Origin of the sequence: Saccharopolyspora sp. NPDC050389 (assembly GCF_040655595.1) — a bacterium.
Classification (GTDB): Bacteria; Actinomycetota; Actinomycetes; order Mycobacteriales; family Pseudonocardiaceae; genus Saccharopolyspora.
This window is the reverse complement of the sequence record NZ_JBFAKG010000054.1, coordinates 1-56,200: the sequence shown is the minus strand read 5'-3', so window position 1 is coordinate 56,200 and position 56,200 is coordinate 1. Positions and strand designations below refer to the sequence as shown.

55 protein-coding genes and 2 pseudogenes (1 of these 57 cut by a window edge) are annotated in these 56,200 nt (G+C 67.0%); 25 read left to right on the top strand and 32 right to left on the bottom strand.

What is annotated here, in order from left to right; translation table 11 throughout:
- Positions 1-946 carry the 5' portion of a molecular chaperone DnaK gene (dnaK, locus tag AB0I53_RS30525; RefSeq protein WP_358610471.1) on the bottom strand. The gene continues 935 nt to the left of window position 1, outside the view, so the window shows 946 of its 1,881 coding nt (coding positions 1-946); it begins with the start codon at positions 944-946; its stop codon lies beyond the left edge, outside the window.
- Between the two features lie 53 nt (positions 947-999).
- Positions 1,000-1,476, bottom strand: coding sequence for an Hsp20/alpha crystallin family protein (locus tag AB0I53_RS30520; protein WP_358610468.1), 477 nt, complete (start codon positions 1,474-1,476; stop codon positions 1,000-1,002).
- 373 nt (positions 1,477-1,849) lie between these two features.
- Here AB0I53_RS30520 and AB0I53_RS30515 point away from each other — a divergent pair, with 373 nt between their 5' ends.
- On the top strand, positions 1,850-3,553 hold the full coding sequence (locus AB0I53_RS30515) for a helix-turn-helix domain-containing protein (RefSeq protein ID WP_358610465.1): 1,704 nt from the start codon (positions 1,850-1,852) through the stop codon (positions 3,551-3,553).
- A gap of 67 nt (positions 3,554-3,620) precedes the next feature.
- Here the strand turns inward: AB0I53_RS30515 and trxA are convergent, their stop codons facing one another.
- The 4 genes from trxA to AB0I53_RS30495 all read right to left on the bottom strand — a co-directional run bounded on the left by trxA (position 3,621) and on the right by AB0I53_RS30495 (position 8,508).
- On the bottom strand, positions 3,621-3,977 hold the full coding sequence (gene trxA, locus AB0I53_RS30510; RefSeq protein WP_358610462.1) for a thioredoxin: 357 nt from the start codon (positions 3,975-3,977) through the stop codon (positions 3,621-3,623).
- A 241-nt stretch (positions 3,978-4,218) separates the two neighbouring features.
- Positions 4,219-5,598 carry an aromatic acid exporter family protein gene (locus AB0I53_RS30505; protein ID WP_358610459.1) on the bottom strand — a complete coding sequence of 460 codons (1,380 nt, stop codon included), beginning with the start codon at positions 5,596-5,598 and terminating at the stop codon, positions 4,219-4,221.
- A gap of 19 nt (positions 5,599-5,617) precedes the next feature.
- Entirely contained in the window at positions 5,618-6,559 is a 942-nt protein-coding gene (locus tag AB0I53_RS30500; RefSeq protein ID WP_358610456.1) for a PrsW family glutamic-type intramembrane protease, read from the bottom strand.
- Between the two features lie 32 nt (positions 6,560-6,591).
- The gene (locus tag AB0I53_RS30495) at positions 6,592-8,508 is read right to left on the bottom strand and encodes an MFS transporter (protein ID WP_358610453.1); all 1,917 of its coding nucleotides are present in this window, start codon (positions 8,506-8,508) and stop codon (positions 6,592-6,594) included.
- A 116-nt stretch (positions 8,509-8,624) separates the two neighbouring features.
- Between AB0I53_RS30495 and AB0I53_RS30490 the strand changes: the two genes are divergently transcribed.
- On the top strand, positions 8,625-8,825 hold the full coding sequence (locus AB0I53_RS30490; protein ID WP_358610451.1) for a hypothetical protein: 201 nt from the start codon (positions 8,625-8,627) through the stop codon (positions 8,823-8,825).
- Positions 8,826-9,075: 250 nt separating this feature from the next.
- Here the strand turns inward: AB0I53_RS30490 and AB0I53_RS30485 are convergent, their stop codons facing one another.
- Together AB0I53_RS30485 and AB0I53_RS30480 are read right to left on the bottom strand one after the other, a co-directional pair.
- The gene (locus AB0I53_RS30485; protein WP_358610448.1) at positions 9,076-10,905 is read right to left on the bottom strand and encodes a glycoside hydrolase family 15 protein; all 1,830 of its coding nucleotides are present in this window, start codon (positions 10,903-10,905) and stop codon (positions 9,076-9,078) included.
- Positions 10,906-11,034: 129 nt separating this feature from the next.
- Positions 11,035-11,310: a hypothetical protein gene (locus AB0I53_RS30480; protein ID WP_358610445.1), complete on the bottom strand. Its 276-nt coding sequence runs from the start codon at positions 11,308-11,310 to the stop codon at positions 11,035-11,037.
- Positions 11,311-11,485: 175 nt separating this feature from the next.
- Here AB0I53_RS30480 and AB0I53_RS30475 point away from each other — a divergent pair, with 175 nt between their 5' ends.
- Positions 11,486-11,848 carry a hypothetical protein gene (locus AB0I53_RS30475; RefSeq protein ID WP_358610442.1) on the top strand — a complete coding sequence of 121 codons (363 nt, stop codon included), beginning with the start codon at positions 11,486-11,488 and terminating at the stop codon, positions 11,846-11,848.
- Between the two features lie 18 nt (positions 11,849-11,866).
- On the opposite strand, the gene AB0I53_RS30470 is transcribed toward AB0I53_RS30475, so the two are convergent.
- The 3 genes from AB0I53_RS30470 to AB0I53_RS30460 form a co-directional block, all read right to left on the bottom strand.
- Complete coding sequence (locus AB0I53_RS30470) at positions 11,867-13,579, bottom strand: FAD-dependent oxidoreductase (RefSeq protein ID WP_358610439.1); 1,713 nt, start codon at positions 13,577-13,579, stop codon at positions 11,867-11,869.
- Positions 13,580-13,605: 26 nt separating this feature from the next.
- Positions 13,606-13,872 (bottom strand): UBP-type zinc finger domain-containing protein, encoded by a 267-nt coding sequence (locus tag AB0I53_RS30465; RefSeq protein ID WP_358610436.1) that lies wholly within the window; start codon positions 13,870-13,872, stop codon positions 13,606-13,608.
- Between the two features lie 527 nt (positions 13,873-14,399).
- A complete protein-coding gene (locus tag AB0I53_RS30460) occupies positions 14,400-15,029 on the bottom strand; it encodes an STAS domain-containing protein (RefSeq protein WP_358610433.1) in 630 nt (209 codons plus the stop codon).
- A 534-nt stretch (positions 15,030-15,563) separates the two neighbouring features.
- Between AB0I53_RS30460 and AB0I53_RS30455 the strand changes: the two genes are divergently transcribed.
- Complete coding sequence (locus AB0I53_RS30455; RefSeq protein WP_358610430.1) at positions 15,564-16,091, top strand: phosphate-starvation-inducible PsiE family protein; 528 nt, start codon at positions 15,564-15,566, stop codon at positions 16,089-16,091.
- A 6-nt stretch (positions 16,092-16,097) separates the two neighbouring features.
- Here the strand turns inward: AB0I53_RS30455 and AB0I53_RS30450 are convergent, their stop codons facing one another.
- The 4 genes from AB0I53_RS30450 to AB0I53_RS30435 form a co-directional block, all read right to left on the bottom strand.
- Positions 16,098-16,577, bottom strand: a complete 480-nt coding sequence (locus AB0I53_RS30450) for an inorganic diphosphatase (RefSeq protein ID WP_358610427.1) — start codon at positions 16,575-16,577, stop codon at positions 16,098-16,100.
- A 268-nt stretch (positions 16,578-16,845) separates the two neighbouring features.
- Positions 16,846-18,678, bottom strand: a complete 1,833-nt coding sequence (locus tag AB0I53_RS30445) for a helix-turn-helix domain-containing protein (protein ID WP_358610424.1) — start codon at positions 18,676-18,678, stop codon at positions 16,846-16,848.
- A 170-nt stretch (positions 18,679-18,848) separates the two neighbouring features.
- Complete coding sequence (locus AB0I53_RS30440) at positions 18,849-20,033, bottom strand: LLM class flavin-dependent oxidoreductase (RefSeq protein WP_358610421.1); 1,185 nt, start codon at positions 20,031-20,033, stop codon at positions 18,849-18,851.
- A gap of 44 nt (positions 20,034-20,077) precedes the next feature.
- Entirely contained in the window at positions 20,078-20,422 is a 345-nt protein-coding gene (locus AB0I53_RS30435; protein ID WP_358610418.1) for a VOC family protein, read from the bottom strand.
- A gap of 392 nt (positions 20,423-20,814) precedes the next feature.
- On the opposite strand from AB0I53_RS30435, the gene AB0I53_RS30430 reads away from it, so the two are divergent.
- The 5 genes from AB0I53_RS30430 (at position 20,815) to AB0I53_RS30410 (ending at position 25,114) form a co-directional block, all read left to right on the top strand.
- Positions 20,815-22,098 (top strand): bifunctional 3,4-dihydroxy-2-butanone-4-phosphate synthase/GTP cyclohydrolase II, encoded by a 1,284-nt coding sequence (locus AB0I53_RS30430; RefSeq protein ID WP_358610415.1) that lies wholly within the window; start codon positions 20,815-20,817, stop codon positions 22,096-22,098.
- 2 nt (positions 22,099-22,100) lie between these two features.
- A complete protein-coding gene (locus tag AB0I53_RS30425) occupies positions 22,101-22,592 on the top strand; it encodes a flavin reductase family protein (RefSeq protein WP_358610412.1) in 492 nt (163 codons plus the stop codon).
- 79 nt (positions 22,593-22,671) lie between these two features.
- Positions 22,672-23,454 carry an N-acyl homoserine lactonase family protein gene (locus AB0I53_RS30420; protein WP_358610409.1) on the top strand — a complete coding sequence of 261 codons (783 nt, stop codon included), beginning with the start codon at positions 22,672-22,674 and terminating at the stop codon, positions 23,452-23,454.
- Between the two features lie 6 nt (positions 23,455-23,460).
- Entirely contained in the window at positions 23,461-23,934 is a 474-nt protein-coding gene (locus AB0I53_RS30415) for a hypothetical protein (RefSeq protein ID WP_358610407.1), read from the top strand.
- Positions 23,935-24,574: 640 nt separating this feature from the next.
- Positions 24,575-25,114 carry a general stress protein gene (locus AB0I53_RS30410; protein ID WP_358610404.1) on the top strand — a complete coding sequence of 180 codons (540 nt, stop codon included), beginning with the start codon at positions 24,575-24,577 and terminating at the stop codon, positions 25,112-25,114.
- 54 nt (positions 25,115-25,168) lie between these two features.
- Here the strand turns inward: AB0I53_RS30410 and AB0I53_RS30405 are convergent, their stop codons facing one another.
- A complete protein-coding gene (locus tag AB0I53_RS30405) occupies positions 25,169-25,741 on the bottom strand; it encodes a hypothetical protein (RefSeq protein WP_358610401.1) in 573 nt (190 codons plus the stop codon).
- A gap of 489 nt (positions 25,742-26,230) precedes the next feature.
- Positions 26,231-28,090, bottom strand: coding sequence for a Na+/H+ antiporter NhaA (nhaA, locus tag AB0I53_RS30400; protein ID WP_358610398.1), 1,860 nt, complete (start codon positions 28,088-28,090; stop codon positions 26,231-26,233).
- Between the two features lie 556 nt (positions 28,091-28,646).
- On the opposite strand from nhaA, the gene AB0I53_RS30395 reads away from it, so the two are divergent.
- Positions 28,647-29,756, top strand: coding sequence for an acetate/propionate family kinase (locus AB0I53_RS30395; protein ID WP_358610395.1), 1,110 nt, complete (start codon positions 28,647-28,649; stop codon positions 29,754-29,756).
- A gap of 155 nt (positions 29,757-29,911) precedes the next feature.
- Here AB0I53_RS30395 and AB0I53_RS30390 read toward each other — a convergent pair whose 3' ends face one another.
- The 5 genes from AB0I53_RS30390 to AB0I53_RS30370 all read right to left on the bottom strand — a co-directional run bounded on the left by AB0I53_RS30390 (position 29,912) and on the right by AB0I53_RS30370 (position 33,969).
- On the bottom strand, positions 29,912-30,121 hold the full coding sequence (locus AB0I53_RS30390; protein WP_358610392.1) for a hypothetical protein: 210 nt from the start codon (positions 30,119-30,121) through the stop codon (positions 29,912-29,914).
- 371 nt (positions 30,122-30,492) lie between these two features.
- Entirely contained in the window at positions 30,493-31,842 is a 1,350-nt protein-coding gene (locus AB0I53_RS30385; protein WP_358610389.1) for an acetyl-CoA carboxylase biotin carboxylase subunit, read from the bottom strand.
- Positions 31,839-32,078 (bottom strand): acetyl-CoA carboxylase, encoded by a 240-nt coding sequence (locus AB0I53_RS30380; RefSeq protein ID WP_358610386.1) that lies wholly within the window; start codon positions 32,076-32,078, stop codon positions 31,839-31,841. Before AB0I53_RS30380 ends, AB0I53_RS30385 begins: the two co-directional genes overlap by 4 nt.
- A 20-nt stretch (positions 32,079-32,098) precedes the next feature.
- Positions 32,099-33,079, bottom strand: coding sequence for a biotin-dependent carboxyltransferase family protein (locus AB0I53_RS30375; protein ID WP_358610383.1), 981 nt, complete (start codon positions 33,077-33,079; stop codon positions 32,099-32,101).
- Positions 33,076-33,969 carry a carboxyltransferase domain-containing protein gene (locus tag AB0I53_RS30370; RefSeq protein ID WP_132495213.1) on the bottom strand — a complete coding sequence of 298 codons (894 nt, stop codon included), beginning with the start codon at positions 33,967-33,969 and terminating at the stop codon, positions 33,076-33,078. The genes AB0I53_RS30375 and AB0I53_RS30370 overlap by 4 nt, the downstream gene beginning before the upstream one ends.
- Positions 33,970-34,144: 175 nt before the next feature.
- Between AB0I53_RS30370 and AB0I53_RS30365 the strand changes: the two genes are divergently transcribed.
- Entirely contained in the window at positions 34,145-34,915 is a 771-nt protein-coding gene (locus tag AB0I53_RS30365; protein WP_358610380.1) for a 5-oxoprolinase subunit PxpA, read from the top strand.
- A 1-nt stretch (position 34,916) separates the two neighbouring features.
- Here AB0I53_RS30365 and AB0I53_RS30360 read toward each other — a convergent pair whose 3' ends face one another.
- Together AB0I53_RS30360 and AB0I53_RS30355 are read right to left on the bottom strand one after the other, a co-directional pair.
- Positions 34,917-35,849, bottom strand: a complete 933-nt coding sequence (locus AB0I53_RS30360) for a nitrilase-related carbon-nitrogen hydrolase (protein ID WP_358610377.1) — start codon at positions 35,847-35,849, stop codon at positions 34,917-34,919.
- 16 nt (positions 35,850-35,865) lie between these two features.
- Entirely contained in the window at positions 35,866-37,149 is a 1,284-nt protein-coding gene (locus AB0I53_RS30355; protein ID WP_358610374.1) for a glutamate decarboxylase, read from the bottom strand.
- A gap of 468 nt (positions 37,150-37,617) precedes the next feature.
- On the opposite strand from AB0I53_RS30355, the pseudogene AB0I53_RS30350 reads away from it, so the two are divergent.
- Positions 37,618-37,800: pseudogene (locus AB0I53_RS30350) on the top strand (response regulator transcription factor); the annotation flags it as partial.
- 327 nt (positions 37,801-38,127) lie between these two features.
- Here the strand turns inward: AB0I53_RS30350 and AB0I53_RS30345 are convergent.
- Positions 38,128-38,298: pseudogene (locus AB0I53_RS30345) on the bottom strand (transposase); the annotation flags it as partial.
- Between the two features lie 318 nt (positions 38,299-38,616).
- On the opposite strand from AB0I53_RS30345, the gene AB0I53_RS30340 reads away from it, so the two are divergent.
- From AB0I53_RS30340 to AB0I53_RS30320, 5 genes are all read left to right on the top strand, one after another.
- A complete protein-coding gene (locus AB0I53_RS30340; protein ID WP_358610520.1) occupies positions 38,617-39,744 on the top strand; it encodes an integrase core domain-containing protein in 1,128 nt (375 codons plus the stop codon).
- A 456-nt stretch (positions 39,745-40,200) separates the two neighbouring features.
- Positions 40,201-40,731: a hypothetical protein gene (locus tag AB0I53_RS30335; RefSeq protein ID WP_358610371.1), complete on the top strand. Its 531-nt coding sequence runs from the start codon at positions 40,201-40,203 to the stop codon at positions 40,729-40,731.
- A gap of 84 nt (positions 40,732-40,815) precedes the next feature.
- A complete protein-coding gene (locus AB0I53_RS30330) occupies positions 40,816-41,952 on the top strand; it encodes an alpha/beta fold hydrolase (RefSeq protein WP_358610517.1) in 1,137 nt (378 codons plus the stop codon).
- Positions 41,953-42,140: 188 nt separating this feature from the next.
- On the top strand, positions 42,141-42,863 hold the full coding sequence (locus tag AB0I53_RS30325) for a GPP34 family phosphoprotein (RefSeq protein ID WP_358610369.1): 723 nt from the start codon (positions 42,141-42,143) through the stop codon (positions 42,861-42,863).
- A gap of 82 nt (positions 42,864-42,945) precedes the next feature.
- Entirely contained in the window at positions 42,946-43,695 is a 750-nt protein-coding gene (locus AB0I53_RS30320) for a MerR family transcriptional regulator (RefSeq protein ID WP_358610366.1), read from the top strand.
- Between the two features lie 80 nt (positions 43,696-43,775).
- On the opposite strand, the gene AB0I53_RS30315 is transcribed toward AB0I53_RS30320, so the two are convergent.
- Positions 43,776-44,438, bottom strand: coding sequence for a hydrolase (locus AB0I53_RS30315; protein WP_358610363.1), 663 nt, complete (start codon positions 44,436-44,438; stop codon positions 43,776-43,778).
- 233 nt (positions 44,439-44,671) lie between these two features.
- Between AB0I53_RS30315 and AB0I53_RS30310 the strand changes: the two genes are divergently transcribed.
- Entirely contained in the window at positions 44,672-45,601 is a 930-nt protein-coding gene (locus AB0I53_RS30310; protein WP_358610514.1) for a LysR substrate-binding domain-containing protein, read from the top strand.
- 554 nt (positions 45,602-46,155) lie between these two features.
- Here the strand turns inward: AB0I53_RS30310 and AB0I53_RS30305 are convergent.
- A complete protein-coding gene (locus AB0I53_RS30305) occupies positions 46,156-46,338 on the bottom strand; it encodes a hypothetical protein (RefSeq protein WP_358610360.1) in 183 nt (60 codons plus the stop codon).
- Between the two features lie 88 nt (positions 46,339-46,426).
- Here AB0I53_RS30305 and AB0I53_RS30300 point away from each other — a divergent pair, with 88 nt between their 5' ends.
- A complete protein-coding gene (locus AB0I53_RS30300) occupies positions 46,427-47,122 on the top strand; it encodes a response regulator transcription factor (RefSeq protein ID WP_358610357.1) in 696 nt (231 codons plus the stop codon).
- The gene (locus tag AB0I53_RS30295) at positions 47,115-48,206 is read left to right on the top strand and encodes a HAMP domain-containing sensor histidine kinase (RefSeq protein WP_358610354.1); all 1,092 of its coding nucleotides are present in this window, start codon (positions 47,115-47,117) and stop codon (positions 48,204-48,206) included. The genes AB0I53_RS30300 and AB0I53_RS30295 overlap by 8 nt, the downstream gene beginning before the upstream one ends.
- On the opposite strand, the gene AB0I53_RS30290 is transcribed toward AB0I53_RS30295, so the two are convergent.
- Genes AB0I53_RS30290 through vanH form a run of 5 tightly spaced genes read right to left on the bottom strand, consistent with a single transcriptional unit; the run spans position 48,177 to position 51,930 of the window.
- Positions 48,177-48,626: a GNAT family N-acetyltransferase gene (locus AB0I53_RS30290; RefSeq protein ID WP_358610351.1), complete on the bottom strand. Its 450-nt coding sequence runs from the start codon at positions 48,624-48,626 to the stop codon at positions 48,177-48,179. The genes AB0I53_RS30295 and AB0I53_RS30290 overlap by 30 nt on opposite strands.
- 29 nt (positions 48,627-48,655) lie before the next feature.
- Positions 48,656-49,264, bottom strand: coding sequence for a hypothetical protein (locus tag AB0I53_RS30285; RefSeq protein ID WP_358610348.1), 609 nt, complete (start codon positions 49,262-49,264; stop codon positions 48,656-48,658).
- Positions 49,265-49,298: 34 nt separating this feature from the next.
- Entirely contained in the window at positions 49,299-49,907 is a 609-nt protein-coding gene (gene vanX / locus AB0I53_RS30280) for a D-Ala-D-Ala dipeptidase VanX (RefSeq protein ID WP_358610345.1), read from the bottom strand.
- Positions 49,904-50,944 carry a D-alanine--(R)-lactate ligase gene (vanA, locus tag AB0I53_RS30275; RefSeq protein ID WP_358610342.1) on the bottom strand — a complete coding sequence of 347 codons (1,041 nt, stop codon included), beginning with the start codon at positions 50,942-50,944 and terminating at the stop codon, positions 49,904-49,906. Before vanA ends, vanX begins: the two co-directional genes overlap by 4 nt.
- The gene (gene vanH / locus AB0I53_RS30270; RefSeq protein WP_358610339.1) at positions 50,941-51,930 is read right to left on the bottom strand and encodes a D-lactate dehydrogenase VanH; all 990 of its coding nucleotides are present in this window, start codon (positions 51,928-51,930) and stop codon (positions 50,941-50,943) included. Before vanH ends, vanA begins: the two co-directional genes overlap by 4 nt.
- Positions 51,931-51,963: 33 nt before the next feature.
- On the opposite strand from vanH, the gene AB0I53_RS30265 reads away from it, so the two are divergent.
- The 5 genes from AB0I53_RS30265 to AB0I53_RS30245 all read left to right on the top strand — a co-directional run bounded on the left by AB0I53_RS30265 (position 51,964) and on the right by AB0I53_RS30245 (position 55,879).
- Positions 51,964-52,191, top strand: a complete 228-nt coding sequence (locus AB0I53_RS30265; protein ID WP_358610337.1) for a hypothetical protein — start codon at positions 51,964-51,966, stop codon at positions 52,189-52,191.
- A gap of 273 nt (positions 52,192-52,464) precedes the next feature.
- Positions 52,465-53,127: a site-specific integrase gene (locus tag AB0I53_RS30260; protein ID WP_358610334.1), complete on the top strand. Its 663-nt coding sequence runs from the start codon at positions 52,465-52,467 to the stop codon at positions 53,125-53,127.
- Between the two features lie 908 nt (positions 53,128-54,035).
- Complete coding sequence (locus AB0I53_RS30255) at positions 54,036-54,218, top strand: hypothetical protein (RefSeq protein ID WP_358610331.1); 183 nt, start codon at positions 54,036-54,038, stop codon at positions 54,216-54,218.
- Between the two features lie 333 nt (positions 54,219-54,551).
- The gene (locus tag AB0I53_RS30250) at positions 54,552-55,022 is read left to right on the top strand and encodes a GreA/GreB family elongation factor (protein WP_358610328.1); all 471 of its coding nucleotides are present in this window, start codon (positions 54,552-54,554) and stop codon (positions 55,020-55,022) included.
- A gap of 77 nt (positions 55,023-55,099) precedes the next feature.
- Positions 55,100-55,879: a DUF1028 domain-containing protein gene (locus AB0I53_RS30245; RefSeq protein WP_358610325.1), complete on the top strand. Its 780-nt coding sequence runs from the start codon at positions 55,100-55,102 to the stop codon at positions 55,877-55,879.
- Positions 55,880-56,200 lie beyond the last annotated feature (321 nt).

Genomic DNA, 56,200 nt, shown 5'->3' with positions numbered 1-56,200 from the left:
CCTGCTTGACCGGGTCCAGGCACCGGTCGACGAGATCGCTGGTCAGCTTTTCGAACGTGGACCGCATGATCGAGCTCTGCAGGTGCTTGGGCCCGGAGGCATCTGCGGTGATGAACGGCAGCGAGACCTGCGTCTGCGACACCGAGCTCAACTCGACCTTGGCCTTCTCCGCCGCCTCGAAAAGCCGTTGCAGGGCCTGCGGATCGTTGCGCAGGTCGATCCCGTTGTCCCGCTGGAACTCGTCGGCCAGGTGGTCGACCAGCCTCCGGTCGAAGTCGTCACCGCCCAAGTGGCCGTCGCCGGCGGTGGCGCGGACCTCGACGACCCCGTCACCGACGTCGAGAATGCTGACGTCGAAGGTGCCGCCACCGAGGTCGAACACCAGTACGGTTTCGTGGGTCCGCTTGTCCATGCCGTAAGCCAGCGCAGCCGCGGTCGGTTCGTTGATGATCCGCAACACCTCGAGCCCGGCGATCCGCCCGGCGTCCTTGGTCGCGGTGCGTTGTGCGTCGTTGAAGTAGGCGGGCACCGTGATGACGGCCTCCGTCACCCGCTCGCCGAGCGCCTTGCCCGCGTCGTCGGCGAGCTTGCGCAGCACCTGGGCGCTGATCTCCTCGGGCGCGTACTGCTTGCCCCGGACCTCGAACCGGGCCAGCCCGTTCTCGCCTTCGACGACGTCGAAACCGACCGCGTCCGCCTCGCTCGCCACCTCGTCGTAGCGGCGGCCGATGAACCGCTTCGCCGAGTAGATGGTCCCCTTCGGGTTCAAGATCGCTTGGCGTCGTGCCAACTGCCCCACCAGCCGCTCCCCGGAATCGGTGAAGGCGACAACGGATGGGGTGGTACGCGAGCCCTCGGCATTCGGGATCACTCCGGCTTCGCCGCCTTCCCAGGCCGCGATCACCGAGTTCGTCGTACCCAGGTCAATGCCGACTGCTTTGGCCATGAGTAGCTCCTGTCAACGAAAGCAGATCGAGTGGCACTGCTGTTCGGACTCGCCTACGCCTTCTCCTTCTGGCGCTCACCACGAGCCTCGACGGACTCGACGGACTCGACGGACTGCTGGCCGGGCACCTGGGCACCGATCTCGACCTTGCGCGGCTTGCTCGCCTCGGCCACCGGAATCCGCAGCATCAGCACGCCCGATTCGTAATTGGCGGAGAGGTTGCCGGGATCGAGGTTCTCCCCCAGGAACAGCTGCCGGGAGAACTCGCCCTGCGGACGCTCGTCCACGAGTACTTCATCGCTTTCCTGGCGCAGCGGACGCCGTGCGACGCGGATGTTGACCACATTGCGTTCCACCGTCACATCCACGTCATCGGGGGCCACCCCTGGCATGTCCAACGCGACGAAGAACTCGTCACCCCGGCGGAAGGCTTCCATGGGCATGGACTGCTGCATGGCACGCGCACCGCGGAACGCTTGTTCGGCGGCCCTGTCCCATTCCCGGAACGGATCGAATCGCATCAGCGCCATTGCCGGACTCCTTGATCGAATCGAAGCGGGCTGGCAACACCAGATCAGGACCTGCCCGCAGGACCGGAGTTAGTCCACAGCCGACTGCGAACACCACATTCCAGCGGCAGATCGGCAAATTCGACACCCACCGCCTGTCCAGGTGCGTGCCGAACTCGCCTGGGCCCACTGCGTGCTAGCTTGCCGCTCGCGCCCCGTCTGCGCGTCCATCCCCGGGGACGAAATCTCTGCCAGGTTTCGGCCTGTCGAAGCAACCGATCGGCCGTGCGCACCGCCGACGACTCAATACCTCGATGCGGACGTATCCGAGTTGTCCCGCCCGTTCCACGGCGTAACGTTGCTAGGCGTAAGAAACACCATCAGGGGAAATCCTATGGACGACCCGAACACCCCTGCGAGACCACGAAACACCAGCACCTGGGCGGCAGCGTCCGGTTCCGGCCTCGACCGCCTGTTCCAGCTGTCGATGACGATGTTCGAACGGCGGGACCAGGAGGGCATCCTGCGCTTGGCGATGTCCTCGGTGCCCGCCCTGGGTGCCTGCCAAGCCCGGTCCGGTTACCTGCTGCGTGATCGGGAGATGATCGAGTTCCTTCACGACGAGCACGATCCGCCGACCGAGCTGGTTGATCAACTCGGCTCACTGGAGGGCGAGGACGGCCCCATCGTTGTACCGGGGGCGACATGGGCGCGGGCCTTCGGCTTGAAGCGTCCCGGTGGTTTGAGCGGCTACCTCGTCGTCACGGGGAAGGCCGAGCCAGATCTCAACGAGCTGTTCCTGCTCACCGTGCTAGCCCAACAGACGGCCGCAGCCGTGGCGAACGCCTCGCTGCACCAAGTCGAACGGGAGCACACTCTGCAACTGAGCCGGTTGAGCGAAGAACTCGCGATAATGAACCAACGTCTCAAGGACGCGGTCGCAGACCTGCAGCGCCGCCAGACCATCCACGATGCCTTCACCCACATCGTGGCCTCGGACGGTCGCGAGAACGAGATCGCGGCCACCTTGCACGAGCTGACTGATCGGGCAGTCGCCGTCGAGGATCGCTTCGGCAACTTGCTGTCGTGGGCGGGTCCTGGCAGACCCGACCCGTACCCGGAACCGAACGTGCGGCGGGAAGAGACTCTCCAACAAGCGACCATCTGCGACGGACTGACGCGTGACCGGGACCGTCTCGTCGCAGTCGCACAACTGCGGCACGAAATCCTCGGGGTTATCGTCCTGTTCGATCCGGGGCCCACGGTCCGACCGCACGTGATCTACGCCTTGGAGCACGCGGCGATGGCCCTCGAACTGCGGCTGAGCCACGCCCGGAATCTGGCCGAGATCGAGCTTCGGTTGCGACGTGATCTCGTCGAGGACCTCCTCGCCGGCACGAGCGACCAAAGCGTTTTCGCCCGGTCCGAGGCGGTCGGCCACAACCTCCACGCGCCGCATTACGCGGTGGCGGTGCAATGGCCCGGCACGGGCACCGAGGATGAGCTCGCCGTCGCTGCCTGGAAGGCCACGAAGAAAGTGGGCATGTCGATCCTCCTGACGCGCCGATCGGGAATGGTGGTCCTGTTCAGCAGCGGCCGACCCGACGGAGACTGCTTCTTCCGCGCGGTCGCCGACGAAATAGGCACCGACGGCGGAGCGATCGGGGTCGGGGGCCGCTGCGACTCGCCGGGAGACTTCGCGCGATCGTTCCAGGAGGCGTTGCGGTCCCTGCGGATCCGCCAACAGTCGCGGCTGAGCAACGGAATCACCTTCTTCGACGAACTCGGCATCTACCGCATCCTCGGCCAGGGCGACGGAGGCGCCGACATCGAAACGTTCGTCCAGGAGTGGCTCGGCTCCCTCCTGGAATACGACCGCAAGCACCACTCGAACCTGGTGCGAACGCTGTCGCAGTACCTCGAATGTGGCGGGAACTACGACGCCACCGCCACCGCTCTGGTCATCCACCGGAGCACGCTCCGGTACCGCCTCCGCCGAATCCGGGAAATTTCGCGCATCGACATCAATGACGTCGACAAGCGTCTCAACCTGCACGTTGCGACCCGCGCGTGGCGAGTTCTCGACGGGGTGACATGAGCGCCGGACGAACCCGTCCGCAGGCTTCCCGGTGCTGTCGCGAGGAATTCCCGCCCGGCTTGAAGATTCAGTGGGTTTGTCCCGAGTCGGAGGTGCTGGCGCCGATCCCCTGCTCGACCCACTCGCGGAGGGCGGGCGCGGGCAACGCGCCGGCCTGGCGTGCGATGACCCTGCCCCTGTCGAGCAGCAGGAGGGTCGGGACGGCCTGAACGGTGAACCGCTGCGACGTGTTGGGCGCCGAGTCGACGTTGACCTTGACGAGCTTCACCCGACCGGCGAGCTCCTTGGCCACCTGCTCCAACGCCGGGCTGACCATCCTGCATGGGCCGCACCATGGTGCCCACAGGTCGACCAGCACGAACAGGGACGACTTCTCGGCGACCTCCGCGAAGTCGGCATCCCCGGCCTCAGCGATCCACGGCATCGGCCGGTGGCAGTTGCCGCATGTGGGGCGCCCCTCGCCCACCGGCGGTATCCGGTTGACGCGTCCACAGTGTTCGCATCGGATCTTCTGCGGTTCCATGCCTTCCCCCACACTCGCGCTCTGCTGCGGCCAGAAGTGCGCCGCCACCACGAGTTTGACGATCGCCGAACCGACATTCCTGCACTGGCGAGGTCCAAATCCGCTGCGGAGATTCGGCCCGGCGGAACGAACGCAGGCCTGCTCAGCCTCGACGGCGAAGGCGCCCACGAGCGGCGCGGAGCTTGCGGCGCAGCGGCCGGAAGGTGGGCCGCAGCAGGTGCAGGCGGGCGGCTGGTGTCGCCGACACGGCGGTCCTGTGCGCACCGCCGGCGGGATCGATCTCAGCGAGGATCCTTGAGAGGTCGGCCAGAACGCTGCCGACGGCCAACCAGCTCATGGTCGTCGGGCCGTCGGCGTCCCGGCGGTGCGCGGCCAGTTCCTGGCTGAGCGAGGCCAGTTGGGCACGCGCTTGTTCGATGGCGCGGATCAGCTGCTGCCGCGGCGGGTCTTCGCAGGGTCGCTCAGGTGCATCGGGATCGTCGGCGACCAGGGTCCGTGCCCAGGTCGCGACTCCGTTGCCGGTGCTGGTCACCAATTCGCCGACCCGCGCGGCGGTGGCCGAGTCCCATTCGGCGCCCGCGCGGCCTTCTCCGACGTCGGCCAGTGCTCGGGCGATACCACTGGTCTGGTCGACGATGTGGCCGACGGCTTCGGCCGCCGCTTTCGCCCTCGACAGCAGCGCCGCTGGAGCGGGCTTGCGAGCGGGGCTCACGAAGACGCTGCGGCGCGGGTTGTAGCGCAGGCTCTCGGAGGCGCGGTCCAGCTGCTCCCGGATCTCGGCGATCTCGTGGTGGAAGTCCCGTGCGGTCCACAGCAGCTCCTTGGTTCGCGCAGGCGCGAACACCACCCCCTCGCCGGAGAGCTGTTCGCCGATGTCGACCAGCAGTCGAGCAAGCTTCCGCGCCATCGCGGCGAGCGAGTCGCGCGCGGCGTGCACATGCACGGGCGGAGCGATCAGCGCGTTGACCAACACCCCGACCAGCGCGCCCAGGAGCGTCTCGTAGACCCGCTCCTGGGCGTAACCGGTTGCGGCGTCCCCGATCGCCAGCACGAGCAGCGCGCTGACCGCGACTTGGCTGGTTTGGCCGCCGAGCCGGAACATCCGTCCCACCAGCAGCGCCAGCAGGAGCACGAAGGTCAGGCTCCAGGCGTTGAGGCCAAACGACCGCCCCAACACCAGGGCGAGCAGGACGCCCAGCACCACGCCCACGACCCTGCGCAGTCCGGACTGGAGGGTCTGGTACACCGTGGCCTGCACGACGAGCACCGCGGCCAACGGCGCCAGCACCGGACTGGGTGAGCCGGTCAGCTGGCCGCCCACCGCCCACGCGATCCCGGCCGCGCCGGCAGTCTTGAAGATCAGCAGCAAGTCGCCTTCCGAGGTCGGGCCGAAACCGATCACTCGGAAGCCGAGGGACTTCACCCGCGCGACGACCGCAGGCCACCTGCCCCAGGCGGCACCAGCGCCCCGGGATCCGTCGCCGGGGTTCTCCGGATCGGACATCGCGCGTCTGGTCAGCACTGGCACCACCACTCCGACTTCACCGGGGAGGCGGCTGACCCCCCGGCCACCAGCGGCCACGCGTCGAGATCGGGTACCCACGTGCCTCCACCCGAGGAGGTCGCTGGTAGATCGAGATCAGCGCGCCCAACCAGCCAACCCCGATCAACGCGACCACGGCGAGCCCGCTCCACGTGAGAACCATCAGGACGACGACCTGCTCGGAACTCGGGTCGCTGATCCACCCGGGCGTCTCCTCCAGGCTCCATCCGCTCGGTTCGGTCAGCGCCACCGTAATCAGAACCGCGATGCTGTGCACCGAGTCCCACAGCGCGTGCAGAAGGGACACGCCGAGGTAGGCCGCAAGCAGCCGACCGGTCAACAAGAAGCTCTCTTGCCCGCTCCTGGAGAAGAGCACACCACCGAGGATCGCCGTCCACAAGCCGTGCCCGAAAGGCGTCGCCAAGCCACGCACGAGCTCCGTGATCACCAGGTCGACGAGGGAGAGGCCCTGTTCGGTCAGGGCGGCCATCAAGGCGTAACCCGCGGACTCGAACGCGGAGAAGCCGAGACCGACGCAGGCACCGAGGATCATGCCGTCCTGCGGTGTTTTCACCTTGAGCCCGCGGGTCAGCACCGCGAGGGCGGCGAGCTTCACCGCCTCTTCGATGAGCCCGACGCCCAGGAAGAGCGTCGCCGACGGGTGCAGGAGGTAGCTCTCCAGGAGCGACGCGGCAAGTACGCCGAGCACGCCGCCCACCACGAAGGTCTGGAACACCAGCGCGGCGGTGATCTCCCCGGTGGTGCGGCGTTCGAACGCCCACGCGACGAACGCTACGGGAACGAGGAAGCTGCCGAGCAGGACCAGCGTCGGAACGAGGGTGGGGTTGGCGGTCAGGTGGGTCGTGATCACCGTGAACAGCCACAACACCAACCCGGTCCCCAGCATTCGCGCCCAGATGCGCTTCCGGCCTTTGACCATTGAGAATGTGCCCCTCCCGCCTTGCGCGGCCATCACCGGTCGGCAGAGGTGTCGCGCTCGCCCGAACTCCCGCTCGAACGACGGGGCGCGTACCGGCCGGGGGGCAGCTCCTCAGCACGGCCCTCCTCCAGCGCTTCCTTCAAGGCCGTTCGGAGCCGGCCCGGGCCCCATGACCGCCCCTGCACGCGCTCTTCCAGCTCGTCTCGATCCGCCGGTCCCTGTTCCTGGAGCGCCCGGACCACGTCCTCGATCTCGTCGTCGAGCACCTCATCCGAGGTCGCCGACCAGCGGCTCGCGGTCGACGAGGTGCCGACCATGCCGGGCGAGTAGAAGCTCGACCCGGGGCCAGGCCGGAACCGGCGCAGTCCCGTGCGGTCCCGCTCCTGAATGCGGGACTTGCGCTGCCGGACCCGGTCATCGTGTTCGCGCAGCCGTTGCCGGTCCCCCGCAGACAGCCCGGCCTCGCGCTCGGCCTGCACGAACGCGGCGTGCTGCTGCGGTTCGGTCTCCGCCTCTTCGGCGGTCAGCGGCCGGGCGATGTTCTCCAGGGACTGCTGCTCCGCGCGCACGCCGAGCAGCAGCTCGGCGACACCGCCGACGATCATGATGGCTGCTCCGATGAAGAACCCCGTCGCCAGCAGGCCGGTCTGCCCGCTTTCCACGAAGTGCCCGAACAGCGCCGGGCCGGTGATGCCGCCGACGGCGGTACCGATCGCGAAGAACAGTGCGATCGCCAGCGCGCGCGTCTCCATCGGGAAGACCTCGCTCACGGTCAGGTATGCCGAACTCGCCCCCGCGGAAGCTACGAAGAACGTCAGCAGGATGAGCACCATGAACGACACAGCGGTCAACGAATGCGTCAACAGCAGGATGGCCGTGACGATGATCAGCGCCGACGACAGGAAGTATGTGCCGGAGATCATCGGTATCCGCCCGACGGTGTCGAACAACCGTCCCAGCAGCAGCGGTCCGAGGAAGTTGCCGAGAGCGAACACGGTGATGAAGTACGGAACCGTTTCCGACCCCACGCCGAAGAAAGTGTTGAGCAGCGTACCCAGGTCGAAGGTGACCGCGTTGTACAGGAACGCTTGGCCGACGAACAGCGCCAGGCCGAGGACCGCACGCCGCGGGTAGCGCTGGATCGCCACTCGCGCTATCTCTCGGAACGGAATCGCCTTCCGCTGGCGCACGGTGATGGCCGCGCCTGGGGACGGCAACGGCCGGGCGACTTCCCGCTGTACCTCGGCCTCGATCTCGTCGACGATGCGTTCGGCCTCGTCCTCCCGGCCGTGGATGAACAACCAGCGGGGGCTTTCCGGAACGTTGCGCCGCACGAGCAGAATCCCCAGCCCGACCACTCCGCCGAGGGCGAACGCGAGCCGCCAGCCCAGGGCCATCGGCAGCAGCGAGGACAGCAGCACGACCGAGACCAGACCGCCGAGGGCGGCGCCGAGCCAGTAGCTTCCGTTGATGGCGATGTCGACCTGGCCGCGGTTGCGCGCGGGGATGAGCTCGTCGATGGCCGAGTTGATCGCGGAGTACTCCCCGCCGATGCCCATCCCGGTGAGGAACCGCATGAGGAAGAAGTACCACGGGGCGAAGGCGAAGGCCGTCGCCACGGTGGCCACGATGTAGAGCGCGAGCGTGAGGATGAACAGCTTCTTGCGCCCGAACCGGTCGGTGAGCTGGCCGAACAGGAGCGCTCCGAAGCACGCGCCGGCGACGTAGATGGCGGCGGCGGTTCCCACGTCGGCCGCGTTCATGCTGATGCCGCTGCCGGGTTCGGTCATGCGCGCCGCGATCGAGCCCACGATCGTCACTTCGAGCCCGTCGAGGATCCACACGGTTCCGAGCCCGATGACGATCCGCCAGTGGAAGCGCGACCACGGTAGGCGGTCCAAACGGGCCGGTATCTGCGTTCGGATGGTACGCAGCTCTTGGGCAGTCACGGCAAGCCTCCTGCACGATCGACTGGCGAGAACTGGCATCGCGGATACCCTGCGGGGCGATGCTTCGTTGTCGTGTTCTCGGACATCGCTTTCGCTTTCGAAGCGAAGGCGTGACGATGCTGTGGGAATGCGAACGCGGCTGCGGCGCCGGCAGTGTCAAGCAGTACCCGAGCGCCGATCGCGCCCGCCGCTACGCCACCGCTTTCGACCAGGAGTACGGGAGCGACGTGGGCAACGCACCACTGTTCGGGCTCTTCCCGTTGCGCCTCCTCCAGCTCGGCCGCCGGCTCGGTCGTCGACGAAACCCTCCCCGGTGAGCCGTCGGCAATGGACGATTGCCGGTCCTCCCGCACCGTGACAAATCACCGGGGCAGTCGCATGCGCCCACGAGGACGAACTTCAATGCCGGTTTTCACCCACCAGGGCGAGGTCAACAGCACCTGTCCAATGGAGACGCGCCGCGGACGACGACGAACACAATCGATCCACAGTGGAATCGTGTGCGTGCGACGTCGAGCGGCCGACCCCGTACATCGAACGAGCGAGTCAGCTCGTCGCGGCGGAGCATCATCCGAGGGCGCGGTCGAGGTTCATCGTGGCGCTGATCAACGACAGGTGCGTGAAGGCCTGCGGGAAGTTGCCGAGCTGGTCGCCGGTGAGGCCGATCTGCTCAGCGTAGAGCCCGAGGTGGTTGGCGTAGGTGAACATCTTCTCCAGCACCAGCCGGGCGTCCTCGAGCCGTCCCGCCCGGGTGAGGGCCTCCACGTACCAGAACGAGCAGATGGAGAAGGTGCCTTCCGCCTCGTCCAACCCGTCGGGAGAACCCCGGTAGTCGTAGCGGAAAACCAGGCTGTCGGTGACCAGGTTCTCCGTGATCGCATCCAATGTGGACAAGAAGCGCGGATCGGTGGGAGCGACGAACTCCATCATCGGCATCAGCAACAACGAGGCGTCGAGTACGTCCTCGTCGTAGTGCTGCACGAACGCCTGCCGCTTCTCGCTCCACCCGTCGCTCATGATCTGCCAGTAGATCTTGTCCCGGGTCCGCACCCAGCTCTCCAGGTTGCCGGGAAGACCGCGCTGGCGCGCGATCTGCACGACTCGCTCGAACGCGACCCAGGACATGAGCCGGGAGAAGGTGTGCCGGCGCGGGCCCGCACGCGATTCCCAGATCCCGCTGTCCGCGCGGTCCCAGTTGTCCTGCAACCAGTCAACCATCCCGATCAGGTCGAGCCAGCTGTCGTGCGTGATCGGGCGTCCGTGCTTGTTGAACAGGTAGACGGCGTCGATGATCTCACCGTAGATGTCCAGCTGGAGCTGGTCGACGGCGTCGTTGCCGATGCGCACCGGCCGCGCACCGCGATGCCCGGCCCAGTGGTCGAGCGATATCTCGGTCAGGTCCCTGCGGCAATCGACGTCGTACATGACGTGCAGCGGGCCGGCCGCGCTGTCACTCACCTCGGCGAACCGGCACGTCATCCACGTCATGAACGCGTCGGCTTCGTCGATGAACCCCAATCGCAGCAGGGAGGACAACGAGAAGGCGGCGTCGCGGAGCCACACGTAGCGGTAGTCCCAGTTCCGGGTGCCGCCGAGCCGTTCCGGCAACGACGTCGTCGGCGCGGCGATCATCGAACCGCTCGGTTCATGCGTGAGCAGCTTCAGGACCAGCGCCGAGCGGTTCACCGTCTCGCGCCAGCGGCCGCGGTACGACGAGTTGCCCAGCCACTCCCGCCAGAAAGCCACAGTGCCCAGGAACAGCTCGTCGACTTCGGCCGTGGTGCGGCCCCCCGGCCCGGGTTCGGCGTCCTGGCCCAGCACCTCCAGCACGAACACCTCGGTGCTGCCGTCGGACATCTCGAACTCGGCGTGCGCGTCCCCGTGCTCGTCGATCCGTTGGGCCACGCTCGAGTTCAGCGCTAGCGTCAGGCCCGGACCGCGGAAGGTGACCTGGTACTGGCCGCGGGTGGTGCGGTGCTGGGCACGTCCGTAGTCGAACCGGGGTGCGACGTCCGCTCGCATCCGCATGCTGCCGCGCACGGAGACCACCTTGCGCACCAGGCGCTGCCGGTGCTCGGGATCGTGCGACCGCAAGATGGGCATGAAGTCGTGGATCTCGACCACACCGTCGTCGGTCAGGAACCGGGTGATGAGCACGTTCGAGTCGGGAACGTAGAACTGCTGGTGGCTGTCGACGTGCGACTCCGGGGCGATCTTCCACGAACCACCCCGATCCGCGCCCACGATCGAGCCGAAAACGCTCGGCGAGTCGAACTGCGGGCAGCAGAACCAGTCGATCGCGCCATCGGTGGCCACCAAGGCGGCCGTCCGCATGTCGCCGATCACCCCGTGCTCCGCGATGGGTGCGAACCCGGTCGCGTGGCCCTCGTCGGTCATCCGGCCAACCTCCTCGAAACCAAGGTCCGGCATTACGAGCATCCACGCCCGAGCGAGCGCGTGCTTCCACCCGGCACCACGAATTCGCGGCGCAGATTGACCCCGATGCAGCAGAAAGCTCCTGCGGCGCTACTCGCCGGCGCTTCTTAGCTGCTCGCTGCGGTGCGTCAGCAGAGCCGTCAGTCGCCGCACCTCGGCCGCAACCTCCGGATCCTGGTCGCAAATCCGGTCCGCGAGTTCACCGACGCGGGTCACCAGCTCTGCGCAGCACCGCAGGACGTGCCCCCGCACTTCCGGGGTAGGCCAGTAATCCTCGTGTTTCAGGCAATTGCCGACCAGCCAGTCCGCCAGGCTGAGCTCGTGGACGACCGGGTTGTGCAGTCCGGACACTTCTTCGCCGTACATGTCGGTGAGGGTGCGGGATGCGACGGGCTTCGGCCCATCGAACCGGCGCCGGAGGGCCTCGGAAAGCCGAGCGCTGTGCTGAGCGCCACCATGAGGCGCAGGCCGGTGCGGCATGCGCAGGCATCGCGCAAGGGCACGCGACCTGGACCAATTGTCGACTCCCAGGAGGAGCGCCATGCCCTCGGAGACCATTCTCGACCTCCGGGTCGGACCGGTGACACTGGACGTGCCCCGTTCAATCGGGTACTTCGGCGGGGTGGCGCTCGCCGTCGGCGTGGGGTTGATCGACCCGCCGCTCGCGGCTTTCATTGCGGCGGTCCCGCTGTGGAAGACCCTGAACCACCGCGCCTTGCCGCTGGCGGCACGCACCGCCGGCGCGATCCTGGAAGGCGCGTCGAGACCGATCGGTGGTGACGCGGAAGGGACCGTTCGGCTCGACGACCAGCAGGAGGCCGACGACCGGGCCATCGCCATCTCGCTGGAAGCCGCTTACGGCGACCAGTTGCGCGGCCACCGGAAATCGGATCCTTGCCGGTGACCGGTAGCCCTGCCAAAGTCACGACGACGACTGCGGTGCCGACACGCGCTGCTGGCGGTTGGAGCCCGCCGGCCGGTCCACGTGTTCGTGCACGAGGCGGACCGCCATGGAACCCTCACCCACGGCCGAGGCGACGCGCTTGATGGAACCGCTGCGCACGTCACCCGCGGCGAACACACCGGGCAGGCTGGTCTCGAGGAAGTACGGCGGCCGACCGACGTGCTGCCACAGGTCCGTCGCCCGCATGGCATCGGACCCGGTGAGGATGGAACCGCGTTCGTCGAGCGCGATCGCGTCGCTGAGCCACTGCGTGCACGGCGTCGCGCCGATGAAGACGAACAGGGCACGTGCCGGCACCGTTCGCCGCGTCCCGTCCTGGTTGTCCTCCACGACCAGCGAGTCGAGCGCCTTGGTGCCGTTCACGCGGCGCACCTCGCTGTGCATGAGCAGCTCCACGCGGGGGTGGTGTTCGACCTGTTCCACGAGGTACCGGGACATGTTCTCGCCGAGGTCGGCTTCGCGGACCACGAGGTACACGCACTCCGTGTGATCGGCGAGGAAGACCGTCGCCTGCCCTGCGGAATTGCCGCCACCGACGACCGCCACGGGATCGAATCGGCACATCCGCGCCTCGTGCAGCGTCGCGGCGTAGTACACGCCCGCCCCCTCGAACGGCTCGATACCGGGGACCTGGAGCCGGCGGTAGTGAACGCCGGTTGCGAGCACGACCGCGCGGCACGTCACGTCGCTCCCCCCTTCGACGCTGATGACGTAATGACCGTCTCGCACGCTCAGGGCCTTCGCCGCGGCGGGAACGTTGATCTGAGCGCCGAACTTGTCCGCCTGCAGAACGGCGCGCTCGGCGAGTTCCGCACCGGAAATACCGGCGGGGAAACCGAGGTAGTTCTCGATCCGCGACGAGGTTCCCGCCTGCCCGCCGGCGGCCAGGCCCTCCAGCACGGTCGTGGTCAGTCCTTCGGAGGCGCCGTAGACGGCAGCGGCAAGCCCGGCCGGGCCCGCGCCGACCACCGCCAGATCGCAGGAGATGTTCTCCGGGGTGCGGTGGCCCAAGCCGAGGGCTGCGGCCAGTTCGGCGTTGCTCGGGTTCCGCAGGACGACGTCCCCGTGGAGGATGACCACGGGGGTCTCCGACGGTGCGACGCCGAACCGGCGCAGCAGTTCCTCCGCTTGCTCGTCCTGCTCGACGTCGGTCCACCGGTACGGCAGGCGGTTGCGCGCGGCGAACTCGCGCAACCGCCGCGCGTCCGGGGAGTAGCAGGATCCGACGATGCGGAAGCCGGCCCCGAGGCCGATCAGCAGCGAGCGTCGCACCAGGTACGCCCGCAGGATCAGGTCTCCCAGCACGACGTCCTGCCGCACCACCTCCCGCAGCCAGTCCACCGGGACTGCGAGGACCTCGCCGGGTTCCACGACCACGGCGGTGAGCGGTGACGCCTGTCCCGCCAGCAGTCCCAGCTCGCCTAGGAACCGGCCGGCGCCGTGCACCCGGAGGGTCTGCTCCTCCGGTCCGCCGTACCCTTCGACGACCGCGACCTTGCCGGCGAGGATCACGAAGAACTCGTGGACGCGCTGTCCTTCCTCGAAGAGCAGGTCGCCGCGCTGGGTGGGTCTGCGCTCGCTGTGGGCGCTGAGGCGGTCGATCTGCTCGTCGCTGAGCCGCGGGTACGCCCCGTGCAGGTCTGGCGTCTCGGCCGCAACACCGCTGTTCATAGTGGACTCCCGTCGCGGATCGCCGATCAGACGAACGTCTCGTCGACATAGCACCAACGCCAGTTCTCACCGGGCTCCGCGGAGGCCACGATGGGATGGCCCTGGACATGCGCATGCCGGCTCGCGTGCTTGAGCGGCGAGGAATCGCAGCAGCCGACGTGCCCGCAAGTCAAGCACAGCCGGAGGTGCACCCACGGCGAGTGGAGTTGCAAGCATTCCTCGCAACCTTCGGGACTTCTCGGGGCCACGGGTCGCACGTATTCAAGATGCGGGTCCCCCCACACGCCGGTCATCCGGACCACCTCCAACGAATCCTCCGGCCTGCAACACTGCTGACGTGTCCACGTCAAAGCCACCTTCACTGCACGGCGCCGCCACTGTGGACGGTTCTTGGCCGTTCACATGGTTACCGCCGGACACCGAGGTGAGCGCAGTCGACGGCCGATTCCCGCCGCGCGTCAGCGCGGGCTCCGGCCGATCGAAAGAGCACCTCCGGCACCGGTGCCCGGTGCTGCGAAGATGAACTGACCGTGACAACCATCGTGCCGATCGCCGCACTCACCGACCTCGACCCGGCAGCCGCAAAATGCCTCCGCCGGCTGACCCAGCGGGACGAAACGGCACATCCCGTCACTACTTCCGGCCATCAGGGCCGCTCGGACAGGCCCGCTGATAGCTCAGTCACGCTTTCGCCTCGGGTAAAGCCCCCGACAGCCGGCTGACACCGGTATGAGCGCCGTCGAGCGCCTGGCGGCAGAATCCAGTCCGATGATCTTTTCCGTTCGAGGAAACGGCCCCGCGCGACGGCTCGGCAGTCGACCTACTCCCGCGTGCTCGCGACCCGGCCGCCCCTCGGCCGGGCGCTCACGTCGAAGATCGAGCGGTGCCGCCGCGCCGTGCGGGGTTCAGGCACTTCGGCGAGCCCCTGCGGGCATCGCAACGCCGCCCACGACACGGCCTGCGGACCCGCCTCCTCGAGGGTGGCGCGGTAGAGCGCGAAGACCTCCGACAGCGGCCCGTCCTCCATCGCGTACAGCACGTTCGGCGCCAGGCCCGTCAGCTCGAAAACGCCGTTGCGCGCCAGCACCCTGGCCTCGACCCGGCGCATCAGGCCGAGGAGGTTCTCGTCCAGGTTCGTGACGCGCGACAGATCCACCACCAGGTGGTGCGCTCCGGCGTTGTGCAGCCCGTTGAGGTGGGCGGCCAGCTGCCGCGTAGCCCGGGAGTCGACGGGACCGCTGACGGTCACCACGGTGTAGTGGGCACCGCGCTGAACCGAAGTGATCGTCATCTCGTCCGCCTCGTCGGTGAGCGCGGCCACAACAGCATGCCCGACCATGTCCTCCAGCTCGGCGAGCGCAGCGCGGCGCCACAGGTCGGCACGCACGTCGGCTGATCGGAACAGCAGTTCGCTTGCCGGGTCCGGATGCAAAGGGCGTCGAATGGCCATGGGCACGATCGTCCTCCAGAGCTCTCTCGATCACTTCGACCCGAAGGCAGCAACTTCCCGCTCGCGACCTGCCCCAGCAGGGCGAACCGTCAGGGCTGAGACAAATGTGAGCGTGATGGCGAGCGGAATCCCCGTGGCGGTCGCCGCTATCCGGCTCGGCCGGTCGCCGACGTCGAGTTCCCTCGTGGCCCACGGCTGCCCGCCAGGGACAAGGCCCGCCTCACTCGGCCAAGTCGAACGACGCTGCCGGGATTGGCCCCGTCAGGGGCACGCGTGGGTCCGCCCACGCCTGCCACACTCCCCGATGGGGATGCACACCAAGACCTGCGGATGGCCTCGCACCAGCTCCGCACGGTGCGCGCGCGATGGGTCTGCGAGCGCTCAGCACGAAGACATCCGCTGTCCCCCGGCAGACGCTCAAGCCCGCTCACCTCAACGAGATGCTGCGATTGCGGGCGGCGGGACCAGTGGCCCGCCCATGGCCGAACCTCAGGCCGGAAGGTGCGCAGCGGTCGATCTGAGATGGCGGGTGCCATGGCGAACGAGTCAGACGGGTGGCAGGACGGCGGAGCGTCGTCGCCGCGGCAGCCCGACCCGTTGCGAACCGGCGACCGCACCGCACTGGGAGCGCTGGTGCTGCGGCTGCTCCTGTTCGGCGAGTACTTCCTGCTTTACGTGATCTCGCTGGTGCTCCTGGTGCTCGCCGCCGCGATCCTGGTCGTCGCGGTCGTCTCCGTCGTCCAGAGCCCCGCCCCCTGGCCGGAGCAGTTCATCGGCGTGATCGAGGAGCTGTTGCTCATCCTGATCGTGCTGGAAATCTTCGTCACGGTCGTGCACCACCTGCGCGGCGGGCACCTCCACCTCGAGCCGTTCATCGTCGTCGGCGTCATCGCGATCGTCCGGCACATCCTGTCGATCGTCATCAGGCTCGCTGTTCCTGGGACCGCGCCCGTGACCCATGACCAACTAATCGAACTCGCCGTCAGCGCCGGGGTGGCGTTCGTGCTGGTCGCCGCGCTGGCTCTGGCACGGTGGTCCCGGCCCCGGGCATCCATCGACTAAGCCTCATCAGCCACCGAAGCGGGCGAAGGCCTCGTGCGCGACCTGTTCGGCGAACGCACGGTCCTGCCACCCCCGCACCTCGGTGCACTTGCCAGGCTCGATCTCCTTGTAGACCGCGAAGAAATGAGCGATCTCCTCGACTAGGTGCCAGGGCAGGTCCCCGAGCTCTTCGATGTGCTGCTGGCGTGGATCGCCCGCGGGGACGCACAGCAACTTCGCGTCGGGGCCGCTCTGATCCCGCATCCAGAACACCCCGATGACACGCGCAGCGATCTGGCAGCCCGGAAAAGTTCGCTCCGCGACCAGCACGAGCGCATCCAGTGGTTCGTCGTCCTCGGCGAGGGTGTTCGGTACGAATCCGTAGTCCGCCGGGTACTGCATGGCGGTGAACAACGTCCGGTCCAACCGGATCCGACCGAGCTCCTGATCCATCTCGTACTTATTGCGGGACCCCATCGGTGTTTCCACTACGACGTCGAGTTCCATGATGCCTCCCGACGGTGCAGGGCGGCTCGCGCCTCCCAGGAAACGCCGGTCGGGCAATGGATGCAACGACGTCGACAGGTTCAGCACCGCCCTGCGCCGCGACGCCGACGACGCCCGCCCCGCGGTCAGCGCGCGGCGGTCGAACCGGCTCCGCAGAAACCGTTGGTGGTGGCAACGGGGGCGGGGTCACCAGGTGACCACATTCCGGAGAGATCGGGCAAGAGGACCGCCGGTGGCCTGTCCTGATTCGCCGCCCGAGTGGACCAGCTCAGATGCTGAAGCGGTTGTCGTCGATGCCCAGCGCGCGCAGCTTGCGATACAGCGTCGAGCGTGCGATCCCCAGCCGTTCGGCGGCGGCGAGCTTGTTCCCGCCGGTGTCGGCCAGGGCGTCGAGGATGGTGTCGCGCTCCGCTCGCTCCAGGGACGCCATCCGGCGCCGGGCCGGCGCGCTCCGGTACTCGGTCGGCAGGTGGGCTTGCGCGATGTCGAAGCCCATGGAGCGCATCAGCGCTGTGCTGAGTACGGAATCGAGCTCCCGCACGTTGCCCGGCCAGTCCAGGGCCATCAGCGCCTGCAAGGTGCCCGGCTGCAGCCGTGGTGCGGGCCGCTGCACGGTGTGCCGGCGGATCAGCAGCGGAGCGATGTCGGCGATGTCCTCCGCGCGGTAGCGCAACGGCGGGACGACCACCGACATCGGGAAGTAGTCGAACAACCGTGCGCACTCGCCCGCCGAACTGCGGGACTTCGTCGTCGCGATCACGTGGGCGCGGTTCCCACCGGCCCGGTCGAGCATTCGGCCCACCCGGCCGCACAGCCCGGCCGGCAGGACGTCGAGATGGCGAAGCACGACGGTGTCCTCCTCCGTGCCGACGTGCGAATCCAGCCGGTCGATCCACGCCTCCGGATCATCGTGCGCCGCCAACGCGTCGAGCACGGTGAACGCCGCGCCCGCTGCCCAGCGCTCGTGCACGTGCTCGGCGACGAACAGCTTCCCGGCCCCGGCTTCACCGGACAACAACAGCGGCAGGTGCGCCTCCACGGCTGCGTCGACCTCTCGCCGAAGCCGTTCGGCGACGACGCTGCGGCCGGGGAGCACCGCCGCGTTGATCTCGGGGGCACTCTCGCCTTGACGAGCGCGACGCGCCCCACCACCGGTGATCGCACCGCTCGACCGCACCCGCATTTCGACGAGCACTCCAGCCAGCCGACCTTCCTCGACGACCTTCGTGCCCCTGGCCTGCACGACGACGTCCTGCGCGAGCCGGATCTCGCCGCTGCACTCGTCCCGGCCCAGCAGCATCCGGGACGCCCAGTCCCAAATCAGCGCCTGATCGGACGGTTCCAGCAGTTTCGCCGCCGCGGTGTTGGTGATCAGGAAGTCTTCGTTCAGCGACACCACGGCCGAGCTCGACTTGCGGGAGGCCCGGAGGAAGTGCTCCAGCAACATCCGCTCGCGCAGCGACGCGTCTGCGTACATCCGGGACTCGATCTCCCGGACGGCGGAGAGCACGAACGGTTTCATCAGCACGTTGGCGTCCGCGACCCGGCAGGTCACGTCGAGCACGCCTTCCACCGCCCGGCTGATCGGATGCACCACCGGCGAACCGATGCAGGAGAACTCGACCAGGTTCTCCCGGAAATGCTCGGCGCCCTGCACCGCGAAGGGCTTGCGCTCCTCCAGCGCACTGCCGATTCCGTTGGTACCGGTGTACTCCTCGGCGTAGTGGAAGCCCGGCGACACCATCGCGCGGTCCAGGGCATTGGCCAGTTCCCTGCCACCGGCGCGGCGTTCGATGATCTGCGCCCGGGAATCCGCCAGGACGATCGTCGCCGGGCAGCCGAGCAGTTGCTCGGCCAGACCGTCGATGACCGGAGCCGCGGCGCGCAGCAGGCGGCCGGGGCGGTCGAACTCCGGCGCGTACGGGACCTCGTCGCTGCTGGGGGCGACTCCGACGAGCTGACACCGGCGCCAGGACGAGATGATGTCCTCCCGGAGCTCCGGTCGAGCGGTCGGATCCGGGTGCGCGAGGCCCGACTGGTCTTCGAGGAGCCGATCCCGTTCGCGGCGGAGCCTCGCCGCACCTTCACTGATGCGTCCCACGTGCACCTCGCATGGATCCAGGCCGCGCCTGGGCACAACATTGTGTGTACGCAAGGTAATCGCGCCGTTGCCGATGGAGTGTCCCAATATAGGACACGTGGTTCTGCTCACTCCACAGCCGGGATGCACCGGTGGCCGGTTCTGACCGACCGGCCACCGGCGCTGGGGGATCAGAGCCAGTTCGGCGCGATCTCGGTCTGCCACAACTCCATGCTGCGCATCTGCACGTCGTGCGGCACCGGCCCGGAGTACTGCCACTGCAACAAGTACTCCGGATCGTGCTTGGTCACCAGTTGCTCCATCTGGCGGTTGATCTGGTCGGGTGTCCCGACGAACTCGAAACCCCGGTCGCACAACGTGTCGTACTCGGGACTGATCGCGCCCTGCTCACCCTTGCGGCGGAGCACCTCGCCGAAGCCCATCGGGCCGAACCACTTCGGGAATACGAAGCCGTTGCCGCGACGCGCCCAGTGGTGCGCCTCGTCGGCGTCGCGGGACACCAGCACGTCGCGGAAGATGCCCACCCGCTGTCCGCGCTTGAGCTGCCCGTGGCCGGACGCCTCGGCTTCCTCCTGGTAGACGTCCAGCAGGTTCGCGATGATGTCGTCGTCGGTGTTCATCACGATCGGCACGATGCCCTCGCGAGCGCAGAACCGGAACGACTCCTCGCTGAAGCTGAACGGCTGGAAGACCTGCGGATACGGCTTCTGCAACGTCTTCGGCGCGATACCGATCTCGGTGATCACACCGGCCTCGTCCTGCCCCCGACCGAACTCGGCGACCGCGTCGTGGGCGAACTCGATGCCCGCGGGTGGGACCTGCCAGTGCTCGGTGCTCGTGTTGACGGTGTCCGACGTCCACAGCTCCTTGAGCAGCTCCCAGTGCTCGGTGAAGCGCTGGCGGTTGGCTTGGTCCCGCTCCGATTTGTCGGAGAAGGTCGCCCCGACGTGGTAGGTCTGGCCGAGCACGTCGGCCCAGCGCTTCTGGTAACCGCGCGCGATTCCCACGAACGCCCGGCCCCGGGACATCTGGTCGAGCATCGCGATGTCCTCGGCCAGCCGGATCGGGCTCTGGAACGGCAGCACGTTCGCCATCTGCCCGACCTTGATGTTCTTCGTCTGCATCGCGACGTACAGGTCGAGCAGGATCGGGTTGTTGGACTCCTCGAAGCCCTCGATGTGGAAGTGGTGCTCGGTGAACGCCACCCCCCAGTAGCCCAGGTCGTCCGCCAGCTGGGACTGCTTGGTCAACTGGTAGAGCATGTTCTGGTAGTTCTGGTCGTTGATGCCTGCCATGCCCTTGTTGATCTGGGCATGACTGCCCACCACGGGCAGGTAGAACAGGATCGATTTCACTGCGGCGGCCTCCTTCTCCGTTTCCTTCAGACGGCGCGCGTCACTCACCGCGGGCCGTACACCACCAATGCCGTTCCGGCGGGGTCGTGCAGCAGGGCACGCATCTCGTGGTCGCCCCGGCTCGGCGGCCGAACGACCTCCGCACCTGCGGCGACCAGGACACGCACGGCCTCTGCCACGTCGTCGGCCTTGAAGGCGACGGCGACGCCGTCGGGCGCGGGATGCTCATCGGCCGTCGCCAGTGCGAGCGTGCAAGCACCGCCGTCGAGCGCGAGGTAGCGGTCCCCGTCCCGGAACTTCACCTCCAGCCCGAGCCCATCTGTGTAGAAGTCGATCGCCGCGTCGAGGTCGGCGACCGGTATGAGCACGGTGCGCAACGCGAGAGCCATCGGCACTTCCTTCCTTCGTGGGCTCGTCAGCGGATCCGAGCCGATCTGCAGGTACGTGCAGCGGAGGTGGCCGCGCGCTTGCCTCCCAACGATTCACTGGTCGTCGCACGCGTGTTCTCGGCTTCGCAGCGGGCTTTTGAAGAGCGACAGGGGATCCACCATCAAGCCGTGCATCGCAGCTCCCCACCTCTTCGCACGTTCAGCGCGTCTGGATCGACCTTGCCGGTGCAGCAGCCCCTGCGAACGTCCCAATACGAAACACTGGACCCCGGCGGGACCCGGCGCTCCATCATCCACAAAGGATCGCGCCGACCGATCGGGAGCGACAGCGCGCTGTGGTGTAGCGAAGTGGCACACCACGAAGCGGGTGCACTTTCGTACTGTCGGTTGCCATGGACGTGGAATCCGACATCGACGCCCCAGTCCGGGCGGTCGAGGCCGCGCTCGAAGAGCTGCGCCGGGGCCGGTTCGTCCTGGTCCGCGACGACGAGGACCGGGAGGACGAGGGTGACCTGATCATCCCCGCGCAGTACGCCACCGCGGCACAACTGGCCTTCATGGTCCGGCACACCAGCGGTTTGATCTGCGTTGGAATGACAGGTCGCCGCCTGGACCGGCTCCGACTCGACCCGATGGTCGCGCACGGTGACGACCCGCGCGGCACCGCGTTCACGGTGTCGGTCGATCTCCAGGAGGGAACCACGACGGGCATCTCGGCCGAGGAGCGCGCCCGAACCATCCGCGCCCTCGCCGATCCCGATCGTTCCGCCGACGCGTTCTCCCGACCGGGCCACGTCTTTCCGCTGCGGGCGCACCCCGACGGTGTCCTGGCGCGTGCGGGGCACACGGAGGCGGCTGTGGACCTCTGCCGCCTTGCCGGACTGCGCCCGGCCGGCGCATTGGCAGAGGTCACCAACGACGACGGGACGATGGCGCGCCGCGAGCAGTTGGTCCGCTTCGCCGAGCAACACCGGATCCCGCTGATCGCGGTCTCCGACGTCATCCGCTACCGGCAACGCCGGGACGTGCTCGTGCGGCGCGGCCCGGCAGGCCGGATCCCCACCGAGTCCGGCGACTTCAGCGCGATCGCGTACAGCTACGTCCTGGACGGAACCGACCACCTCGCCGTCGTTCGCGGGGACGTCTCCGGTGCCGAAAACGTGCTGGTCCGGGTGCATTCAGAATGCCTGACCGGCGACGTGCTCGGGTCCCGCCGCTGCGATTGCGGCCCCCAACTGTCGAAGGCGCTGAGCAACATCGGCGCCGTCGGCCATGGGGTGGTCATCTACCTGCGGGGCCATGAAGGCCGTGGTATCGGCCTGTCTCGCAAACTTCGTGCCTATGGACTGCAGGACCGCGGACTGGACACCGTCGACGCGAACCTCGCGCAAGGTCTACCGGCGGATACCCGCGATTACGCCGTCGCAGCGCAGATCCTCCGCGACCTCGACGTGCGCTCCGTTCGGCTGATGACCAACAACCCTGCCAAGAAGCACGGCTTGCGGATGCACGGGGTGCCGGTCGTCGACCGGGTCCCGATGGTCGTACCGCCGACCGAGGACAACATCGACTACCTGCGCACGAAGCAAGAACGCCTGCACCACCGCCTCGGGCTGCGAGTGGAGGAGGTACCCAGAGCCCTCGCGCCGAAGCCACCGACCAACCGGAAGGACTGAGTGTGAGCGTCAACGCAGATGATTCCCGAACCAAGTCCCAGTTCCGCGATGCGATGGCGTGCTTCCCCAGCGGGGTCACGATCGTAACCACCACCGATTCCGATGGCAGACCATGGGGATTCACGGCCACGGCGTTCTGCTCGGTGTCGTCGGAACCACCGCTGGTGCTGGCCTGCCTGGCCAAGTCCGCGCAGTGCCATCCAGTGTTCCAGGCCGCCGACGCCTGGGTGGTGCACGTCCTGCCGGAAGCGCACGCCGAACTCGCGATCCGGTTCGCCACGCGCGGCACGGACAAGTTCGCCGGTGGCGAGTTCACCACCACCGACGGCCTCCCCAGGATGTCGAGCGCGTCCGCGACGCTGGAGTGCTCGGTGCACGCGCGCCACGACGCCGGCGATCACACCATCCTGGTGGGCCGGGTGCTCGACGTCGCTCTGGGCACCGCCCCGCCAGCGGTCTACTTCGACCGCGCCTTCCACCGCATAGCACGGTGATCCCGGACCTGCTCCGGCCCTCCGGGCTGAGAAGACGCACGACACGAACCACCCAACTGCTCCCAGAGATGGAGGCGAAATGACGACAACGACGACGAAGCGTATGTGGGCGCTGCCCGGGGCGGAATTCACCCTCGACACCGGACTCCTGGTGGTGCACGCCCAAGGGCAGGTGACCATCCCCGTACCGTGTTACCTCATCGAACATCCCCGCGGGCTCATCCTGTTCGACACCGGCATCGCGCCCGAGGCCGCAGACGGCGCGGAACGCGTCTACGGACCGTTGGCGGACACCGTCGGCCTGGTCTACTCCCCCGAGCAACGACTCGACCGGCAGATCGAGGCGCTCGGCTACCGCACCGAGGACGTCACGCACGTCATCGTGTCCCATTCGCACTTCGACCACAGCGGTGGCGTCCGCCTCTTCCCCAACGCCGAACTGCTCATCGGAGAAGGCGACGTCCCGTACGCCCATTGGCCCTACCCCGCGGCGGCGCCGTTCTTCCGCCCCGACGACTTCGCACCGACGCGGGACTGGAAGTGGCACCACCTGTCCGCCGATCTGGACCTGTTCGGTGACGGCAGCATCGTGATCCACCGGATGCCCGGGCACACTCCGGGCAACAGCAGCGCGCTCGTCCGCCTGCCGCACCAGAACTTCCTGCTCACCGGGGACACGGTGCACCTGCGCCAAGCGCTGACCGAAGACCTCCCCATGCCGTCGGACTACAACACCCAGGACGCCGTGCGCTCCATCCGCCGACTCAAGCAGCTCGCCGCCGCACACGAGGCGACGGTGTGGATCTCGCACGATCCCGATGACTGGTCGAAACTGGACCACTCCCCGACCTGCTACGAATGAGGCGACATGTCCCTCATCGTCGAATACGCCTGCACCGGATGCGGCGACCGCCGGGACTTCTGGGTCGCCCACCCCATTCCGCCGACACGCGACTGCGCAGCGTGCGGCCAGGGCGCGAACCGCCGGTTCGGCGGCGGGTTCCTGAGCGGCAGAGCCGAACCGCCGAGCACGGGCGGCAATCCCGCATCGGGGCCTTCTTGCCGTGATTTCCCCGACGTGCCGGGGATCTGCTCGCTCACGCCGACCGCGGCGAGGAGCTTGGCTGCCCGCCTCCGGGGCGACACCAGAGCTCTGGAACGGGAAATGGCCCACCAGGAGGAGGCTATCTCGGCGGGTCGGCTCGACCCGACCGCGTCTCTGGTGACCCCGTACCACGGGCACCGCCAGCACACCACGAAGACTGCCGACCTGCGCGGCGACAACTCGGGACCAGCCACCAGCACGGCTGGGCCGCCGGATAACAACCCGGCGACGCGCTGAACGGGTTGCCGGAACGCCTGGAACAAGTCATCGCGGTCTCGAGACCACGGCCACGATTCGACCGCGTCGACTTGGCCGTGAGCACCAACGTCAAGCGGTTTCGACGGCAGTACCAACGGCGGTTGTCCTCTCCTTCAAGGATTCCTCGATTCCGAGTCGATCAATTACCGCCGCCTGTGGTTCGAGCAGGGCTCCGGCAAAGTCGCTTAGGTTTGTCAGGGGGTGATTCCGCAGAGGGTCAGTGGTCGGGTGAAGTCAACCCCGAAGCCATGAGAGAGGATGCAGCAGCGGACGCGGTCTTCTCTTGTGATCAATGGATTCGACACCCACCTGATCAACAAGACCGTACCCCCACCCTCACCACCACAAAAGGACTTTGCCGGGGTCCTGGTGGTTCGGAGAACCGTTTTATCCCGGCGGGCCCAATCGCCGCGCGGATTTCGTCCCCCGGTGCGCACGCGCCGAACAGCCCGCGTTTGGCAAGCTGAGGGCACTCGGCTCGGAACCGTCGTTCCTGCTCGAAGTTTCCTCCGACGGTGTTGTTTGCTGTACATCGCCGGGTCGCGACCGGACCGCCGGGTCGGCAGACCGTCGAGGCTCGCCAATCCCAGCGCGGAAGACGAAGACCTAGGAGTCGACGATGACCCAACAACCGCCCCCCGCGCCCGGTGCCGGGGAGTCGTCACCCATCGAGAATCCGGCACGCAGACCGGTCGCCTCCTACGCGACCTACGGGGAAGCCGAGAGCGCGGTGGACTACCTCGCCGACCAGCGGTTCCCGGTGGAACGGGTCGCGATCGTCGGCCACGAAGTCAAGCTCGTCGAGCAGGTGGTCGGCCGGATGAACTATGGGAAGGCCGCACTGCACGGCGCCAGCGGCGGGGCGGTAACCGGCGTGCTGATCGGCTGGATCTTCGGTTTGCTCAGCTGGATCCAGCCGTTGTTGGCCAGCCTGACGCTGGCCGTTTACGGACTCATCTTCGGCGCCATCGTCGGCGCCTTGATCAGCTTGGTGGCCTACGCCCTGCAAGGCGGGCGTAGGGACTTCGCCGCGGTGCAGGCCATGGTGCCGAGCCGGTACGAGGTACTCGTCGACACCGAAGTCGCAGACGAGGCCGCGCGGCTCCTCCAGCAGCGGCAAGGCACGCCGGAACGTGATGCCACCGGTCCAGCGTCCTGATCGAACCGCGTCGCCGGCGGTCACATCGTCTGGCAACGATCCACTGTAGATGTTTCAGCCCGCAGCGCTCGCCGCGACTATGTCTTTCCGAATCTGCTCCAGCTGCCCCCTCAGGCTGCCTAGATCAGGATCGATTTCCGCCGCTCGCGGGGCTATTTGTTGCAACATCTCCACCGTGGAACCAGCCAGCCGAACGGCCTCATCGACGCGATCCTCGGCCAGCAACCGCTCGATCTGCCAACTGAGACCCGCGAGCGTCTCGCTGTTTGTGTCCGGAATCAGGTACCCCCCGAGGCCTGGCGGGTAGGGAGTGCGCTCACGCAGTTCCCGCAACGCCACAAGCACCGCGTCCGTGGCGCTCAGGTGGTCAAGCAAAACGATGAGGCGATACAGGCGCGCCACCAGCTGCGGCTGCCCGGGCTGTTGGCCAAGCCAATCGAACAGAACCTGCTCGCCGCCCAGGTGCTCCGTGATGCGTGACAGCTTCGCCGCGACTGGATTCGGTAGCGTCCAGTGGAACGGCAGGACGCGTGCCACCTGATGTGCGAGCGTCACCTCACCGTCGGCGTCGAGCGCGCCGGAAACCCACGCGTCGATCAGCTTTTGATCAAGACGGAATTCCTCCACGGGTCGTCTCCCATCGCGAGGCCGTCAAGCTGCTGCGGTGCTCGGCTGCTCGCCGACGACTCGCCGCGTCTCCGGGATCCGACAACGTCGCAACTTCGTTGAACGACGTGGGCAGCCGGCAGCCTGGTGCCGCAGCTCAGAATCCGGCGGTCGAGCACGCTGAGGCCCGGGCGAGCTGGCGCTACCGACCGGGCTACGAACCTTGAACCGCATCCGCACCACGTCCGACGCGAGACGGCCCCCGGAAAATCCCGAGAAATTCGATCGTCACCGAATCTGCCAGGTCTGCCGGGACCCTAGCCGGGTCCGCGAGCAGGGCACCTTCAAGAGTGGGCGTCCCCCGCAGTTCAGGTGCCCTGCTCCGGTTGGCCGGCCTACGATTCAAGGTCCGCCCGTAGTCCCCTGGTGTCAAGCCGTTCGCGGGGTTTCTCGCGCGAAGATGCGATCCACCCGATGCCGCACGCTTGCTCCGTCCCGAGATGAGACGTCTCAGGATGAGAGGGCCTCGTCGATGGCTGCGCTCAACGACGCCTCATCGAGCGGTCCGGAGTAGCGCCTGCCGTTGATGAACAAGGTCGGCGTGCCCCTAACACCGCTCGCTCGCCCGGAGGCGATATCCGCTGCCACCCGCGGAAGGTGCACGCGGGAGCGCGCGCCCACCACGGCATCACCGGGTACGCCGATCCGCTCCGCGTGACGAGCGAGGCTGGGGTCATCCAACTCGCGTTGGTGCGCGAACAGCTCTTCGTGCATCTCCCAGAACCGCGCGTACTCGTCGGCGGCCTCGCTGGCCAGTGCCGCCGCTACCGCGCGCGGGTGCACCTCGTCCAGAGGGAAGTGTCGGAACACAAACCGGAGATCGTCCTCGAACCGCTCGCGAAGCCGCTGGGTGATCGGGTGCAACCGACCGCAGTGCGGGCACTCGTAGTCGCCGTACTCCACTACCGTCACGCGGGCCGTATCCAGGCCGGCAATGTGGTCGCGGCCCGTGACCGGCTCCGTGAGCATCTCGGGCCGGTCTTCCTCCTGATCTTCGCCCACCGCCAGCGGCGGTTCGCACGCCGCTCCCCTGTTCCAGGCGAACGCGAAGATCAGACGCCCCAATACCGCGGCGATCAGCAACCCGAGGAGAATCCCGATCTTGGCATCCTCTTTCCAGACCTCGCGCTCGAACGCCAACTCGGCGATGAACAGGGAAACGGTGAACCCGATGCCCGCCAAGGCCGCGCCGCCGGCCAATTGCCCCCACGCCAGATTCCCCGGGAGCGCACCCATCCCGGAACGCAGCGCCACCCAGGTCCCGACGCAGATCCCGACGAACTTCCCGACGACAAGACCCACAACAACGCCGTGCGTCACCGGTGAGACCAAGGCCCGTGACAACGTCTCCGCGCTGATCTGCACCCCGGCGTTGGCCAATGCGAACAGGGGGACGATCAGGTAGCTGGTCCACGGGTGCAGCAGGAGCTGCAACCGCTCGTTCGGCGGCACCGCCGCCCGCACTCCCAACACCGCCTCCCGGCCGCGCTCCGGTGTCGGATCCCGCAGGAACATCTGCGTGAGCTCACCCATGCGAAGGACGTGCGACTCGTGCGGTTCGTACACCTGAACGAGAACCCCGAGAGTCAGGCCGATGACGGTCGGATGTATGCCGGACTCCACCGCGGCACCCCACATCGCCAAGCCCAGCAGGAGGTAGACGGGCGAACGCCACTCACCGAAGCGCCGCACCAGAAGCAACAATGCGAACAGGCAGAGGGCGATGCCCGCCGCTGTCCAGCCGATGTGCCGCGTGTACGCCACCGCGATGACCGCGATCGCACCGACGTCGTCGACCACCGACAACGTCAGCATGAACACCCGCAGCGGATCCGGGCACCGGGGCCCCACCAGGACCAGCACCCCGAGGACGAACGCGGTGTCGGTGGCCATCGGGATGCCCCAGCCCACTGCGGTGGGGCCGCCCGGGTTGAACGCCAGGTACAAACCGATCGGGAAGATCAACCCGCCCACCGCTGCGAGCGCCGGAGGCAGCGCTCGGCGCCGGTCGCGCATCTCGCCGATGCTGAACTCGCGCGAGACCTCCATCCCGATCACGAAGAAGAACAGCGCCATCAGGCCGTCGTTCACCCAGTGCCGGAGGTCGAGATCGAATTCGAGGTCGCCCAACCGCAGCGCGAACGGGGTCTGCCACACGGCCTCGTAGGTGTCGGCGAACGGCGAGTTGGCCCACACCAGCGCGATGAGCGTGGCGGCGAGCAGCACCATGGTCCCGCCGGACTCGGTGCGCAGGAAAGCGCGGATCGCGCGAGTTAGGCCCCTTTCCGGGGTTACACCCGGCACCTCCATCCACAGCCTCCCGCTCCCATCGCACCCGGTGCCATGCTCCCGTCAGGACACGCCGACCGCACGACGACCTGGATGCGAGGCCTCGATGCGCGGACGACGCCCCCGAAGATCGGTGCGGGCGTGGCTGCGCGCCCCGTCGGGCAACCCGGCCCGTGCGTCGACTTTTGGACTTGGGATGCCCGCCGACCGTGGTCCAGAGGAAGCAGATCGACCTCGTGTGGCAGGGCCGTGGCCTGGTCGTCGAGTATTCGTCTCGGCGGTGTGGTCCGCACCAACGCCGTCGCCTGCTGCGCAGGGCACTACGGCCTTCGAAGACTCGCGCTGCCGGGCCGAACGCCGCCTGCGAATTCGACCTGCGGGGCGGACGCGAACGGACTCGGCTCTTGTCAGGGTCGTAGGCGCGCGGGCTTGGGGCCGGCCCACGACTTCGCTCCGAAAGGCACCCCGAGCCAAAGGAGCCAGGCACGACGTTGATGCGGTTGAGAACTGGTGCCTGAAGGGCACGGGCCGGGGCGTGACAGCGGTACCGGCCCTGACCGGAGTGGGAGGTGGCTCGATGGCTCTGGTGCTAACCGTGAATCCAGGCTCCTCCAGCTTGCAGGTGCATCTCGTCGATGCTCAAGCGGATGAAGTGCTCGATTCATCGGCCGTGGAGCAACATGCGCACAGCGCGGAAGCGCGACGCGCGCTCGAAGGACTGCTGGAACGCGTTCAGGACCAGCACATCGCAGGAGTCGGTTACCGCCTTGTCCACGGCGGCCAGAAGGTGCTTTCTCCGGTCACGGTCGACGACTCCACGCTCGATGCGGCACGCGCAGCGGAATCGCTGGCGCCATTGCACGTTCCACCGGTGCTCGATCTCGTGGACACCCTGCGCGCGCGATTACCACGGCTTCCGCACGTGCTGTGCCCTGACACGGCCTTCCACGCCGAGCTTCCCGAGGTCGCGAGAACTTACGCCCTGCCCGCGAATTGGCGGCTACGCTACGGAATTCGACGCTACGGCTTTCACGGGCTCTCGTATTCCCGGGCCCTGCGGCGCACTGCTCAGCTGCTCGGCCGTCCGGAGGATGATCTGCAGCTCCTACTGACCCACCTTGGCGGGGGCTGCTCGGTATGCGCGGTCCGCAGCGGGCGAAGCGTGCAGACGTCGATGGGCTTCACCCCGCTTGAGGGCGTGCCGATGACCACGCGTTCCGGCAGCGTCGATCCCGGTTTGCTCCTGTGGCTGCAGCGCGAAGCCGGACTCGGCATCGACGACATCGCCGAAGCGCTCAACCGGAGGTCGGGCTTGCTCGGGCTCTCCGAGGGGCTTTCCGCGGATACCCGGGAGCTGGTGCAGGCGGCCGAAAACGGCGACCCCAGGGCCGAATTGGCCATGAACGTGTTCGCCCACGGCGTCCGGCGGGAGCTCGCCGCGGAGGCCACCAGCCTGGACCGCGTGGATGCGGTGGTCTTCACCGGCGAGATCGGCTGGGACCAGCCCGAGCTCCGCGAAGCGGTGTGCTCCGGGCTAGGGGTGCTGAGCATCTCCGGAGGTTTGAGCGGCAACCGCGACGACGATGGTCCGGTCAGCCCGCCCTCCGCGGCCGTACCCGTCCTCGTCGTGCGTCCGCGGGAAGAGCTCGAAATCGCCAGGTCCACGATGACCGCCTTGCACAGCTGAAGCCCGACCGTGACCCTGTACCGCTCGAAAAGGCGTAGCGCCTTGGTCAGAACAGCTCAGCGAATACTGATGGTCGCCTCCCCGGCCTTCAACCGTTGGAGACGTCACGCCAAAGCCCAACAGGCGGCCGGAAGCCTCTCGGTTCCGGCCCAGGTTCACTCGGCGTAGAAGTAGATCGTCAGCTCGTACGTTTCCGGATTGGGGGCTCGTCGCCAGGACACGTCGAGGACGCGTGCCGTGTTCCCGCTGATTCCCAACCACAGCGTGGCCTTGTTGAACGCCTCGTCCTGAGTCTCCCCGTGGCACGACAAGGAGAGCACCTGCTCGTAGGGTCCTCCCGGTGGCAGGTTCGCAGTCGGATCCATTCCTCGCTCCTTCGTTCGCGCATGATCGCCTGGAGACGGCTAGTGCCCGCCTGGCGGTGGCGAAAGCTCGCTGGTGGAAGCGCACGGGCTCGGCGACTCGGCTGGTGTTCGCGGGTCATTTGGAGGATGGTCATGGCCTGTCGGCACAGACCCTGACTCTCTGCCTCGCGTCACAATTCGGGGCTCCGACGTAGCATTGCCGATGCACGGAACGCACCCGATCCATTCGTCCCCACTGGCGACCACCGGTCGATCTGGGCGTGGTTGAGCTGCTGCACGCCGTGGTAGAGGCCGTTGAGGTTGCCCAGGCCCAATCAACGAGCGCATCTCCCAGCACGATGATTCTTATGCGCTCGCCATCGCCAGCGCTGTCAGTCGTCGGCGAGAACCTGTTCCAGCCACATGGTGTGGACCGGGCCGTCGCCGAGTTCCGCGTTGCTAGTCAGCCGGCGGTGCAGTGCCACCGTGCTCGCGACGCCTTCGACGTGGAACTCGGCGAGCGCCTGCCGCGCCCTGGCGTAGGCCTGCTGGCGGTCCGTTCCCCAGCAGATGAGCTTCGCGATGAGCGAATCGTAGAAGGGGCTGATCCGGTCCCCTTGCGAAAAGCCCGTGTCCACCCGCACCCCCGGGCCGCCGGGCAGGTGCAGTGCGGTTATATCGCCAGGAGTCGGGGTGAAGGCGCGCGCCGGGTCTTCGGCGTTGATGCGCAACTCGATGGCGACGCCCCGGCACTCGATCGAGTCCTGATCCAGCGTGAGCGGGGCGCCACCGGCGATTCGCAGCTGCTCCGCGACGACGTCCACGCCGGAGATCGCCTCGGTGATCGGGTGCTCGACCTGGACGCGCGCGTTCATCTCGATGAAGTAGAAGTTCTCGTCGCTGTCGACCACGAACTCCACAGTGCCGGCGTTGCGGTAGCCGACATGCTCGGCCAATCGCACCGCCGCCGAGGTGATGGCCTGCCGGGTCGTCTCGCGCAGGGCCGGCGCGGGCGCCTCCTCGAGGAGCTTCTGCCGGCGCCGCTGCACCGAGCAGTCCCTTTCGAAGAGGTGCACGACGTTCCCGTGCTCGTCGGCGAGCACCTGCACCTCCACGTGCCGCGCATTGGGAACCGCGCGCTCGAGATAGATCGTCGCGTCCCCGAACGCCGAACGCGCCTCTGCTCGGGCTCCGGGCAGCACGTCCAGCAGTTCTTCGGTGTCGCGGACCGGCCGGATCCCCCGGCCTCCCCCGCCCGCGGCGGCTTTGAGCAGCAGCGGGAATCCGATTTCCAGAGCCACCCGCGGTGCCTCCGCCGGGTCGATGATCGGGCCGCTGCCGGGCACCACCGGGATGTCGGCGGCCTCAGCGGCGCGCCGCGCAGCCGCCTTGTCGCCCATCTGCTCCAGGACGGCCGGGGGCGGCCCGATGAACACCAGGTCCGCCTCGATGATCGCCCGGGCGAAAGCGGCGCTCTCCGATAGGAATCCGTAGCCCGGGTGCACCGCGTCCACGTCGGTGGATCGCGCCGCCTTGAGCAGCGCATCCGGATCCAAGTAGGACTTCTGCGCGGCGGATCGGCCGATGTGCACCGCATCGTCGGCCATCTGCACCCACCGCGCGTACTCGTCGGCATCGGAGTAGACCGCCACCGCTTCGATGCCCGCCGCGTGGCACGCGCGGATGATCCGAACGGCGATCTCGCCGCGGTTGGCCACCAGCACTCGCCGCAGCCCGGTCATGGCTCGTCGACCTCGAACAAAGTCTGGCCGACGTCCACCTCGTCGCCGTCGTCGAGCAGGATCTTGCTGACGCGGCAGGCCCGGTCCACCTTGACCTCGTTGAAGGTCTTCATCACCTCGATGAGCCCCAGCGTCTGACCCGGCCGCACAACGCTACCGGGTTCGATGAACGGGTCCGCCTCGGGCGACGGGCGCCGGTAGAAGACCCCCGGCATCTGAGCATCCACTGTAGACATAGATTTCCTCTCGAACAGCGCTAAGCGGGTGCGACCGCCGCCCGCGCCTTCTCCAGCCGTGCATGCCGCTCCTGTCGGGCGGCCATCGCCGCCTCGACGTCCACCGGCGTGAAATGCACCCGACCCCCGGTCCTGGTCTGCGCCATGCGGTCCCGGTCCACCGAGATCACCGTCCCGATGGTCGCGTACCCACCTCCGGTGACCGCGTCGTTGAGCAGGACGATCGGCTCGTCCCCGCCGGGAACCTGCACCGAGCCGACCGGGTAACCGAGGTCGACCACGTTGGCCTGATCGCTGCCCGCCCCGAACGGCTGCTCCCGTTCGATGAACTCCAGCGATCCGCCGCGCAGCCGGTAGCCGACCCGGTCGGCGTCCTTGCTCACCTTCCACTCCGTGCCGAGGAACGAATCCAGCGCGTGTTCGGTCAACCGGTAGGCGCACAACCCGACGACGAACCGCAGTTCGGTTGCCGCCGGGAAATCCGGGCGCAGCTCCTCGGGCATCTCGGTACCGACCGCCGGGGCTGGTCCGGCCTCACCGAGCGGCAGCCGGTCGCCGCTGATCAGCGCGCGTCCCTGGAAACCGCCGATGCCGGTGAGCATGTAGGTCGAACGCGAGCCCAGGTACGGAGGCACATCGATGCCACCGCCCACCGCGACGTACGGACGGGCACCGGCGCGGACCTGTTGGACCGCCAGCACGTCACCGGCCGACACCCGCAGCGCCTGCCAGGCAGGAGCGGGTTCCCCGTTGATCGTCACGTCGCTGTCCGCGCCCGTCACCGCGACGCTGCGCGAGTCGGTGAACTCGAGTTCGGGTCCGAGGTACGTCGCTTCCAGGGCGGCAGCACCGTCCGGGTTGCCGACAAGCAAGTTGGCCACCGCGAAGGAGTACTGGTCCACGGCACCCGACGGCGGCATTCCGATGGCGTACTGCCCGTCTCGACCTGTGTCCTGGACGGTCGTGGACAAGCCGCCCGATCGCACGATCACGAAGCTCACCGGTACAGCACCTCCAAGAGCCGCCCGTTCACTGCGTCCGGGTCAGCGAGCAGTTCCGCCGGGACCAGCTCCACGTCGCGGATCCGGTAGCGGAAGCGCCCCGCCGCCACGTCGGAACGGGTGCGGTCGTACTCGTCGCGGTCGATCGCCCGGTACCGCAGGACGTCGCTGGGCCGCGGGAACGCGATGTCGTCGGCGAAATCCGGCAGCCGCTGCGCGAGGTCGAACACTGGAGCGGGAGCTATCCCGAAGAGCTGGTACCCGCCGGCCCCGCGCACCGGGTAGACCACGGCGAAAGCCCCGCCGTAGCCGAAGGCTCGTTCCGGCGTGTCGGTCCGCGGACGCACGTACTTCGGCACCTGGATCTGCCGGTCGCGCGGCACCATCTGGTAGCAGAACGGCAGTCCTGGGACGAAACCGAGCATGGTGACCAGGAACGGTGCCGCCGTGATCGCCTCGATCACGGCCCGGGCGTCCGGGAAACCGTTGATGCGGGCGGCGTACTCGAGGTCGGTGGCGTCCGGATCCTGGTGGCGGTCGCGGAACTTGAGCAGGGTTTCGCGGGTCCACGGGTCGTCGAAGAGCACCGGCACGTCGACGATGCGGGTGCGCACCGCGTGGTCGTCCGGCAGTTCGCCGGCCGTGTGCTCCAATCTGCGCAGTTCTTCGACCAGTTCGGCCGGGTGCAGGCGATCGGGGTTCAACCGCACCAGGTACGAGGCGTTGGACGGGCAGATGTCGATGACGCCGTCGATATTCTCGCGGCGCAACGCACCGGTGATCGCCATCGCCTTGAGGTTGGCTTCCAAGCTCATCTCACGGTCGAGCTCGACGAAGACGAACTCATCGCCACCGAACTCGTAACGCGCCGGCGGCAGCTGCCTCTCCATCGCGATCACGGCCCACCCCCTCGCCCCCGAATGCGAGTTGAGAATGCGCCGCGGGACCGCTGCGCGCAGCTTGGTCGTGCCTGCGTGAGGCACCTTCGGGTGAGGTGGTGTTGTGACCGCCCTGCGTGCGGGGGCCCCGACACCTACCATCAGCGGCCGACCTGGAGGTGACCAGTTGCGCACTCTCGTCGATCTCAACGCTGACGCAGGGGAGAGCTTCGGACGGTGGCGGCTCGGTGATGACGCCCGCCTCATCCCGCTCGTGACGTCCGTGAACATCGCGTGCGGTTGGCACGCCGGGGATCCGGCGACGATGAGCCGCTCTGTCGAACTGGCGCGTGACGGCCGGACATCGATCGGCGCGCACCCTGGTTTCCCCGACCTCATCGGCTTCGGCAGGCGGGCCTTGTCGATGAGCCCGGGGGAAGCCGCCCGGGCGTGCCTGTACCAGTTCGGCGCACTGCAGGCGATCGCCGCCCGCCACGGTGCCGTGATCTCCCATGTCAAACCGCACGGTGCGCTCTACGGCCTGGCGGTCAGGGACGACGCCGTCGCCGAAGCCGTGGTGGAGGCCTTCGCCGCTGCGGCCCCCGGTGTTCGGGTCGTGCTCCTTGCCGGACCGGTGGCCGAACGTCTCGCCGATCGGGGGTTCCCGGTGGTGCGGGAGGCGTTCGCCGATCTGGACTACGACGAATCCGGCCACATCATCATCGAGCCGGATCCCCGGGCCAAGTCCCCGCAGCGCTGCGCGGACCAGGCGGTGGCGGTGCTCCGCGGCGAAGTGACCTCCGTCGCGGGCACGCCCATCGCGGTCGACGCCGACACGATCTGCCTGCACGGCGACCGACCGAACGCGGCGGAGATCGCGGAGGCGATCCGCGACCGGTTCGCCGCCGAGGGAGTGCGCCTGGCTGTGATGGCCGAGGTCGCGGACGCGCGGTCCTAAGTCAGCCAGCCGGCAGCAGGTCGTCCGAGGCCTCGATGCGCGAATCGCCCAGGTGATCTCCTTCCGGGCTGAACGGCGGCACGATGTGCGGCACGCAGTCGGCCACCAGCAACGAGTCCACCGCGCGCTCCTCCGGACCGGCGCTCACCACCGCGGTGCCGTTCGGCGCCCAGATGCCGGAATTGCCCCGGTACTCCCACTGCCCGCGTTCCGAGACCTCCCAACCCCGACGGTTGGCGTAGGCGACGAACACCCGCCACACGGCCGCCATCGCGGGGATGATGTGCTCGGTGGCATCGGGATAGGGAACCAGCGTCGGAGTCCCGTCCTCCAGCGTGAAGTGCCGGTCCGCGGCCGTCGGACCGACGATCAAACGCGCGCCGCGCCGGACCAGGCTCTGGTAGAGCGGCGGGAACTCGCACTCGTAGCAGTTGAGCAAGCCAATCGGAAACCCGTTCACCTCGACCACCGGTGGAATTTCGTCACCAGCGGTGAAGTTCGCGCGTTCGGCGGCGCCGTACAGGTGTGTCTTCCGGTAGTTGGTGATGAGCTCGCCGTCTGCGGCAACGGCCACCGAATCGTGCAAGGCACCGCTTTCCGCCCGCTCCACGTAGGGCAGGACGATCGCGACGTCGTGCAGCTTGGACAACTTCCGGGCGAGCTGGACGGACTGGCCGTCGGACGGCTCCGCCAGCAGTTCGCACTGCTCGCGCCCGAGCGCGTAGCCGGTGTTGAAGCACTCGGGGAACGCGCAGAGCTGGCAGTCGTAGCCGGCCGCCAGGACTAGGACTTCCTCCATCCTGGCGAGGTTCTCCGCCTTCGCGGTCGGCGAACCCGCCGGGTTCTCGCCCTGGAAGAGCGAGACCCGGATTCCGGTGCCGGGCCGTGGTGGTTCGCGGTCGACCAACCTGCTGGTGATTCGGACGGGACGCATGGTTCTCCTTTTCCGATCAATTCACAGTGGAGATGAACTCTTCGACAGCGGCCGTGAAGTCTTCAACCGCCTCCGGCGTGAAGTCGCTGCGGACGACGACGCGCATCACTTCGACCTCGTCCAGTTCGGGCGGAAGCGTGTAGACGGGCACTGCCCAGCCGCGGTCGGCCAGGTGCATCGCCAACCGCCGCAACTTGATCGGCGGCTCCGCGGTCAGTGCCACCACCGGCAGTTCGCTGCCGTCTCCGAGCAGCCGGAACCGCCCGGTGTCGTGCAGGCGGTCGGCCAGCTGTCGCGCCAGCGACCTGGAACGGGCGTGCACGGCCTGGAAACCGGCGAATCCGAAGCGGATGAAGTTGTAGTACTGAAGGACCACGGGCGCTGCCGATCTGGAGAAGCTCAGCTCGTAGTGGGTGTCGTCGCCGCCGAGGTAGTTGATCCGAATCCCCAGTTCGGGACGGCGCCGGCCCCGGTCGCGCCACAGCAGCCAGCCCAAGCCCGGCAGGACCATGCCCGCCTTGTGGCCGGAGGCGTTGATCGACACCACCCGCGGGATGCGGAAGTCCCAGCGGAGCTCGGTGTCCAGGAACGGTGCGATGAGCCCGCCGGAGGCGGCGTCGACGTGCATGGGCACGTCGATCCCGCGCTGTTCGGCGAGACTGTCCAGCTCGGCCGCGATCTCGGCGATCGGCTCGTAGCGCCCGTCCAGAGTGGACCCCAGGACGCCGATGACGCCAATGGTCCCCTCGTCACACAGGTCCGCGGCCGCGATGCCGTCGAGGGCCAGCCGCCCAGCCCTGGCCGGGGCGATGCGGGCCTCGACTCCCCAGTGGCGGCAGAACTTCTTCCAACAGGCGTGCGCGCCAGCACCCATGACGAGGTTCGGGCGGGACAGCTCGCCCCTGATGCGTGCCTGCCAGCTCCGCAGCAGGGCGACCCCGGCCAGCAGGGCGGCCTCGCTGGACCCCGTGGTGGCGCTGCCGACCACTCGCCGCGCATCCCCGTGCCACAACGAGCCGATGATCCGCACGCATTCGCGGAGCAGCTCATCCATCGCCGGGTACTGCTCGCGGTCAACGAGGTTGTAGTTCAGGTAGGCTCGGTAGACTCGATGGGCCTCCGGTTCGATCGATGTGGTGAGGAAGGTCGCGAGGTTCCGCTCCGGACGGCAGCCGCCGCGCAACCTGCCCGCCACGGCATTCAGCGCCGCATCCGCGTCCATTCCGAAATCCGGGATCCCACGCCGAAGGTGAGTCGAGGAACATAACGGTTCCTCGGCCGCGTTCGCCAGAGCAGACATGGTTGAACACTCCTGTTGCTGGTGGTGTGCGACAACATCGGTCACGCTACGAGCGATCAGGAGCAAAGCGCCATGAACAATTCGGCCCAGCGCATTCGTACTAGTGCCGTACCAACCGGCCGTGCTGGGCCGTCTGGGGTATCTCCTGTGGCATCCGAGCGATTTGATCGGCGTTTCAGTTATTTCCGCTGGTCGCGTGGCGAAATAGGAAGTGCTGATCGACGAACCGGGTACCGGGTGACCCCGGCCGAACCGCCCGAGTGGAGGCGTTTGATGGCCTGTTCCCACGACCGGGCGCTAGACCGGGCGATAACCGCCCTGCTGCACGAGGCCGTTGAGCATTCACGCGCGATGCGCCAGGTCCTGCACCAGGTCGGTCAGCTTGCTGCGCTCCGGATCGAGCTGACCCGACCAGACGAGAACGACGGTTTTCCCAAAGCCGCTGCGAACGGCCACGTGCTGTCCCCGCTGACCAAGCGGGAACGGGAGGTGCTCGACCAGCTCGTTCGGGGCCACTCCAACAGGGAGATCGCACGGTCGCTGGGCATATCGGAGCGCACGGTCAAGAACCACCTCCGCAACATCTTCACCAAGCTGGGCGTGGGCGATCGAACTTCAGCGGTCGTGAAAGCCTTGGGGCGCAACACCTAGCCCACTCCGCGGCGGAATGAGGTCGACAGAGCAACTGGGGTGCCAGGCCGGCTGTACGCCGATGCGGGAGCAGGAACGCCTTTCGGCCGAGGCCGGGATTCACCTCGAGTCTCGAACGAGATACTGGTGTTCCAGGGGGCGTGCGCCGAGCCACGACAGCTAGCCCGACTCACGCGACTCCCAGCGGAGTCGGGTACGCGGCGCTGCGAGGCGGCGCCGTGGACTACGGCGTCGGTGACGATCTCGGCTTGATAAATCGGCGGCATCGGTTCAACGCGCCGAGCTACCCGCCTGCGTCGATCCGGTCCGCTAGGTCTGTTTCGGAAATCACGGGAGCCATTCGTTGATCGCTGTGATGGTGACGGCTGCTTCGTGGCGGACGGCAAGCTTGTCGTATCTGGTGGCCACGGCTCGGTTCCGTTTGAGGCGGTTGATCCCGCACTCGACAGCGTGTCGCTGCTCGTAGACGTCCTTGTCGAATGCGGGTGGTCGTCCTCCAATCCGCCCGTGGCACCGGTCCGCCGACCGCAGTGGGCGTCGTGTTCCCTTCAGGTACCGCCTAGTGCGCGGGTTCAGGCGATCGGCAGGGGCAGCTGCGTGCTGTTGGGTCGCCGTGTCGTTGGGGCTGTTGTTAGCGGGGCTTCTTCGATGGTCCAGTCCGGGCCGAGGTAAACGATCACTAGTCGGTTCGCGCGGAGGTAGTCGACCAGGGCCGTGTCGTTGCCGGTGACGTCGGCCAGACAGGCCTGGAGGGCTGCGAGGAGGTGGGCTTGTCTCGCGTCAAGTTTTTGGCTCAATCTTGTTCGGTTGAAAATTGTGCCTGTTGATCTTGTTGATAATCCGAGCGTTTCCGCTCGGATTAGAGTCGTGATTCGCTCGGCCAGCCTAGCGGTCCTGAACCGCTCGAAAAGTCGTGGCGCCTGGTCAGGCCATCAGACGGACGCTGAACTGCTCGTGCTCCGGCACGAGAACGCCGTCCTCCGCCGCCAGATCACCGGTCAAGTCCGGTACGAGCCAACGGACCGTTTCTGGTTCGCAGCCCTGTCCTCGCGACTCCCCCGCCGCCGCTGGCACGACATCTTCCCCGTCCAACCCGCAACGATCCTCGCCTGGCACCGCAGATTCATCGCAAGGAAGTGGGACTACAGCGCACTCCGACGCCACACCGGACGGCCACCTACCCATCCGACGATCAAGAAGCTCGTCCTTCGCCTGGCCCGCGAAAACCCGCGCTGGGGGCACAGAAGAATCCAGGGCGAACTGGTCGGACTCGGACATCCGATCGCCGCATCGACGGTTTGGGAGATCTTGGACTCGGCCGGCATCGATCCCGAGCCACGCCGAACTGGCCCCACCTGGAAGCAGTTCCTGGCTGCCCAGGCTCACGGCATCATCGCTGCGGACTTCTTCCACATCGACACCGCACTCGGCAAACGCCTCTACGCCCTGATATTCCTCGAACACGGCACACGCCGACTACATATCGCCGGCGTCACCGCCCATCCGACCCAGGAGTGGACCACACAACAAGCCCGCAACCTCACCACCGTCACCGATGGACCTCAGGGCCAGCTCCGGTTTCTGCTCCGCGACCGCGACACGAAGTACTCGGGCAGCTTCGATGCCGTCTTCCAAGCCGAAGACATCGACATCCTCACCCCCGCACCCCAGGCGCCACGGATGAACGCCCACTGCGAACGGGTCATCAGAACTCTCCGCAGTGAAGTGTGCGACCACGTTCTGATCCTCAACGAGGCACACGCCCGGCAGGTCCTCGCCGAGTACCAGCAGCACTACAACCAGCACCGGCCACACCAGGCGCGACAACAGCGACCACCCGAACCTCGCCAACAGCACCAACGAGCACACGGAGTCAATGCCCGCCCGTTGCTACATACTCGGGTCCTTAATGGACTCATCAACGAGTACCGGTACGCGGCTTGACGTGCAGCGATGACTTCTCGAGCGGTACAAGACCGGTCACGTCTCGGATCGCCTGCTGCCTGCCGCGTTCCTTGATCTCGTCATCCAGTCCACTCTTGCCTACACATCGGTCTCACCGACACTCGGACCACGAGTCGACCCAGACACGCGCCGCGCGAGCGTCGTCGGTGCCACACGCCTCCTCGTCCCTCCTTGGCACCGCTTCGTATGAGGCCATCCATCGTTCGTGCTGCGTTGCTGACGCCGTGTCCGCCGCTGCGGATACCCAGTGGCAGGTGCGACGAGGACGCACGGAGCACAGCCCTCGAGGTGGACCGCTGCCCGAGGGGCGGACGGCAGCGCTTGACCTTGTGCTTGGAACACACGTTGAACTCGATGGCCCGACAGTCGAGCGGTGCTTGGCCACCGCTCGATGCATGCAGCGATCAGTAGCTGCGACCGATGCGGAGACCACTCATGGCCAACGACAGTTCCGTCCAGGCGGAGACCAGGCGTGCCCGGAGATTCAGGCCGCTGATCGCGGTTGCCGGAGTAGTGGCCGCCACTCTGGTGACGGGAAACATCGCGTTCTCGAGCGGTGACGACGGTGGTGAGACGAAGACGCCGGATGTCGCCGCACTCGCGGGCCCACTTGCGGACCAGGAGCTGGCGTGGGAGGCCTGCGAGTTCAACGATGACGGCCCGCCCCTGCCAGGCGCGGACCTGTCCAACGTCGAGTGCGCCACCATCCAGGTTCCGCGGGACTGGCATGACCCGGATCCGGAGGTGACATGGGATGTCCGGATCTCCCAGGCGCGCAACATCGATCCCGCGAACCCCGACTACCGCACAACGATCATCACGCACCCCGGCGGACCGTACGCCTCCGGGCTGTCCTACAGCAGCACCGTCCAGATGTACACGCCAGAACTCCGTCCGACCACGAACTACGTCAGTTTCGACCAGCGCGGCCTCGGTCAGTCGAGCCACGCGGAATGCGAGTACTAATACGAGTACGACCCGGATGACGGGCGATCGGCCGAGGCGCGGGCGATCGGCGAAGCCTGTTCGCAGGACACCGACGTGGCGACCATGACGACCGAGCAGGCCGCCTACGACATGGACTTCATCCGCCACCTTCTCGGGCTCGAGTCGGTGACCTACATGGGCTACTCCTACGGCACTTGGCTCGGGACATGGTTCGGCAGCCTCTTCTCCGACAACATCGAGCGGATGGTGCTCGACTCGGCGACGGACTCGACGCAGGAATCGATCCAAACGCTGTACAACGCCGCTCACGAGGGCCGTGATCGCCAATTCCGCCTGCACATGATGAACTGGATCGCCCGCAACGACGCGACTTTCGGGCTCGGTACCGACCCGGAATCCATCTGGGATCGGTACTTCGCGGCCACGAGCGCCCCGGAGCGGTCGCTGGCGGCACTCTACGCCTGGAACTCGGTCAACGGCCCGGTCGCCTTCTCGAACCCCGTCGCATATCCGGCAGCCGGAAGCCTCGTGTCGAGCATCATCGCCGAGGGCGAGTCGCCGACGGATCCGGTGGTCCCCGCGGAGTCGGCTGCTCGCATCATCGATCAGACGGACCTGCCCGACGAGCTGCGCGCCGCGGCGCACGAACGCCTCGCGCAGCTGGCCAACCCCCCTGTCCACGAACCGGGCGAGACAGTCCACGGCACGCACGACTACGTGATCGAGTTCACCGCGTGCACGGACGGCCAGTGGACGCAGGGCCTCGACTACTGGGAGGAGTTCAACGAGCGCACGGCAGAGGTCGCGCCGCTGACAGCGCAGCTCGGGCTGCTGGTCACGCCGACGTGCGCGTTCTGGCCGACGGACTCGAAGATGCCGCCCCTGGACGACAGCTTCACCGAGACCATCGTCCTGCAGAGCGAGCTCGACTCGATGACGCCGTTCGAGCAGGGCTGGGCTGCAGGCACAGGGCTGCCGAACACGAGCCTGATCGCGGTCGACAACGAGAGCATCCACGGGGTGTTCCCCTACGGCACAGAAGAAGTAGACCGACCGGTGATCGACTTCCTCCTCAGCGGCGACCGGCCCGCACGGACGATCATCGCCGCAGGCAAACCCCTACCCCTGGAGCAGTCCACGTACGAGTCGTGGACGCCGCTGGACGAGAACGCCGAGCACGCCACCGAAACCCCTCGGTTCACCGACCCGACCATCCCGGCCGAGACGGGCACGCGCTGAGCGAGGCGCCGACTCGGCAGCCCTCCTCAGGCACCCCGCGATGACCCGGCGCTGAGCACGAGCGCGACCCGAGTCGCCCCGACTCGGGTCGCCACCGCGAGGCGGGCCGCACTTGACCCTGTTCCAGGAACAGGGTTCTCAATGGGTGGGAACGCTGAGCGCACGACTCGTGCGGTGGAGAGGACACGATGAGGGACGAGAACCAGGCACCGGACGATGCGTCGCTCGACCGGTCGATCGACGAGCCGCTGCTCGTCGAGGACGTGCTGCTGCTGCTCTACCAGCCGTCCTCCGGCGCGATCGCGGGCGAGAACTTCCTGTACTACGTGCTGGGCGGTGCCGTCGTCGCGGACCTCGCGCTCCGCGACCTCACCGAGGTGCAGGAGGTCGGCCGACTCGTCCGCCGCGTCGCCGCACGCGGCGACGCCCCGCACGACGGCATCCTCCGCCCGGCGTGGGACTACCTGAACACGAAGCCGCGCGGGATTCGGACAGTGCTCGCGGCGATCGGTCCGGAACTGCGCAGCAAGGTGCTCGACAAGCTCGTCGACGACGGGCATCTGCGCCGCAAGCGCAAGAAGCTGCTCGGCTTCATCCCATCGGAGTCCCTTGAACTCGGGAGCGCACGGCGCGCGGAGCTCCTCGTCCGCGTGCGCGCGACGCTCGTCGACGGGACGGAGCCCGACGCCAGGACCGCTGCGATCGCGGCGCTGCTCTCGGCGAGTGCCAACCTGCACCAGTTCGATCCCGAGATCCCATGGACGTCGTCGGTCATCCACCGCGCGAAGGAGTTCGAGAACGGCAACTGGGGCGCGGCGGCCGTGGGAGCGGCCGTCACTCGGGCGACGATCGCCGTCATCAGCGGCGCCCTGAGCGCGTCGGCCGCCGCGAATGCGGACGGTCGCGGCTAGTTGTCCTCCCGGACATCTCGAAGAACATTTCTGTATCGTCCGGGACGGAACTCCTGGCCAGGATTCAAGCAGAGGCAGGACCATGTCGTGGAGCACCCGCGAGCTCGCTGATCTCGCGAGCACGACCGTCAACACCGTCCGGCACTACCACGAACGCGGCCTGCTCGAAGAGCCCGACCGGCGCACGAACGGCTACAAGCAGTACGGCGTCCCCCACCTCATCCGTCTACTGCAGATCCGACGGCTCCGCGACATCGGCGTCCCGATCGCGGAGATCAAGCGGCTGGACGCCGGCGTCGGGACCTCGCCAGAGGTGCTGGCCGCCATCGACGCGAATCTCGTCGAGACGATCGAACGCAGCCAGCGAGCACGCGTTGAGATCGCCGACATGCTCCAGCACGGCTCGATCACGGACGTGGCGACGGGGTTTGCGAGAGTCGCGCCGCGGTTGTCCGCATCCGAGCGATCGTTGACGCTCATCTACTCGCAGCTGTACGAGCCCGAGGTGATCAACGACGTCCGCGAGATGCTCGACACCGACGCTGACGCCGCGACGGTGGAGTTCGAGTCGCTGTCCGCAGACGCCGACGAGGCGACGCGCGCTCGCCTCGTCGAAGAGTTCGCGGAGACGATCACGAAAACCCTGGTGAACTACCCCTGGATAGCCACACCGGAAGCGCACCTGCGGCGAACGCCGATGTCGACCGCCGTCACCATGGTCAAGACCATGCACGCGATCTACAACCCTGCGCAGCTGGAGGTCCTGGAGCGGGCCGCAGAGCTCGCGCGGACACGGGAGGACCTGGGACGAGACCCGGATCCCCGAACATGACCGGGGTGCTGCACCGGCTGAGGCGAGTCCGGCGCACGGCGTGCGCGCCAGACCCGCCTCCGGTTCAGCAACCGCCAGCGCTACGCACCAGCACCATCGGTGGTGGGCGTGGCCAGCAGCTGCAGCTCCCAGGTGAGCGCGATCCCGCTAGCACCACCGTGGTCGAAGAGAACCTGCGCGAGCGCGCCGGTCGTCGACTCGCGAGCCCAGTCGCGCTGCCATTCGCTGACCACGGCCATCCAGGTGATGGGTACCACGCCGGCCTGCTCCATGCGACGCACCGCCATGTCGTGCGCCTCGGCGCTGACCGCGCCGCTGGCGTCCGTGACGACGAAGACGTCGTACCCCTCGCCCAGCGCCTGGATGGCGGGCATGGCGACGCAGATCTCCGTCCACAGCCCGGCGATGATCAGCTTCTTGCGCCCCGTCTTCTCCACGACGTCGACGACGCGACGGTCTTCCCAGGTGTTGATGAACGTGCGGTTGATCGGCTTCTGGTCCGGGAAGACGTCCTGGAGGGCCTTGATGAGGTAGCCGCCACGTTCTTCGATCACCGTGGTCAGCACCGTGGGGACGTCGAAGACCTTCGCGGCCTTGGCCAGACCGACGACGTTGTTGACGACCATGGTTGATTCGTGGCTGTTGAGGTTGGTGAACTGGAAGGGCTGGTGGTCGATGAGCACCAGGACGCTCTCCTCGGGGGTGAGCAGTGCATCGAGTCCGGACTTCGCGGTGCGCGTCACGATGTTTCCTTCTGCGTGTCGGGTAGAACGTTCGATGGTGAGGGTCAAAGCTGTTCGGGTGATGGCATCGCCGGGCTGATGTGCGAAGGGGGCAGGTCACGCGAACCGAGGCCGGCTCCGACCAGTTCGACGGGGCAAGGTTGAAACGTCTTCCGTGGCCTGAAAACGACCGTACGGCGGCCATCCCGCAAGCGTCCAAGACTTGTTCGGCTGCGGGACGATAGGATTCGTCTATCGATATCAGCCCCCGCGTTCTCCGCTACTTCGTCGCCGTAGCCGAAGAACTCCACTTCGGCCGCGCAGCCACGCGTCTCTACATCTCCCAGCCGTCCCTGAGCCATCAGATCCGCAAGCTTGAGGAGACCCTCGGAACCCCGCTGTTCGTGCGTTCGAGCCGTCGGGTGCAGCTCACCGCCGCGGGCCGGACGCTGGTTCGCGAGGCGCCGAAAGCGCTGACCGCGCTTGAGCAAGCCGTGCAGCTCACCCGGCTGGCCGGGTCAGGGATCGCGACCACGATTCGGCTGGGCTATACCCCGGTCGCGAACTTCGACACGCTCACGGTGCTCCTGGATGCGCTCCAGGAAGACCACCCCGACTTCACGATCGACGCTCGAGAGGTCTTCAGCGCCGAGATTCCCGAACGGATCTGCGCCGGCGACCTGGACATCGGTCTCGCCCTCTCACCACAGCCCATCGACGGGGTAGGTGGCGAGATCCTCCGCGAAGAGCCCGTTTCCGCACTCCTGAGCACTCGCCACCGCCTCGCTGCCGCACCAGCGATCCCGCTGACAGCCCTCCGCGACGAGACGCTGCTGTTGTTCCCCCGCCGCCTCGCCCCGACGTACTACGACGGCATCGTCGCCGCATGCCACGAAGCGGGCTTCTCACCCGAGATTTGCGCATTCGAAGCTCCTCCGGTGAACGCCATGCTCGCCCGGCTCTCCAGCGGACGCGAGGTCGGCCTGGCCCCTGCATCGTTCGCCGAGCACGCCGCGAAGGCCAGCACCCGCGTCACTCTTCGCGACGTCGTCGATCCGTCGATCGTGGCAGAACTCTCGGTGCTGTGGCCCGCGAACGATCCGTCGCCGGCCATCGCGAGCGTCCTCGCCACCGCCCGACGATGCGCTGAACGCAACGGATGGCTACGCAGCCCCCTCACGTAGTGCGTGAAGCTGCGGCCCGCAGCCTCGATCACCGAATCGCTCCGACCACAGTCACGGTCGCGGGTCGTTGGGTTTGCCCAGGGTTTGGTTGACACCTGATGCGTGAGGCTGTGGCCTCGCCTGGAAGGATGTCGTCGCGCCCAAGCCTTACTCGCAGGAGTTCCGTAACGATGTGGTCGCCGTGGCCCGTCGTGGCGAGGCTCCGTTGAAACAGATCGCCGCTGATTTCGGGATCTCAGCACCACCCGAACAGCCGCATCCCGGGTGACCGCGGTCGATCCCGCAGCGGTGCCGAGGCATCGTCCGACACACCGGCCAACCCCGCCGACCGACGTCTGTCACGCGGTGCCGCAGACTCAGCGAAAGGGCCAGCCGGTCCGGTTTATGCGGCCCTGTTCCTCCGCAGGGCGGGCTCGCTGTCAGCTCGCAAATGGCGATTCCATCTTGAACAAGATCGCCATCGCCGGTTTCCGGGGTGTCCCGCAGGCGCGGGAGCCACATCACGAGTTCTCCATCTCCGGGGTCACGTGGTCGTAGACCCGGGCGATGCCCCTTCATGTTCTGTCCGAGCCGGGCGCGGCGTGCCACTCGTGCTGCACCTGGTCCGGACCATCGGAGGGTGATGTCGACTGGTGGACGAGGATTCCGACGATCGCGGCGAAGATCGCGATGGACAGCCCGGCGACCGTGGACGTGAGAGCTTTGCGGGTCGGTGGTCGTCCTGCGGTCCGACTCATGCGTGGCAGTCGAAGCGGAACCGTGTTGCCAGCCCGTACGCGGTTTTCGATACGCCAGCGATATCCGCCCGCTCCTACGATTGAGAGCATGCGCGTGCTGGTTGTCGAGGATGAGCCCTACATGGCCGAGGCCATCCGCGATGGACTGCGCCTGGAAGCGATCGCAGCCGACATCGCCGGAGACGGCGACACCGCTCTGGAGATGCTGAGCATCAACGCCTACGACATCGCCGTCCTCGACCGCGACATCCCCGGGCCCTCCGGCGACGAGGTCGCCGAACGCATCGTCGCTTCAGGCAGCGGCATGCCGATCCTGATGCTCACCGCTGCGGACCGGCTGGACGACAAGGCTTCCGGGTTCGAGCTCGGCGCCGATGACTACCTCACCAAGCCGTTCGAGCTGCAAGAACTCGTGCTCCGTCTCAGAGCCCTCGACCGCAGGCGTGCCCACAACAGGCCGCCAGTGCGGGAGCTCGCCGGCCTGCGGCTGGACCCGTTCCGCCGCGAGGTCTACCGGGACGGCCGGTACGTCGCGCTCACCCGGAAGCAGTTCGCGGTGCTCGAAGTCCTCGTGGCCGCCGAAGGCGGTGTCATCAGCGCCGAAGAGCTCCTGGAACGGGCTTGGGATGAGAATGCCGACCCGTTCACCAACGCCGTGCGCATCACGGTATCCGCACTGCGCAAGCGGCTCGGCGAACCCTGGCTGATCACCACGGTGCCCGGCGTCGGCTACCGCATCGACACGGGACCGGACGCCGGGAGCGAGGGAGGCGAACGTGGATAGGGCACCTGGGTTGAGCGTTCGTCTCAAGCTCACCTTCAGCTATGCCGGCTTCCTCATGATCGCCGGCGCCGTGCTGCTCGGGGCGTTTGCGGTGTTCCTGGACGGATACCGGGAGAGGGCACAGGACGCTGGTGCGGTTGTGATCGCACCTTCGGGCACCGAGCTACTGCGTGACTTCGCGCCGGCGGCCGCCGGCGCGATCGTGTTCCTCCTGGTGTTCGGTCTCGCCGGAGGGTGGATTCTCGCTGGGCGGATGCTGGCCCCGCTGACCCGCATCACCGATGCCACGCGCACGGCTGCGAGGGGTTCGCTCTCTCACCGGATCGAGTTGGAGGGGCGCCAGGACGAGTTCCGAGAGCTCGCCGACGCCTTCGACGGCATGCTCGCGCGGCTCGAAGCGCACGTCGCCGAACAGCAGCGCTTCGCAGCCAACGCTTCCCACGAGCTGCGTACTCCACTTGCGATCACGCAGACCCTGCTCGACGTCGCTCGCAACGATCCGAACCGGGAAAGCAGCGAGCTCGATGAACGCCTCCGCGTCGTCAACGCCCGAGCGATCGACCTCACCGAAGCACTGCTGCTGCTCAGCCGCACTGACCAGCGCTCCTTCGCCCGAGATGACGTTGATCTGTCTCTCATCGCGGAAGAAGCCACCGAAACACTCCTCCCGCTTGCCGAGAAGCACGGCGTCGTCATCGAAACCTCCGGGGACATCACCCCGGCCATCGGGTCCCATGCGCTCCTGCTGCAGTTGACCACGAACCTCCTGCACAACGCGATCGTCCACAACCTGCCCGAATACGGCACCGTTCAGGTCAGCACCGCTGCCGGTCCCAAGGACGCCGTGCTCACGGTCGAGAACACCGGCGACAAGCTCAGCCCGCACGTGGTCTCCACCCTCACCGAGCCGTTCCAGCGCGGCACCGAACGCATCCGCAGCGACCACGTAGGTGCCGGCCTCGGTCTGGCGATCGCCAAGAGCATCACCCAAGCTCACGACGGAACGCTCTCGCTCAGCCCGCGCGCCGACGGCGGGCTCTGCGTCACGGTACGACTACCCGCGGCAGCTCGGCAGGTCATGTAGGAAGCGGGACGAGATTCCGGCTTGGCCGGTGTACCCGCGTCGCTCGTAGAACCTGTGCGCGTCCGGCCGTCGATCATTGCTGGTGACCTCCATCCGGACGCATCCGTGGCCGGCGGCGAAAGACTCGGCGGCCTCGACGAGCCGGGAGCCGACGCCGTATCCGCGTGCTCGGTCGGAGACGACCAGTGCGGTGATTCGGCCCCAGGCGCCTTTGCGTTCGAAGAACGGGCAGACGTGGACGGCGATGACGCCGAGTGACTCGTCGTCGGTTTCGGCGATGTAGGCCGCACTGGCCGGGTCGTCGAACCAGGCCTGGAGCCGATCGGCTGTCGCTGCCCGATCATCCTGGGGATAGCCCAGCTGGCCGAGCAATTCGTTGACGGCTTCGGCGTCAGCGCTGCGCGCTAGTCGTACCCGCACGGTTCACTCCAAGCCTCGTTCGCCTCGCATCACGATGTCGCTCTGATCAAGATTCCTCGGTTTGCATGAAACCGCTCGAATACGTGCATGGGTAGCGATGCGGAGTCCGAGTTGTGGGAGTAGCCCGACGGGTTGTGGAACCGCACTACCCCGTCCTCGACCGCATAGACCAGCACGAGGTGGCCTCCTCGTTGCGGCGCGTGGGTGTCGGGGTCGCGAATCTCAGGGGATACCGAGGCGATCATGACCTGCCCAGGTCGCACCTCTCGGTTGGATACGTGAATTGGCGTATGCTCGACCAGTTCGCAGGGGAATCCGAACTGTGAGCTGACCCAGGCCATGAACGGCCGGTAGATGAGTCCTTGGACCTTGCCGGAGGGCTCCACCACGTAGCAGCCCCGGTCGAGAGCCAGCGCGATAAGTTCGCCCATCGTCAGCCGGACGTCGGTCCAGCCGTGGAGCAGCGACTGCAGACACGCCAAACCGCAGACCTTGCGGGACCAGAACAGGTACTCCTCGCTTGAGCGGTATCCGTCGGAGGCCCAGTCGTACAGTCGCGAGGGATCGGTGCGCGGTAAGAAGACCTCCAGCCCCGATAGGTCGGTGCGCCGCACGACGACCTCGTCGTTGCGTTCCAAACATCCCCACTGCGAGATGCAATGGAGACTCCGATCACGTGATGGGAAAGTCGAAGTAGACATCAGGATGGGGCTCGTTTCTTAGCGTGTAGTGCCACCATTCGCAGTCGTACCGATCGAATCCGCAGTCCTCCATGATGGAACGGAGATGCTCACGGTTTTGGGCCTCGGTTGGCGTGATTCCTCGGGCTCGATGACGTGAGATCGGGTCCATGAGGTCGTGGTCGCCACCCATGGAAGCCAGCTCGCCGGTGGCAAGGTGGTAGAGCGTCAGGTCGACGGCGCTGCCCCTGCTGTGGCCCGACTTCGCAGCCACGTATCCGTGCTCGACCATCTCGGCCCGGTCGATGTTCGGGTAGTGCCGCAGTTTGGTCCGGCCATCTTCTGGCTGTTCGGACCAGTGGAGGAAGCAGTCGACGGCGCGTTGGGGGCGATACCCGTCCCAGAGAAGCAGTCCGAAGCCAAGGGAGGCTGCCTTCTCGCGTGCTTGCTCCAGGGCCGCGCACAGGGACCGGGTGCCGACGATGCGATTCGCGAGATAGCCGTTTACCGGTTTGCCGGTGAAGTTGTCCCAGGTGGCGTACTTGGCATCCCAGCGGACGCCCGGCACCCAATCGTCAACGTAGACGAAGTCGTCGTTCATCGCTTCTTCCCGTGCAGTGTCATCGAGATGAGCCGGTCGATCAGATCGGACAGCGGCACCCCTGCGGCGGCCATCATCCGCGGGTAGCGGCTGTAAGACGTCATGCCGGGCATGGTGTTGACCTCGTTGAGGACCACCCGCCCGTCGTCGGTGAGGAACATGTCGACGCGGGCAAGTCCCTCGCAGCCCAGGGTGCGGTAGATGGTCATGGCGGTCTCTTGGACGAGCTGGCGCGATTCGTCGGAGATGTCGGCGGGAACGATGAAGGTCGAGTTCTCCGATCCGGTCTCGGGGGAGTCCTCCTGGTGGATTCTGAAGAATCCGTGCGAGAGGTCCACCCGGTCCACCTCGCCCGTGCTCAGGCCGGACAGTTCCCCGAGGACCGCGCAACCGATCTCGCTGCCGGCCACGACCTCCTCGATCAGGACCTTCGAGTCGTACTGTCGCGCCGCGCTCAGCGCGCTCGGCAATTCGTCGGCTCGGGTGATTTTGCTGACGCCGAACGAGGAGCCCGAACGGGCAGGCTTCACGAAGACGGGATACCGAAGGCGGTCTGGGTCGATCTCTTCGTTCTCCGCGACCACCCAGAAGGTCGGGGTGGCGATTCCCGCGCTCTTGGCGACGGTGTAGGCCAGGGACTTGTCCATGCATGCGGCCGAGGCCTGAATGCCGCAGCCGACGTAGGGGATGCCGGAGAGCTCCAACAAGCCCTGGATCGCGCCGTCCTCCCCGAGCCTGCCGTGAAGCATCGGGAAGACGACGTCGAGGCGCACCGTCTCGTAGCCTTCCTGCCCCATGACCAGCAGGCCGTGCACGCTTCGGTCAGGTGACAGAGTGACCGGACGAGTGCTGGCGTTCTCCCAATCCGTGTCGGGGCCGTCGCAGAGCCTCCAGTCGCCGCCGGTCGTGATGCCGATCCAGAGCGGCTCGTACTTCTCGGTGTCGAGGTTCCTCGCCACCTCTCGCGCCGACTTGACCGAGACGGGATGTTCCTCGCAAGCGCCTCCGAAGATGACTCCGACCTTCAACCTGCTCATGCTGTTCTCCCGTTCTCGAAGTTCAGGCAGTTGATGAGACTGTTCTCGACGATGTCTCTCAGGGCGTGCTCTGTGTAATAGGCGGAGTGCGGACTGATCAGCACATCCGGCAGGCGCTGTAGCCGCACCAGGGCCTCGTTCTCGAGATGCCTGTTTCGGCAGTCGGCGTAGAAGATCCCTTCCTCGCCTTCGAGGACATCCAGCGCCGCACCGCCCAACCTGCCGCTCTCCAACGCCGACAGCAGGGCCTCGGTATCGAGCAGCGGTCCGCGCCCTGTGTTGACGACGTACGCACCGGTTTTCATCCGCTCGATGCGGTGGCGATCGAGGAGATGGTGCGTGTCTGCGGTGAGCGGGGTATGGAGCGTGACAATGTCGCTCTGCTCGATCAGTTCGTCCAGAGGTACGTGGTCGGCGCTGGCGTGAGCCGGCCTGTCGTGGGCTAGCACGCGGCACCCGAAGCCTCGCAGCCGGTCGATCACTGCTGTGCCGATGCGCCCCGTTCCGACCACGCCCACGGTCAGGTCGCGCAGTTCCTTACCGCGGGTCTCACTCAGTCGATAGTCATGAGAATCGGTGCGACGGATAGTGGATTTCGCGTGCCGCACGGCCATCAGCATCAACATCAACGTGTAGTCGGCCACGCTGTCCGGTGAGTAAGCGACGTTGCCCACCGAGATGCCGACGCGCTCGGCGTACTCCAGGTCGATGTGGTCGTAGCCGATGCTTCTGGTGGAGATGTGTTCCACACCGGCTTTGCCGAGCGCCAGAAGCGTGGAGTTGGTGATCTGGGTCTTGTGGTTCACGCTGATGCATCGGCTGCCGCGCGCCAGTTCAGCATTGGTTTCACAGACGGCCGACTCGACGATCGTTGGCGATACACCGAGGCGGGCCCCCATCTCGCGGAACACGGCGGCTTCGTCCTGGCTGCACCCGAAGACCGTGAGCCCCGCCGTTGGGATGGCCGAGGGGGACGGCTCGGCCATCGCTCGGGCGCGACGGTCCGCGATCGCTCCACTATGGATCAAACCCAGTTCGCTGCAGGCCATGCCTCAAGTCAAGACAGCGCGGTGTTGCCAGCACGTATGCGATTTTCGATATGCGGACGATATGCCGCTCAAGCTGCCGAGTTGCGTGAGCGCAGCGGCGATCTCGTCGAGGCGCGCCGCGCGGGAGGCCTTGACGAGCACTACGTCGAGCGACCAGACAGGCTGCCTGGCAGCTGGGGCGACCGCGAATGGTTCTGACCATCGCACCAACAAGCTTGGAGGTCACGCGCTGCATCCCGGCCCGTCTCCGTCAGGTTTGAGCCGGTTCGTCGTTTACGGAGCCACTTCATCGCGACCCCGCAGTGCCCGCTGTAACCGCCATTCGGGCCCGGGGCCGCCGACAACTGCCGGTAACGACCAACCCTCCGACAGGAGACCGCTGATCAGAGGCAAGACCTTCTGCACGGCACCTTGCCGGAGACATGAACGCACACCAACGACGTACCCTCATAGCCGACTCACACCTGAGCCGTGGCCGACGAGCTGATCAGCGAGGCCGACAACCCCGCCAAAAAGGTGCCCAAGCCGCGCCGCTTGCCCACCACGCGCCGCGGGCTGCCGGACTCCCGGCTCGAGGAGATCAACCACGTCGCCGCCACCACCGGTTACGATCCCGTGCTCGACAGCCTCATCCTCCGGCTGCACACCGAAACAGCCTGCCGCCGAGGCGGAGCACTGGCCCTCACACCCCGGGACCTGGACCCCGACCTCTGCCTGATCATGCTCCACGAGAAAGGCGAGACCGTCCGCTGGCAACCAGTCTCCCCCACCCTCATGACCCATCTCCGCGAACACGCCGAACAACGCGGCGCCGCCACATCAGGTGGGCAACTCCTCCGCTACACCAACGGAAACCCCATCACCAAGCGACGCTACGACCACCTCTGGACCCGACTCGGCAAACACCTCCCCTGGGTCGCCACCCAGCAGATCAGCATCCACTGGCTTCGCCACACCACCCTGAAATGGGTCGAACGTAACTTCGGCTACGCCGTGGCCCGCGCCTACGCCGGCCACACCGACAACAACAACGGCGACGGCGGAAGCACCACCACCTGCACCCGAGCCGACATCCGCGAAATCGCCGCCGCCCTCGCCGCCCTCACCGGAGAACCCCACCCACTAACGGGCTAGAACCCAATAATCCGTGAAACGTCCAACTCGGGAGGCCTGGCACCCAGCCAGGTCTCCCGTTTCTACTGGCGGCACCCGACACCACATTGCTCGTGGCCGGATCACCAGGACGATCACTCACTCCTCGAATATCCCAACCTCGCGCCCTACAGAAACCACGAATCAGACGATCCGCCCCGGCCCGTCAACCGGTGGGCACCGCGCCCGACGGTGGTTCAGGAATGAGTGAGCAATGGCCAGCGCACCGGGCCCATGACTCCGGCTCCGGACTTCGACCACGGCCAGGCCCGGCTGCGCCGCGTCCTGGAGACTGGCCGTGGCGTCCCACCGGCCAAACACCACCGCGGGCAACCCGTGGCCCAGGTCACGGACAGCGCGGCCGAATCAGACGCTTGCTCCTCTTTCTCGCTACGTGGGCTGCTCCGGTTCGATGCCGGCGTGTTCCGAAGGCGTGAGAGGACGGGACGGCCGCAAGCCAGTTGCGGCCATGAATCGAATCTGCCCCTGGTGACTGACTGGGAACCAGGCAGAGCTGCCGTCAAAGTCAAACGCGGGACCGTCGGCACCGCCATTGCCCAGGGGCCAGCCACCAGGATGGGTTCAAAACCTCCGAGCTGGCCCACGGGAGCGGTATCAGCGTGGGGAGACGTATGGATGGTTACACCGTCGCCTCGTGCCTCATACCAGTATGGCCATGGCGGTAGATGCTCATGTCCAGGGTCGTGCCACACCAGCTCGCCTCAGCGGCCCTCCTCGCCGAGCGGGCGGTAGCCGAGTTCGCGCACTGTCCATCCAATCGGCCAAACCGAACGACTGAAAGGACGTAAGGCGTACGAAGAGCACATCCCCCGGCTCTGACGAGTGGAGAAAGCAGACAAGATCGATTGGATATTTGTTCGCGCACGACAATGGGCACGGCCCAAGCCTCGGCCATCCTCGGTATGGAGCGGTTGCGTCGAATCACGGGAGGGCTGGTCATGGTCGGCGATATCGAAAACACCCGTCGTGGTCCGCGGATCGCGTTCGTGACCGGCGCACGCCCGGCCAACCATGCGACCAACTGGTTCAAACAGGCGCGCAACCGGCGGTGACCGCCCCTCTCGGCCGATACAGCACCGCGGCTCCTTGGTAATACGCAGTCTGCGTATTACCAAGATCAGCGAGCCCTGAACGGACCGCCGGTTCCGGCACTGCGCGCCTGCACGCGCTACCGCACCGAGACATGTTCCGGCTTCATCCGCGTCGCGGAAGGTTGATCAACGAAGGGGACGCGGGCTGCGATGCACGCGCCGCCACGCACCCGGGACATCGCTGATCAACACCTTCCTCGATCGGGCAAGTCACCGCCACCTCTCTAACCGTCGAACGCATTTCGACGGTTAGAGATCCGCGACCAAACCAATCGATCGACACAGAGGAATACCATGACCACTACTCAACGCCGCTGGTTGACCCAGGATGCTTACGACCGGCTGCGGGACGAGCTCGTAGAACTGCTCGCCCACCGTTCCGCTGGTGCTGAACGTGGCGATGGCACGGTCGACAGCGAGTCCGGCCAGTTCGTGGATGAGGGGCGTCGGCGCGGCCGCATCCGCCAGATCCAGGGGTTGCTGTACAACGCGGTGGTCGGTCAAGCACCACCGGACGACGGGGTCGCCGAGCCCGGCATGGTCCTCACCGTCCGCTTCGACGACGGCGAGACCGAAACGTTCCTGCTCGGTGCGCGTGATGGAGCCGACCTCGACGGGCTTGCGGTCTACTCGCCCGAGTCACCCCTCGGGGCCGCCCTGTCTGGGGCCAGACAGGGCGAGCAACGGACGTACAGCGTTCCCAACGGTGGGACGGTGCAAGTAACGCTCCTGCGGGCGGTACCCCACGGGCACCACCGTCCGTAGACGCCCGAAAAACAGCACGGGACCGCGCCACCGACACATGACGGGCGGCCGTGGTCCTGGGGGGTGGCGTCGCAGGCGTGACGCATGAACAGCGCGTCGCCGTCACGGTCATCCGCTCGTCCGTGTCCAGATGTGAACCGTCGACTCAACACAAGGGGTGCGCCGTGCACGCGGGTACGTTCTCGATCGCTGCCTACGACGTAGTCGCTGGGTGCGCAGGTGTCGCGGTCAGTAGCCGGATACCTTCGATTGGGGCGTTGTCGGGGTTCGCCCGCGCCGCTTCCGGGGCTATCGCGACCCAGGCGTTGATCAACCCGTTGCTCGGGATCGACGGCTTGGAGCTGCTTCGGACGCATTCTGCCGACGAGACGTTGCGCAGACTTCTCGCTTCGGATCCCGGAGCGGATTCCCGACAAGTGGCTATTGTGGACAAATATGGTCGTTCTGCTGCCCACACCGGTCCGGAAACGCATCCGTGGAGCGGTCACAGAGCAGCGCCGGGTTACGCGGTGGCGGGAAACATGCTCGTCGATATGCGAACGGTTGACGCCATGGCCGAGCAGTTCGAAGCCACTGCGGACAAACCACTTCACGAACGATTGCTCTTGTCGCTTGAAGCGGGCCAGCAAGCCGGCGGGGACAGGCGCGGAAAGCAAAGCGCAGCGTTATACGTGAACAACGGAGAACCTTACCCGTACCTGGACCTGCGCGTGGACGATCACCCCGAACCGGTGACCGAGCTCCGGAGGATCTACGAGGTCGCGAAACGAGAGCTGCTGCCGTTCGTCGAAGCGCTCCCGACCAGGAAGAACCCGCAGGGCAGGTTCGACGAATTGCTCGAAATCTCGGAACGATAACTTTCCGCGCAGGCTTGGTTGCCACCCGGTGACCTCGCCCCGGCGCAGGCCTACCCGGGCCAGCAGCAGCACGATCAGCCGGTTGCGAGCCGAGCGGCACGCTGTGAACAGCGCGACGCCCTCCTCGTCGCTGGCCCGGTCCACCGCGGTCTCCGGCTCGCTACGAAAAGACTCCTGCTGGAGATGCCAGCAGGAGTCTTGGTATCCATTGCTACCGCACCCTTAGTACGGCAACGACAGGTTGTAATCTTGGATTGGTTCTGGTAGTTGATCTTGTTGTGTTGGCGGAGATGGTGGCTGAGTGGTCGGCGAGCTTTGAGG

Bases quoted from the DNA above. Each gene is read 5' to 3' on its own strand.
- AB0I53_RS30520 (WP_358610468.1), bottom strand. From the start codon at position 1,476: ATGGCGCTGATGCGATTCGATCCGTTCCGGGAATGGGACAGGGCCGCC.
- AB0I53_RS30515 (WP_358610465.1), top strand. From the start codon at position 1,850: ATGGACGACCCGAACACCCCTGCGAGACCACGAAACACCAGCACCTGG.
- trxA (WP_358610462.1), bottom strand. From the start codon at position 3,977: ATGCCGTGGATCGCTGAGGCCGGGGATGCCGACTTCGCGGAGGTCGCC.
- AB0I53_RS30500 (WP_358610456.1), bottom strand. From the start codon at position 6,559: ATGGTCAAAGGCCGGAAGCGCATCTGGGCGCGAATGCTGGGGACCGGG.
- AB0I53_RS30490 (WP_358610451.1), top strand. From the start codon at position 8,625: ATGCTGTGGGAATGCGAACGCGGCTGCGGCGCCGGCAGTGTCAAGCAG.
- AB0I53_RS30485 (WP_358610448.1), bottom strand. From the start codon at position 10,905: ATGACCGACGAGGGCCACGCGACCGGGTTCGCACCCATCGCGGAGCAC.
- AB0I53_RS30480 (WP_358610445.1), bottom strand. From the start codon at position 11,310: ATGTACGGCGAAGAAGTGTCCGGACTGCACAACCCGGTCGTCCACGAG.
- AB0I53_RS30475 (WP_358610442.1), top strand. From the start codon at position 11,486: ATGCCCTCGGAGACCATTCTCGACCTCCGGGTCGGACCGGTGACACTG.
- AB0I53_RS30470 (WP_358610439.1), bottom strand. From the start codon at position 13,579: ATGAACAGCGGTGTTGCGGCCGAGACGCCAGACCTGCACGGGGCGTAC.
- AB0I53_RS30465 (WP_358610436.1), bottom strand. From the start codon at position 13,872: ATGACCGGCGTGTGGGGGGACCCGCATCTTGAATACGTGCGACCCGTG.
- AB0I53_RS30460 (WP_358610433.1), bottom strand. From the start codon at position 15,029: ATGGCCATTCGACGCCCTTTGCATCCGGACCCGGCAAGCGAACTGCTG.
- AB0I53_RS30455 (WP_358610430.1), top strand. From the start codon at position 15,564: ATGGCGAACGAGTCAGACGGGTGGCAGGACGGCGGAGCGTCGTCGCCG.
- AB0I53_RS30450 (WP_358610427.1), bottom strand. From the start codon at position 16,577: ATGGAACTCGACGTCGTAGTGGAAACACCGATGGGGTCCCGCAATAAG.
- AB0I53_RS30435 (WP_358610418.1), bottom strand. From the start codon at position 20,422: ATGGCTCTCGCGTTGCGCACCGTGCTCATACCGGTCGCCGACCTCGAC.
- AB0I53_RS30430 (WP_358610415.1), top strand. From the start codon at position 20,815: ATGGACGTGGAATCCGACATCGACGCCCCAGTCCGGGCGGTCGAGGCC.
- AB0I53_RS30420 (WP_358610409.1), top strand. From the start codon at position 22,672: ATGACGACAACGACGACGAAGCGTATGTGGGCGCTGCCCGGGGCGGAA.
- AB0I53_RS30415 (WP_358610407.1), top strand. From the start codon at position 23,461: ATGTCCCTCATCGTCGAATACGCCTGCACCGGATGCGGCGACCGCCGG.
- AB0I53_RS30410 (WP_358610404.1), top strand. From the start codon at position 24,575: ATGACCCAACAACCGCCCCCCGCGCCCGGTGCCGGGGAGTCGTCACCC.
- nhaA (WP_358610398.1), bottom strand. From the start codon at position 28,090: ATGGAGGTGCCGGGTGTAACCCCGGAAAGGGGCCTAACTCGCGCGATC.
- AB0I53_RS30395 (WP_358610395.1), top strand. From the start codon at position 28,647: ATGGCTCTGGTGCTAACCGTGAATCCAGGCTCCTCCAGCTTGCAGGTG.
- AB0I53_RS30390 (WP_358610392.1), bottom strand. From the start codon at position 30,121: ATGGATCCGACTGCGAACCTGCCACCGGGAGGACCCTACGAGCAGGTG.
- AB0I53_RS30385 (WP_358610389.1), bottom strand. From the start codon at position 31,842: ATGACCGGGCTGCGGCGAGTGCTGGTGGCCAACCGCGGCGAGATCGCC.
- AB0I53_RS30380 (WP_358610386.1), bottom strand. From the start codon at position 32,078: ATGTCTACAGTGGATGCTCAGATGCCGGGGGTCTTCTACCGGCGCCCG.
- AB0I53_RS30370 (WP_132495213.1), bottom strand. From the start codon at position 33,969: ATGGAGAGGCAGCTGCCGCCGGCGCGTTACGAGTTCGGTGGCGATGAG.
- AB0I53_RS30360 (WP_358610377.1), bottom strand. From the start codon at position 35,849: ATGCGTCCCGTCCGAATCACCAGCAGGTTGGTCGACCGCGAACCACCA.
- AB0I53_RS30355 (WP_358610374.1), bottom strand. From the start codon at position 37,149: ATGTCTGCTCTGGCGAACGCGGCCGAGGAACCGTTATGTTCCTCGACT.
- AB0I53_RS30335 (WP_358610371.1), top strand. From the start codon at position 40,201: ATGGCCAACGACAGTTCCGTCCAGGCGGAGACCAGGCGTGCCCGGAGA.
- AB0I53_RS30330 (WP_358610517.1), top strand. From the start codon at position 40,816: ATGACGACCGAGCAGGCCGCCTACGACATGGACTTCATCCGCCACCTT.
- AB0I53_RS30325 (WP_358610369.1), top strand. From the start codon at position 42,141: ATGAGGGACGAGAACCAGGCACCGGACGATGCGTCGCTCGACCGGTCG.
- AB0I53_RS30320 (WP_358610366.1), top strand. From the start codon at position 42,946: ATGTCGTGGAGCACCCGCGAGCTCGCTGATCTCGCGAGCACGACCGTC.
- AB0I53_RS30305 (WP_358610360.1), bottom strand. From the start codon at position 46,338: ATGAGTCGGACCGCAGGACGACCACCGACCCGCAAAGCTCTCACGTCC.
- AB0I53_RS30300 (WP_358610357.1), top strand. From the start codon at position 46,427: ATGCGCGTGCTGGTTGTCGAGGATGAGCCCTACATGGCCGAGGCCATC.
- vanX (WP_358610345.1), bottom strand. From the start codon at position 49,907: ATGAACGACGACTTCGTCTACGTTGACGATTGGGTGCCGGGCGTCCGC.
- vanA (WP_358610342.1), bottom strand. From the start codon at position 50,944: ATGAGCAGGTTGAAGGTCGGAGTCATCTTCGGAGGCGCTTGCGAGGAA.
- vanH (WP_358610339.1), bottom strand. From the start codon at position 51,930: ATGGCCGAGCCGTCCCCCTCGGCCATCCCAACGGCGGGGCTCACGGTC.
- AB0I53_RS30265 (WP_358610337.1), top strand. From the start codon at position 51,964: ATGGATCAAACCCAGTTCGCTGCAGGCCATGCCTCAAGTCAAGACAGC.
- AB0I53_RS30255 (WP_358610331.1), top strand. From the start codon at position 54,036: ATGGGCACGGCCCAAGCCTCGGCCATCCTCGGTATGGAGCGGTTGCGT.
- AB0I53_RS30250 (WP_358610328.1), top strand. From the start codon at position 54,552: ATGACCACTACTCAACGCCGCTGGTTGACCCAGGATGCTTACGACCGG.